The 56,257-nt window shown below is 71.3% G+C and carries 55 protein-coding genes (1 of these 55 cut by a window edge); 20 read left to right on the top strand and 35 right to left on the bottom strand.

All coding sequences use genetic code 11. The features are described 5' to 3' along the window. The 11 genes from VFO26_RS10145 to VFO26_RS10095 all read right to left on the bottom strand — a co-directional run. Positions 1 to 742, bottom strand: partial view of a cupin domain-containing protein gene (locus VFO26_RS10145; protein ID WP_325114853.1) — the 5' portion only. 335 nt of this gene lie to the left of the window's left edge; the window shows 742 of its 1,077 coding nt (coding positions 1–742); its start codon is at positions 740 to 742; the stop codon falls past the left edge of the window. A gap of 88 nt (positions 743 to 830) precedes the next feature. Further along, positions 831 to 1,007 carry a hypothetical protein gene (locus VFO26_RS10140; protein WP_325114852.1) on the bottom strand — a complete coding sequence of 59 codons (177 nt, stop codon included), beginning with the start codon at positions 1,005 to 1,007 and terminating at the stop codon, positions 831 to 833. A gap of 235 nt (positions 1,008 to 1,242) precedes the next feature. Then, the gene (locus tag VFO26_RS10135) at positions 1,243 to 2,805 is read right to left on the bottom strand and encodes an SLC13 family permease (protein ID WP_325114851.1); all 1,563 of its coding nucleotides are present in this window, start codon (positions 2,803 to 2,805) and stop codon (positions 1,243 to 1,245) included. 37 nt (positions 2,806 to 2,842) lie between these two features. Next, positions 2,843 to 4,390, bottom strand: coding sequence for a hypothetical protein (locus VFO26_RS10130; RefSeq protein ID WP_325114850.1), 1,548 nt, complete (start codon positions 4,388 to 4,390; stop codon positions 2,843 to 2,845). Continuing rightward, on the bottom strand, positions 4,387 to 5,712 hold the full coding sequence (locus VFO26_RS10125) for a M20/M25/M40 family metallo-hydrolase (protein WP_414653079.1): 1,326 nt from the start codon (positions 5,710 to 5,712) through the stop codon (positions 4,387 to 4,389). The genes VFO26_RS10130 and VFO26_RS10125 overlap by 4 nt, the downstream gene beginning before the upstream one ends. A gap of 147 nt (positions 5,713 to 5,859) precedes the next feature. After that, positions 5,860 to 6,873, bottom strand: a complete 1,014-nt coding sequence (locus VFO26_RS10120; RefSeq protein ID WP_325114848.1) for a YihY/virulence factor BrkB family protein — start codon at positions 6,871 to 6,873, stop codon at positions 5,860 to 5,862. Positions 6,874 to 6,988: 115 nt separating this feature from the next. Then, positions 6,989 to 8,059 carry a S1C family serine protease gene (locus VFO26_RS10115; protein ID WP_325114847.1) on the bottom strand — a complete coding sequence of 357 codons (1,071 nt, stop codon included), beginning with the start codon at positions 8,057 to 8,059 and terminating at the stop codon, positions 6,989 to 6,991. A gap of 162 nt (positions 8,060 to 8,221) precedes the next feature. After that, on the bottom strand, positions 8,222 to 9,655 hold the full coding sequence (locus tag VFO26_RS10110; protein ID WP_325114846.1) for a HAMP domain-containing sensor histidine kinase: 1,434 nt from the start codon (positions 9,653 to 9,655) through the stop codon (positions 8,222 to 8,224). A 2-nt stretch (positions 9,656 to 9,657) separates the two neighbouring features. Next, positions 9,658 to 10,362, bottom strand: coding sequence for a response regulator transcription factor (locus VFO26_RS10105; protein ID WP_325114845.1), 705 nt, complete (start codon positions 10,360 to 10,362; stop codon positions 9,658 to 9,660). Between the two features lie 196 nt (positions 10,363 to 10,558). Further along, positions 10,559 to 10,870 carry a GNAT family N-acetyltransferase gene (locus VFO26_RS10100; protein WP_325114844.1) on the bottom strand — a complete coding sequence of 104 codons (312 nt, stop codon included), beginning with the start codon at positions 10,868 to 10,870 and terminating at the stop codon, positions 10,559 to 10,561. Positions 10,871 to 10,891: 21 nt separating this feature from the next. Next, complete coding sequence (locus tag VFO26_RS10095) at positions 10,892 to 11,281, bottom strand: cupin domain-containing protein (protein ID WP_325114843.1); 390 nt, start codon at positions 11,279 to 11,281, stop codon at positions 10,892 to 10,894. Between the two features lie 95 nt (positions 11,282 to 11,376). Here VFO26_RS10095 and VFO26_RS10090 point away from each other — a divergent pair, with 95 nt between their 5' ends. After that, positions 11,377 to 12,135: an MBL fold metallo-hydrolase gene (locus tag VFO26_RS10090; protein WP_325114842.1), complete on the top strand. Its 759-nt coding sequence runs from the start codon at positions 11,377 to 11,379 to the stop codon at positions 12,133 to 12,135. Positions 12,136 to 12,156: 21 nt separating this feature from the next. Here VFO26_RS10090 and VFO26_RS10085 read toward each other — a convergent pair whose 3' ends face one another. Further along, positions 12,157 to 13,446 (bottom strand): SHOCT domain-containing protein, encoded by a 1,290-nt coding sequence (locus tag VFO26_RS10085; protein ID WP_325114841.1) that lies wholly within the window; start codon positions 13,444 to 13,446, stop codon positions 12,157 to 12,159. Positions 13,447 to 13,468: 22 nt separating this feature from the next. After that, positions 13,469 to 15,565: a phage holin family protein gene (locus VFO26_RS10080; protein ID WP_325114840.1), complete on the bottom strand. Its 2,097-nt coding sequence runs from the start codon at positions 15,563 to 15,565 to the stop codon at positions 13,469 to 13,471. Positions 15,566 to 15,709: 144 nt separating this feature from the next. On the opposite strand from VFO26_RS10080, the gene VFO26_RS10075 reads away from it, so the two are divergent. From VFO26_RS10075 to VFO26_RS10065, 3 genes are all read left to right on the top strand, one after another. Then, a complete protein-coding gene (locus VFO26_RS10075) occupies positions 15,710 to 17,002 on the top strand; it encodes a cation:proton antiporter (RefSeq protein ID WP_325114839.1) in 1,293 nt (430 codons plus the stop codon). Positions 17,003 to 17,072: 70 nt separating this feature from the next. Then, positions 17,073 to 19,439 carry an arylsulfatase gene (locus VFO26_RS10070; RefSeq protein WP_325114838.1) on the top strand — a complete coding sequence of 789 codons (2,367 nt, stop codon included), beginning with the start codon at positions 17,073 to 17,075 and terminating at the stop codon, positions 19,437 to 19,439. Positions 19,440 to 19,516: 77 nt separating this feature from the next. Beyond that, on the top strand, positions 19,517 to 21,772 hold the full coding sequence (locus tag VFO26_RS10065; protein ID WP_325114837.1) for a LuxR C-terminal-related transcriptional regulator: 2,256 nt from the start codon (positions 19,517 to 19,519) through the stop codon (positions 21,770 to 21,772). A 27-nt stretch (positions 21,773 to 21,799) separates the two neighbouring features. Here the strand turns inward: VFO26_RS10065 and VFO26_RS10060 are convergent, their stop codons facing one another. Continuing rightward, the gene (locus VFO26_RS10060) at positions 21,800 to 22,009 is read right to left on the bottom strand and encodes a hypothetical protein (protein ID WP_325114836.1); all 210 of its coding nucleotides are present in this window, start codon (positions 22,007 to 22,009) and stop codon (positions 21,800 to 21,802) included. Between the two features lie 167 nt (positions 22,010 to 22,176). Here VFO26_RS10060 and VFO26_RS10055 point away from each other — a divergent pair, with 167 nt between their 5' ends. Together VFO26_RS10055 and VFO26_RS10050 are read left to right on the top strand one after the other, a co-directional pair. Further along, positions 22,177 to 22,578, top strand: coding sequence for an SHOCT domain-containing protein (locus VFO26_RS10055; protein WP_325114835.1), 402 nt, complete (start codon positions 22,177 to 22,179; stop codon positions 22,576 to 22,578). 234 nt (positions 22,579 to 22,812) lie between these two features. Further along, a complete protein-coding gene (locus tag VFO26_RS10050) occupies positions 22,813 to 23,388 on the top strand; it encodes an HdeD family acid-resistance protein (protein ID WP_325114834.1) in 576 nt (191 codons plus the stop codon). A gap of 38 nt (positions 23,389 to 23,426) precedes the next feature. On the opposite strand, the gene VFO26_RS10045 is transcribed toward VFO26_RS10050, so the two are convergent. The 7 genes from VFO26_RS10045 to VFO26_RS10015 all read right to left on the bottom strand — a co-directional run bounded on the left by VFO26_RS10045 (position 23,427) and on the right by VFO26_RS10015 (position 30,142). Next, entirely contained in the window at positions 23,427 to 24,158 is a 732-nt protein-coding gene (locus VFO26_RS10045) for a hypothetical protein (protein ID WP_325114833.1), read from the bottom strand. A gap of 9 nt (positions 24,159 to 24,167) precedes the next feature. Further along, positions 24,168 to 25,274, bottom strand: coding sequence for a lysylphosphatidylglycerol synthase domain-containing protein (locus VFO26_RS10040; protein WP_325114832.1), 1,107 nt, complete (start codon positions 25,272 to 25,274; stop codon positions 24,168 to 24,170). Positions 25,275 to 25,327: 53 nt separating this feature from the next. Further along, entirely contained in the window at positions 25,328 to 26,416 is a 1,089-nt protein-coding gene (locus tag VFO26_RS10035; RefSeq protein WP_325114831.1) for an AI-2E family transporter, read from the bottom strand. Positions 26,417 to 26,497: 81 nt separating this feature from the next. Then, positions 26,498 to 27,430, bottom strand: coding sequence for an HAD family hydrolase (locus VFO26_RS10030; protein ID WP_325114830.1), 933 nt, complete (start codon positions 27,428 to 27,430; stop codon positions 26,498 to 26,500). Then, positions 27,427 to 28,965, bottom strand: a complete 1,539-nt coding sequence (locus VFO26_RS10025; protein ID WP_325114829.1) for an arylsulfatase — start codon at positions 28,963 to 28,965, stop codon at positions 27,427 to 27,429. Before VFO26_RS10025 ends, VFO26_RS10030 begins: the two co-directional genes overlap by 4 nt. Continuing rightward, positions 28,965 to 29,906, bottom strand: a complete 942-nt coding sequence (locus VFO26_RS10020) for a formylglycine-generating enzyme family protein (protein WP_325114828.1) — start codon at positions 29,904 to 29,906, stop codon at positions 28,965 to 28,967. Before VFO26_RS10020 ends, VFO26_RS10025 begins: the two co-directional genes overlap by 1 nt. Positions 29,907 to 29,962: 56 nt before the next feature. Next, positions 29,963 to 30,142, bottom strand: coding sequence for a hypothetical protein (locus VFO26_RS10015; RefSeq protein ID WP_325114827.1), 180 nt, complete (start codon positions 30,140 to 30,142; stop codon positions 29,963 to 29,965). 314 nt (positions 30,143 to 30,456) lie between these two features. Between VFO26_RS10015 and VFO26_RS10010 the strand changes: the two genes are divergently transcribed. Further along, complete coding sequence (locus VFO26_RS10010; protein WP_325114826.1) at positions 30,457 to 30,855, top strand: DUF7144 family membrane protein; 399 nt, start codon at positions 30,457 to 30,459, stop codon at positions 30,853 to 30,855. Between the two features lie 67 nt (positions 30,856 to 30,922). Here VFO26_RS10010 and VFO26_RS10005 read toward each other — a convergent pair whose 3' ends face one another. Beyond that, entirely contained in the window at positions 30,923 to 31,165 is a 243-nt protein-coding gene (locus tag VFO26_RS10005) for an SHOCT domain-containing protein (RefSeq protein ID WP_325114824.1), read from the bottom strand. Between the two features lie 133 nt (positions 31,166 to 31,298). Between VFO26_RS10005 and VFO26_RS10000 the strand changes: the two genes are divergently transcribed. Continuing rightward, entirely contained in the window at positions 31,299 to 32,462 is a 1,164-nt protein-coding gene (locus VFO26_RS10000; protein ID WP_325114822.1) for a sensor histidine kinase, read from the top strand. 11 nt (positions 32,463 to 32,473) lie between these two features. Continuing rightward, positions 32,474 to 33,142 (top strand): response regulator transcription factor, encoded by a 669-nt coding sequence (locus VFO26_RS09995; protein WP_325114821.1) that lies wholly within the window; start codon positions 32,474 to 32,476, stop codon positions 33,140 to 33,142. A gap of 119 nt (positions 33,143 to 33,261) precedes the next feature. On the opposite strand, the gene VFO26_RS09990 is transcribed toward VFO26_RS09995, so the two are convergent. Beyond that, positions 33,262 to 35,559 (bottom strand): MMPL family transporter, encoded by a 2,298-nt coding sequence (locus VFO26_RS09990; RefSeq protein WP_325114820.1) that lies wholly within the window; start codon positions 35,557 to 35,559, stop codon positions 33,262 to 33,264. Positions 35,560 to 35,816: 257 nt separating this feature from the next. Here VFO26_RS09990 and VFO26_RS09985 point away from each other — a divergent pair, with 257 nt between their 5' ends. Next, positions 35,817 to 37,028, top strand: a complete 1,212-nt coding sequence (locus tag VFO26_RS09985) for a penicillin-insensitive murein endopeptidase (protein ID WP_325114819.1) — start codon at positions 35,817 to 35,819, stop codon at positions 37,026 to 37,028. Here the strand turns inward: VFO26_RS09985 and VFO26_RS09980 are convergent, their stop codons facing one another. Next, the gene (locus tag VFO26_RS09980) at positions 37,029 to 38,144 is read right to left on the bottom strand and encodes a winged helix DNA-binding domain-containing protein (protein WP_325114818.1); all 1,116 of its coding nucleotides are present in this window, start codon (positions 38,142 to 38,144) and stop codon (positions 37,029 to 37,031) included. It abuts the gene before it with no gap. A 34-nt stretch (positions 38,145 to 38,178) separates the two neighbouring features. On the opposite strand from VFO26_RS09980, the gene VFO26_RS09975 reads away from it, so the two are divergent. Both VFO26_RS09975 and VFO26_RS09970 read left to right on the top strand, forming a co-directional pair. Beyond that, positions 38,179 to 38,982 (top strand): SDR family NAD(P)-dependent oxidoreductase, encoded by an 804-nt coding sequence (locus VFO26_RS09975; RefSeq protein ID WP_325114817.1) that lies wholly within the window; start codon positions 38,179 to 38,181, stop codon positions 38,980 to 38,982. Then, a complete protein-coding gene (locus tag VFO26_RS09970; protein ID WP_325114816.1) occupies positions 38,982 to 39,497 on the top strand; it encodes a tetratricopeptide repeat protein in 516 nt (171 codons plus the stop codon). The genes VFO26_RS09975 and VFO26_RS09970 overlap by 1 nt, the downstream gene beginning before the upstream one ends. A 64-nt stretch (positions 39,498 to 39,561) precedes the next feature. Here the strand turns inward: VFO26_RS09970 and VFO26_RS09965 are convergent, their stop codons facing one another. Beyond that, positions 39,562 to 39,903: a hypothetical protein gene (locus VFO26_RS09965; protein WP_325114815.1), complete on the bottom strand. Its 342-nt coding sequence runs from the start codon at positions 39,901 to 39,903 to the stop codon at positions 39,562 to 39,564. A gap of 169 nt (positions 39,904 to 40,072) precedes the next feature. Here VFO26_RS09965 and VFO26_RS09960 point away from each other — a divergent pair, with 169 nt between their 5' ends. Together VFO26_RS09960 and VFO26_RS09955 are read left to right on the top strand one after the other, a co-directional pair. Continuing rightward, the gene (locus VFO26_RS09960; protein ID WP_325114814.1) at positions 40,073 to 41,713 is read left to right on the top strand and encodes a response regulator transcription factor; all 1,641 of its coding nucleotides are present in this window, start codon (positions 40,073 to 40,075) and stop codon (positions 41,711 to 41,713) included. 97 nt (positions 41,714 to 41,810) lie between these two features. Next, positions 41,811 to 42,632 carry a class I SAM-dependent methyltransferase gene (locus VFO26_RS09955; RefSeq protein WP_325114813.1) on the top strand — a complete coding sequence of 274 codons (822 nt, stop codon included), beginning with the start codon at positions 41,811 to 41,813 and terminating at the stop codon, positions 42,630 to 42,632. An 18-nt stretch (positions 42,633 to 42,650) separates the two neighbouring features. On the opposite strand, the gene VFO26_RS09950 is transcribed toward VFO26_RS09955, so the two are convergent. Further along, positions 42,651 to 43,712, bottom strand: a complete 1,062-nt coding sequence (locus VFO26_RS09950; protein ID WP_325114812.1) for a serine hydrolase domain-containing protein — start codon at positions 43,710 to 43,712, stop codon at positions 42,651 to 42,653. 77 nt (positions 43,713 to 43,789) lie between these two features. Here VFO26_RS09950 and VFO26_RS09945 point away from each other — a divergent pair, with 77 nt between their 5' ends. Together VFO26_RS09945 and VFO26_RS09940 are read left to right on the top strand one after the other, a co-directional pair. Beyond that, positions 43,790 to 45,373, top strand: a complete 1,584-nt coding sequence (locus VFO26_RS09945; protein WP_325114811.1) for an adenylate/guanylate cyclase domain-containing protein — start codon at positions 43,790 to 43,792, stop codon at positions 45,371 to 45,373. Positions 45,374 to 45,433: 60 nt separating this feature from the next. After that, positions 45,434 to 47,074, top strand: a complete 1,641-nt coding sequence (locus VFO26_RS09940) for a cation:proton antiporter (protein ID WP_325114810.1) — start codon at positions 45,434 to 45,436, stop codon at positions 47,072 to 47,074. A 32-nt stretch (positions 47,075 to 47,106) separates the two neighbouring features. Here the strand turns inward: VFO26_RS09940 and VFO26_RS09935 are convergent, their stop codons facing one another. The 7 genes from VFO26_RS09935 to VFO26_RS09905 all read right to left on the bottom strand — a co-directional run bounded on the left by VFO26_RS09935 (position 47,107) and on the right by VFO26_RS09905 (position 50,720). Beyond that, complete coding sequence (locus VFO26_RS09935; protein WP_325114809.1) at positions 47,107 to 47,256, bottom strand: hypothetical protein; 150 nt, start codon at positions 47,254 to 47,256, stop codon at positions 47,107 to 47,109. 10 nt (positions 47,257 to 47,266) lie between these two features. Next, positions 47,267 to 47,509 carry a hypothetical protein gene (locus VFO26_RS09930; RefSeq protein WP_325114808.1) on the bottom strand — a complete coding sequence of 81 codons (243 nt, stop codon included), beginning with the start codon at positions 47,507 to 47,509 and terminating at the stop codon, positions 47,267 to 47,269. Next, complete coding sequence (locus VFO26_RS09925) at positions 47,506 to 48,180, bottom strand: sigma-70 family RNA polymerase sigma factor (RefSeq protein ID WP_325114807.1); 675 nt, start codon at positions 48,178 to 48,180, stop codon at positions 47,506 to 47,508. Before VFO26_RS09925 ends, VFO26_RS09930 begins: the two co-directional genes overlap by 4 nt. 29 nt (positions 48,181 to 48,209) lie before the next feature. Next, positions 48,210 to 48,449, bottom strand: coding sequence for a hypothetical protein (locus tag VFO26_RS09920; protein WP_325114806.1), 240 nt, complete (start codon positions 48,447 to 48,449; stop codon positions 48,210 to 48,212). Between the two features lie 130 nt (positions 48,450 to 48,579). Then, positions 48,580 to 49,221 carry a class I SAM-dependent methyltransferase gene (locus VFO26_RS09915; RefSeq protein ID WP_325114805.1) on the bottom strand — a complete coding sequence of 214 codons (642 nt, stop codon included), beginning with the start codon at positions 49,219 to 49,221 and terminating at the stop codon, positions 48,580 to 48,582. After that, positions 49,218 to 50,297, bottom strand: coding sequence for a phosphotransferase family protein (locus VFO26_RS09910; protein ID WP_325114804.1), 1,080 nt, complete (start codon positions 50,295 to 50,297; stop codon positions 49,218 to 49,220). Before VFO26_RS09910 ends, VFO26_RS09915 begins: the two co-directional genes overlap by 4 nt. 39 nt (positions 50,298 to 50,336) lie before the next feature. Continuing rightward, positions 50,337 to 50,720: a hypothetical protein gene (locus tag VFO26_RS09905; protein ID WP_325114803.1), complete on the bottom strand. Its 384-nt coding sequence runs from the start codon at positions 50,718 to 50,720 to the stop codon at positions 50,337 to 50,339. 270 nt (positions 50,721 to 50,990) lie between these two features. Between VFO26_RS09905 and VFO26_RS09900 the strand changes: the two genes are divergently transcribed. The 3 genes from VFO26_RS09900 to VFO26_RS09890 are packed head-to-tail and all read left to right on the top strand — an operon-like array spanning position 50,991 to position 53,362. Then, entirely contained in the window at positions 50,991 to 52,268 is a 1,278-nt protein-coding gene (locus VFO26_RS09900) for a sensor histidine kinase (protein ID WP_325114802.1), read from the top strand. Next, a complete protein-coding gene (locus VFO26_RS09895) occupies positions 52,265 to 52,897 on the top strand; it encodes a response regulator transcription factor (protein ID WP_325114801.1) in 633 nt (210 codons plus the stop codon). The genes VFO26_RS09900 and VFO26_RS09895 overlap by 4 nt, the downstream gene beginning before the upstream one ends. Before the next feature lie 48 nt (positions 52,898 to 52,945). Then, positions 52,946 to 53,362 carry a hypothetical protein gene (locus VFO26_RS09890; RefSeq protein ID WP_325114800.1) on the top strand — a complete coding sequence of 139 codons (417 nt, stop codon included), beginning with the start codon at positions 52,946 to 52,948 and terminating at the stop codon, positions 53,360 to 53,362. Positions 53,363 to 53,487: 125 nt separating this feature from the next. Here VFO26_RS09890 and typA read toward each other — a convergent pair whose 3' ends face one another. After that, positions 53,488 to 55,326, bottom strand: coding sequence for a translational GTPase TypA (gene typA / locus VFO26_RS09885; protein WP_325114799.1), 1,839 nt, complete (start codon positions 55,324 to 55,326; stop codon positions 53,488 to 53,490). 30 nt (positions 55,327 to 55,356) lie between these two features. Beyond that, the gene (locus VFO26_RS09880) at positions 55,357 to 55,569 is read right to left on the bottom strand and encodes a 4-oxalocrotonate tautomerase family protein (protein WP_325114798.1); all 213 of its coding nucleotides are present in this window, start codon (positions 55,567 to 55,569) and stop codon (positions 55,357 to 55,359) included. 48 nt (positions 55,570 to 55,617) lie between these two features. Between VFO26_RS09880 and VFO26_RS09875 the strand changes: the two genes are divergently transcribed. Then, on the top strand, positions 55,618 to 56,257 hold a 640-nt coding region (locus VFO26_RS09875), incomplete at its 3' end, for a cupin domain-containing protein (protein ID WP_325114797.1).

Raw genomic sequence — 56,257 nt, 5'->3', positions numbered from 1 at the left:
GGTGCTCCACGCGCTCCGGGTCCAGCTTCTCGGCGAGGAGGCCGGCGAGACCGTCCGCTCCGCCCGTGTCGACACCGCGCCTGAGCGACAGCTCGTTCTCGCACTCGGAGAGAGCGCCCTTCGCCGCGTCGATCCACGTGTACGGCGTGATCCCGATCGTCAGGTGGAGCGAGTCGGTCGCCGACGTCTCCGCCTGGTGCAGCCAGCCACGGGGGAGGTAGAGCGTGTCACCGGCCCGGAGCACGAGGTCGTCGGTCGGCTCGCCGTGCTCACCGAGCGTCGAGGAGTAGCGCTGGTGCTTGAGCGGCAGCTCGAGCAGCGGATCGTAGAGGAGCCAGCGCTTCTCGCCCGCGACCTGCAGGACGAGGACGTCGTGCGTGTCGTGGTGGACGGCGAAGCCCTGGGAGCCGCGCGGCGTGTAGTAGGCGTTGACCTGCACGGCATGGCCGAGCGCGTCCTCGAGCAGGCGACAGAAGACGGCGAGTGGGTGCCAGTTGACGTGCAGCGCCTGGAGGACGATCGTCGCGCCGGCCTCCCATTCGGCCAGAACGCGCCGAACGTCGGCGGTGCTCGTGAAGGGCGGTCGCCAGGAGACGGTGCCGGTGTAGTCGCCGACGTCGAGCTGTCGGCCCTGGCGGACGAGGCGGAAGGCGGGGTACCTGATCGCCGTCGAGCAGACGAGCCGCTCGACGTCCGCCTCGGAGAGCAGGTCGTCGAAGCGCCCGGGCTCGTGGCGGGGCACGACGAGCGGCCGCTGCTCCCAGTGGTCGTCGAAGAACGTCCCGGCGACGACCGGGTCGAGGCAGCGCGCGAGCGCCCGCTCGGAGGCCCTACGCGGCGTCCGTGTCGTCTGCGTCGGCGTCGGCAGTGTCGGAGTCGTCGGCGTCCGTGTCGTCCGCGTCGCCGTCCGTGGTGTCGGTGTCGTCCCCGTCGGCGTCCGCCTGCGGGTCGATCCTCGTTCCGTCCGTCGGGATGGTCTGGATCTCGTCGTCCTGCAGTGACGTCATCGCGTCCTCCTCGTGGAGTGGCTGTGCCCGAACGCTACAGCCTTCGACGAACGTGACGCGACGCTCGTTAGATGGTTGATCGGCAATTCACGGTGGGCCGGATGACGGCCACGACACGGCGCCGGATCACCACCCGCGCGTGCCGTCCAGGCCTTCAGGCCTGCACGACACGTACGTGTGGCGCCCGGCTTGGTCGTGACCGCCCCCGGCTGCGCGCCAATTACCGATCAACCATCTAGAAGGACCAGATCGCGGGGACGAGCAGAACGGCAGCGGCGCCGAAGAGCGCGAGCAGCGGCAGGCCGAGCTTCCAGTAGTCGGCGAAGCGGTACCCGCCCGGCCCCATCACCATCAGGTTCGCAGGGGTCGCCACCGGCGTGAGGAAGGCGGCGGCGGAGGCGACGGCGACGCCCATCAGGATCGGCTTGGCCGACACGTCGAGCTCGGCGGCGGCCGACACGGCGATCGGGATCACGATCAGCGCGGTTGCCATGTTGCTGATCAGCTGGCCGAGGGCGAGCGTGAGGAGGACGAGGCCGAGGAGCAGCGCATGCGGCCCTGCGTCGCCGACGACGTCGATGAGCCGCTCGGCGAGCGTCTCGGCCGCGCCGGTGGCGACCATCGCGGTCGAGAGCGGGATCATGCCGGCGACCAGGATCACCGTCGTCCAGGCGATCCCCCGATACGCCTGGTCGACGGTGAGCACGCCCGAGAGGATGATCGCCCCGGCCGCCAGGAGCCCGGCGACCGCGGGCGGCAGGAGCCCTGCGACGAGCAGGATCACCATCCCCGCGACGATCACGAGCACACGCCCTGCTCCCGGCCCCAGCGGCACGGCCTGTCGGCGGAGGAGCGCGGGGCGGTCGACGACGAGCACGTCCGGGTCGTCGAGGTGATACTCGAGGTCGCCCCAGGAGCCTTGCAGGAGCAGGATGTCGCCGACCGAGAGGGTCGTCTCGCCGGCGAGGTCCTCTTCCTTGCGCTGCACGGCCAGGACGACGAGGTCGCCGCTGTCGGTGACCATGCCCGGGAAGACCGTCTCGCCGATCAGGCCCGAGCGCGGCGGCACGACGACCTCGGCGACCCCCGAGCTGCGGCTCACGAGCGCCCCTGGCTCGCGGTCGAGCGCGTACTGGTCGACGAGCGTGTGCGCGAGGTGGCTGAGGTCGCGGTTCATCGCCCGCACCTTCCGCGTCGGCAGGAGCCGCTCCCCGAAGAGAACGACGATCGCGATCGTGCCGGCGGTCAGAGGGACGCCCACGAGCGCGAACTCGAAGAAGCCGAAGCGGCCCACTCCCGCGTCGTCGGCGTACTCGGACACGATCACGTTCACGGGTGACCCGGTCAGCGCGAGCAGCGAGCCGGCGTGCGCGCCGAACGCGAGCGGCATCAGCACCTGGGACGGTGGCATCCGCAGCCGCACCGCCGTGACGGCCATGACCGGCAGCAGCGCCGCGACGGACCCGTTCACGCTGATCAGCGCCGTCAGCACGGCGACCGTGAGCATCATCAGCACGATCAGCCGCGTCCTCGAGTCGCCCGCTCCGGCGACGAGCCGTTGGCCGGCCCAGGCCGTGACCCCGGTCGCGTCGAGCGCCTCGCTCACGACGAAGAGCGAGGCGATGAAGATCACCGTGGGGTCGCCGAAGCCGCCCAGCGCCTGGTCGAGGTCGAGGACGTCCGTCGCCCAGAGCGACAGCGCGACGCCCAACGCGACGACGCCGACGGGGAGCCTGTCCCAGACGAACACCGCCACGGTCACGCCCAGGATCAGGAAGGTGATGGTCGAGTCGCTCACGTCGTGGCCCGCGGCCGAAGACGCGGGTTGCCCGGCGCTACTCCAGCGCGGCCGCGATTCCGAGCATCACGAGCGAGGCGACGAACAGGATCCCCATCAGCGGCAGCATGAACCGGATCCACCTGTCGTAGCGCACGCCCGCGAGCGCGATGCCGGCCATCACCACGGCGCTGGTCGGGGTGATGAACCGCGCCAGCCCGGCACCCCAGCTCCAGGCGGTGACGACGAGCGGGCGCGAGACCTCCGCGAAGTCCCCGAGCGGGGCGAGCAGCGGCATCGCAAGCGTCGCATGACCGGACGACGACGGGACGATGAACGCGATACCGGTGTTGATGATCGCGACGAGCCCGATGAACACCGTCGAGTCGGTGCCGCTGACCGCGTCCTCCATCCAGCTCAGGATCGTGTCGATCGTCTGCGTGTTGTTGAGGATCACGGTCACGCCGCGGGCGAGGACGACGGCGATGCCGGCGCCGATGAAGTCCCGGAAGCCCTGGGTGATGTTCCCCGTGATCTCCTTCTCGCCGTAGCCCGCGACGAGCCCGACCACGACGGCGGCGACGAGGAACAGCGCGGTGAGCTCCGGGAACCACCAGTTGAGGCTCCACCAGAAGTTGTTCTCGATCACGTCGTGCGTGTAGGGGTCCGTCTCGAGCTCGACGTGGATGATCGACTCCCACGGGATGACCGAGAAGACCAGCAGGAGGAATGTGAACGCCGTGATCGCCAGAACGAGCTTCTGGCGCCCCGTGAGTGACAGCTCGGCGGCCGACTTCTCCTTGGCGACCTCGCTGCTGTCCTCCGCGGAGAACCCGACCAGCGAGCGGTCGGGCTGCGCCTTCACGCGCTCGGCGTACCAGACGACGTAGGCGATCGTGATCGCGGTGAGCACGAACCAGCCGAGCCAGCGCAGGCCGATGCCGTCGCCGATCCCGACGCCCGCGAACTCGCTCGCGACGCCGATCGAGAACGGGTTCACCGTCGACGCCATCGCCCCGACCGTCGCACTCGCGATGATCGTCCCCGCCACGACCATCCGGTCGTAGCCGAGCGTGAGCATGAGCGGGATGATCAGCGCGTAGAAGCCGAGCGTCTCGTCGGCCCAGCCCATGCAGGTGCCGAGGAGGGAGAACAGCGCCATCACGGCGACGACCACGAGCCACGGTCGTCCCCGAACCGCGTAGGCGAGCTTGCCGATCGCCACGTCGAGCGCACCCGTGGCGAGCACCATCGTCATGAAGGCGCCGATCGCGAGCACGAACGCGAACACGCCGACGGCGCCGAACAGCCGCCCGACGCCGAACGGGACGACCACGCCGGTCTCGGGGTTCTGCAGCCCGTAGAGGCCGTTGACCGGGGCGAGGAAGAAGTCTTCGACGCGCTCGCCGACGTCCTGTGGCGAGTCGATCTGCCGGTACGAGCCCGGTTGCGGGACGCCGTTCTCGTCGTGCTGGTACGTCCCCGCTGGGATGAGGAAGGCCGCGACCCAGACGAGGAAGGTGACGAGGACGAGCACCGTCATGGTGCTCGGGAACTCGAACCCCTTCTTCTCCGGGGGCTCGTGGGCCGTCTCGGTCTCGGTCATCGCGATACCTTCGCTCGGTCTGCCAGCTCCTTGAAGAAGAGCGTCTCGGCGAAGACGGCCTTCTCCCACTCGTCCACGAGCAGGCGCTCGTCCGGGCCGTGGATGTTGGCGAAGCTGTCCGTGCAGCCGAAGACGAAGATCGCCGCGTCGGGCACGCCCTCGCTCATCGCCTTCACGAGAGGGATCGCGCCGCCGGTCGCGATCTCGACCACCGGCTTCCCCCACGCCTGCTCCATCGCGTGCGCCATCGCCTCCCAGGCGGCCCCGGAGGAGCCGGCACGGAAGCCGTCGCCCGTGGCGCCGGCGGCGACCTCGAGCGCCACGCCGAAGGGCCGCTGCTCTTGGAGGTGGCGCATGACCGCCTCCTGCGCCTCCTTCGCGCTTTGCTGCGGATGAACGCGGACGTTGAGGCTCGCGCGCGCGTGCGACTGGACGGCGGCGGCGGCGCCCTCGACCGCGGGGCAGTCGATCCCGAGCACGGTGATCGACGGGCCGGTCCAGATCCGCGAGCCGACGCTCCCGGTGCCGACGATCGGGAGGCCCGGCTCGATCTCCGCGAGCGCGCGGAACTCCTCGTCGGTGTAGGACTCGCCGCTCCACTCCTCGCGGCGGAGGCCCTCGACGGCCAGGTCACCGTGCTCGTCGTGGAGCGAGGCGAGGGCACGGAGGAGCACGACCAGCGCGTCGGGCGCGGCACCTCCGTACTGGCCGGAGTGCTTGTTGCTCGCGAGCGTGCGCACCTCCACGGTGATGCGCGCGTCGCCGCGGAGCGAGACCGTCAGCGACGGCTGGCCCGCGCGGATCGAGCCCCCGTCCGCCACGATGATCGCGTCGGCCCGGAAGTGCTCGGGGTGCTCGGAGGGGTAGCCCTCCTCGAGCGGGCTCCCGACCTCCTCCTGTCCCTCGATCAGGAGCTTGATGCCGACCGGGGGCCGGCCGCCCCACGCCCGCAGGGCGCCGACATGGACGAGGATGTTCGCCTTCGTGTCGGCCGTGCCGCGGCCGTAGATCGCGCCGTCGCGCTCGGTCGCCTCGAAGGGCGGCGACGTCCAGAGCGCCTCCTCCCCGGCCGGGACGACGTCGTAGTGCGAGTAGAGGAGGACGGTCGGGGCGCCCTCGGGGCCGGGAATCTCCCCCGTGATCACCGGGGCCGTGCCCGGGAGCTCGAGCGACGTGAAGCTCTGGACGCCGGCGTCGCGCAGCAGGTCGACCACCGCCTGGTGCGCCTCGAGCAGCGCCGCGCGCGTGTGCTCCGGAAACCCCCACTCCGAGATCGACGGGATCGCGACGAGGGCGGCGAGCTCCTCCTTCAGCTGCGGCATCGACGCTGCCACCTTCGCGGCGAGTGCGCCGGAATCGACCTCTGTGGCCACGCAAGCTCCCGGGGGTGGAGGAGACGGCGACCTGTCGCGCGCAACACCTGCTCGACAGGAGTTGGGCAGGATCCTCCCCGAACCGCGCCGCTGTTGTCAAACGACGTCGTCGCTGCGCCGCGGAGGGTGCGGTGCGCCCGGCGGGTCGCGGTGCACGAACAGCCCGACGACGGCGCGCCGCAGCTGGGACAGGATCGGCTCGGAGGGCGCCGCCGACGGCGGAACCGCCCACGCCGCCGCGAACTCCGCCCCGAACAGCAGCGCGGATGCGTAGAGGTACACCGAGTAGAGGAAGACGAGCACCACGGTGATCGACCCGTAGATCACGGACAGCTCTGCGACCTGCTCGTAGACGAGCGCGGAGGCGGCGGAGATCGCCAGGAGGAGGAGTCCGGTGACGATTCCACCCGCCACGGTGTCGCCGAGGCGAAGGCGCCGCGCGGGAACGAACCGGTAGAGGAGCATCACGACGACCGTCGTGATCAGCAGCGGGACCGCGAGACGCAACAGCTCGGCCAGCCAGCCGCCCTCGAAGCCGACGACGTCCGCCGCGTCGTCGACGAAGCGCGTGACCACCTGGAAGACGACCGCCACCACGATCGTGAGGATCACGAGCACCCCGGCGGCGACGACGAGCAGGAGATCGACGAGCTTGGCGCGCACGGCCGGGCGGCGGCGCTCGACCGTGAGGGCGGCCTCGAGCCCGGTGCGGAGGGCGCCCATCATCCCCGACGCCGCCCAGAAGAAGAGGACGAGCGAGAGCAGGCCGAGCGCGCTGGTCGGGCTCGCGAGCCGGGTGATCGCCTCCTCGACGGTGTTCGACCCCTCCTCGGTGACCGGGAGCCAGTCGACGATCTGCTCGATCACGTCCTCCCGCCGGGCGTCGTCCCGAAGCACGACCCCGACGATCGAGACGAGCACGATCGCGAGCGGCGCGAGCGAGAACAGAACGCGATAGGCGATCCCCGCCGCGTGCTGGGAGAGCCGGTCGCGGAAGTAGCCGTCGATCGCCGTGGGCAGCGCGCGGGCCGTATGGCCGAGGATGTCGAGCGGCCAGCGCGCGAGGCGCGTGAGCCGTGGTCTCTCGTCCATCGCTCCCTGCCCGCCCATCGGCGGAGTGTAGGAAGGCCGACCACCGGCATGGACCGGCGGCGGCCGCGACGAGGAGGGCTCCGTCGCGCCGCCGCCGATTCGCCGACCGTCCGCTACGGGCGGCCGCGGTTCCTCATGCCGGCCGTGTCCCGAGCGTCACGGTCACCGATCGGCTCGCCCCGTCTCGGACGTAGTCGATCATCACCTCGTCGCCGGGCCGCTTGGAGTCGATCGCTGCCTGGAGCTCCGCAGGGGTGGCGACGGCGTGCCCGTCGACCGACGTGATCACGTCACCGACTGCCAGCCGGGCGTCCTCTGCGGGGCCGCCGCTCCGCACCTCGGTCAGCTGCACCCCGGCTGTGGCGCCGGCCGGCTGGCTCACCGCGACGCCGAGGTAGGCGTGCCGGACGCTGCCGTCCGCGAGCAGTTGCCCGACGATCGACTTCACGGTGCTCGACGGGATCGCAAAGCCGACGCCGTCGTTGCCGCCGGACTCGCTCGCGATCTGGGCGTTGACGCCGATCACACGGCCGGACTGGTCGAGCAGCGGGCCGCCGGAGTTGCCGTGGTTGATCGCGGCGTCGGTCTGGATCGAGCCGTTGATGGTGAACCCGTTGGGCGCCTCCATCGAGCGGCCGAGCGCGCTGACGATGCCGGCCGTGAGGGTGTTCTCGAGACCGAACGGGCTCCCGATCGCGACGACGAGGTCGCCGACCGCCACCTCCGCCGAGTCCGCCAGCGTGAGCGGCCTCAGCACCGACGCCGGCGCCTCCACGTCCAGCACGGCGAGGTCGGTCGAGGCGTCCGTGCCGACGACCGTCGCGTCGTACGTCTTCCCGTTCGAGAGCCTCACCTCGACGGACTGGGCGCCGTCGACGACGTGCGCGTTGGTGACCACGTGGCCGCTCGTGTCGTAGACGAACCCCGAGCCCTGCGCCTCGGCCGTCCCGGAGCCCTGGCCCATCGGGCCTGCCGGAGCCGACGTCGACACGGTGATCTCGACCACCGATGCGTGCGCGCGCTCGTAGATCTCCCCGATCGTGAGCGCGCTCGTGCTCGCCGCCGGGCTGCTGTCCCCCACGGTGACCTCGCGGACCGCCGACGACGGCGAATCCGAGATTGCCGCGTAGGTCGCCGCCCCGGTACCCGCGGCGAGCACGAGCGCGGCGGTGCCGGCCGAGAGCTTCGTGAGTGTTCGCTTCATGTGTCTGTCCTCTCCTCTGGTTGTCTCCGGTTCATGGCACCACGCGGCTCTGAGCCGCCTCTGTGACTCCGCTGTGAATCGCCTGTGACCCGAGGGTCCGTCCCCTCAGGGGACCGACCCGGTGACGCTCACGCCGCCGGCAGCGTCACGGGGGACAGGCCCTCACGGGCCGGTCCCCGTAGGGCCAAACCCCTGTCGGGTGGATGCGTCCCCCTCGGCGAGAGGAAGCGCGATCTCGAACGTCGCACCCCCGTCGGGCGTGGAGCGGGCGGAGACGGTGCCTCCGTGCGCCTCCGCCACCGCGGCGACGATCGAGAGCCCGAGGCCCACACCCCCGCTCGCGCGGGCACGCGACGAGTCCGCGCGGTAGAAGCGCTCGAAGACGTGCGCGAGGTGCTCCTCGTCGACCCCAGGCCCGGAGTCGGTGACCGCGATCGCCGCGGTGCCGTTCCGCCGGCGCACGGAGACAGAGACGGGGGTTGCCGGCGGCGTGTGGGCGCGGACGTTCGCGAGCAGGTTGTCGACGATCTGGCGGAGCCGGTCGCGGTCGCCCACGACGACGGCCGGGTCGGCGTGCAGCTCGATCGGCCGCTCGGGCTCGACCGCCTGGGCCGTCTCGACCGCCTCGCCGACGACCTCGTCGAGCTGGACCGGGGCGCGCTCGAGCGGGCGGCCGTCGTCGAGGCGGGCCAGGAGCAGCAGGTCGTCGACGAGCAGGCTCATGCGCTCCGACTCCCGGCCGATACCCGTCATCGAGCGCTCCAGGTCCTCCGGCCGGTCGGCAGCGCCTCGGTCGAAGAGCTCCGCGTACGCGCGGACCGCGGCGAGAGGCGTTCTGAGCTCGTGGGATGCGTCCGCGACGAAGCGCCGCAGCTTGCGCTCCGATGCCTCTCGCTGTCGGAACGCGGATTCGATCTGCGACAGCATCGCGTTCAGGGACAGCCCCAGGCGCCCGACCTCCGTCCGCTCCTCTGCCCGCTCGACCCTGCGCGAGAGATCGCCCGCCGCGATCGCCGCGGCCGTGTCGCCGATGGCGTCGAGCGGCCTGAGCCCGAGCCTCACGAGCCACAATCCCAGCGCGACGATCCCGCCGAGGACGAGCCCAGTGACGATCAGCTCGATCAGCAGCAGCCGGTCGAGCGTCGAGTCGACGTCGGCGAGCGACGTCGCGACGACGAGCATCGCGCTCGCGCCGTCCTGGACCGACGCACGGACGCGGTAACGGTCGCCGTCCGCCCCGGGGACGGTGAAGTAGCGCGCGGCCTCGAACTCGGCCGACCCGGCCGGCGGATCGATCGTCTCGGGCAACTCCGGCGACGGCGGCGCCTGGCCCGGGAACTCGGAGTGCGTCAACGTCACGAGCACGTCCGCTCCGTCGAGCGAGCGCACCTGAACGGCCACCCCCGGAGGGGCCGGGCCGCCGCTCCCCGGCCTCCGCAGCGAGCGGGCGCTCTCCTCGAGCGAGCTGTCGGTGCGGTCGACGAGGAACGAGCTCAACGAGGAATAGGTCGCGACGTTCGCCGCCACGAGGCCGACGGTCGCCAGCGCGATGACCGCCAGCAGGAGCCGTGCGCGCAGCGACAGGCGCCCGAGCATTGCTACCCCTCGAGCATGTAGCCCGCCTGGCGCACGGTCTTGATCATCGGCGGGCCCGTCGCGTCCAGCTTGCGGCGGAGGTAGCTCACGTACGTCTCCACGACGTTCGAGTTGCCGCGGAAGTCGTACCGCCAGACGTTCTGGAGGATCTGGCTCTTCGAGAGCACGCGCCGCGGGTTGAGCAGGAAGAAGCGGAGCAGCGCGAACTCGGTCGCAGTCAGCTGGAGGGGCGTGTCGCCGCGGAAGACCTCGTGGCGGCTCTCGTCGAGCACGAGGTCCCCGTAGCGCAGCACGTCGCCCGGAAGGTCGCCGCCGGTGCGCCTCAGGATGGCCTGCACCCGCGCGACCACCTCTGCGAGGCTGAACGGTTTCGTCACGTAGTCGTCTCCGCCGGCGCGGAGCGCCTCCACCTTGTTCTCGACGGCGTCCTTGGCGGTGAGGAAGAGGATGGCGTTCTTGTGACCCTGCTCGCGAAGGCGGCGTCCGACCTCGATGCCGTCGATGTCAGGGAGCATCCAGTCCAGGACGATCAGGTCCGGGTCGAGGCGGGCGACGGCTGCCAGAGCCTCCCGACCCGTCGCGGCTTCCTCCACCTCGAACCCTTCGTAGCGGAGAGCGGTCGCGACGGCGTCGACGATGGAGCCTTCGTCGTCGACGACGAGGATCTTCCTGTCGTTGCCGTTGGCGGTCTGCCGCACGCCCTCCACGCCCGAACAGTGCCTGCGGAACCTGTGAATCGCGTGAGAAGCCCCGCATCTCGCCTGGGAATCGGCTGAGAATCGCGTGGCGCCGCGTGTGAGAGGGCTCGGGAGAGGGCACCATCAGAGACAGGGCCCGCCCGGAGTGCCCGGGTGGGCCCGTTTTCGGGCCGCCTCCGCGGTGTCACGACCCGGCGTGTTCCCCTCATTCCCAGGTGGGCGGGTCCGGCTCGACGAGGTCGCCGTACCCCGGATGACGGCGGAGATAGTCGGCGACGAACGGGCAGACCGGCACGACGCGCAGACCACGGGCGCGGATGTCGTCGAGCGCTCCCCGGACGAGCGTCGAGCCGAGCCCTTGCCCCTCGACGGAAGGTGCCACGTCCGTATGGATCAGGAGGACGAGGCCGGGGGCGGTCGCATAGCGGATCTGGCCGACGACGTCCGGGCCTCGTCGCAGCTCGTATCGAAGCTCCGACGGGTTGTCCACGACCTCGACGTCGTCTCGCCCGGCCACCAGCCGACCTTGTCGCCCGCTTCAGTGCTCGGCGGCCAGCGCGTCGGCCTTCGTCCGGTGGACGGTCCCGTCGGGATGCTCGGGCGGCGAGTAGAGCGAGTAGAGCTTGAGGCGCCCCGTGCCCGTGTTGACCACGTTGTGCCACGCGCCCGACGGGACGATCACGGCCCAGTCGTCCTCGACCTCGTGCACCTCCTCCGGGGAGCCCTCGCTGCCGCCGAGCTCCACCCGAGCGCTGCCCGCCTCGATCCGCAGGAACTGATCGTGGCCGTGGTGAACCTCGCCTCCGATGTCGTCGCCCGGCTCGATGCTCATGACCGTCAGCTGGGTGTGCTCTCCGGTGAAGACGACGGTTCGGAAGGTCTCGTTCCGCAGGGTCTCCTGCTCGATGTTCCCTACCCAGCCGGGCATCCATCCTCCTCGGGTCGCGGGATCTCGAGTCTAGGCGACCGCCCTCGACACCCGCCCTTGGTGCTTCTCGTCCACTGCCCGCGTAGGATCGGGTCGTGGACGCAGCCGAGGTCCGGTGGATCGGGCACTCGACGGTGCTGATCTCGCTCGACGGCGTGCGCCTGCTCACCGATCCCCTCCTGCGGAGGCGAATCGCTCACCTGCGGCGGCGCGCCCCAATCCACCCGGATGCTCTCGAGCCGGTCGACGCCGTGCTGATCACCCACGCCCACCACGACCACCTCGACTTCTCCTCGCTCCGTCGCGTCGGCCGCACGACGCACATCGTCGCGCCGCGCGGGCTGGGATCGCTGCTCGGTCGGCGCGGCTTCAAGGACGTGCACGAGGTCGACGTCGGCGAGAGCCACCGGATCGGCGAGGTCGAGATCGAGGCGACCTTCGCGGCGCACGCCGGGGGCCGGCCGCCGTTCCCCGCCGTCGCGCCCGCGCTCGCCTATGCAGTGCTCGGCAGCAGCCGGATCTGGTTCGCGGGCGACACGGACCTCTTCCCCGAGATGGCGGGGCTCGTCCCCGACCTCGACCTCGCGCTGCTTCCCATCTGGGGCTGGGGGCCGACGCTCGGCCGGGGCGAGCATCTCGACCCCGAGCGGGCCGCAGACGCGCTCGCCCTCCTCCGACCGAAAATCGCCGTACCGATCCACTGGGGCACGTACGCGCCCCTCCACCACGGGCTCCGGGTCGCGCCGTCCTTCCTGTCGAACCCTCGCCGCGCCTTCGAGCGCGCCGCGTCGCTCAAGGCTCCGGACGTCGATCTGCGCGTGCTCAACCCGGGCGAGGCCCTCGCACTCCCCTGACCGGGCGGCGAGAGCCCACGCTCACCGCCCGGCCGACGTGAGCACCCGCTCCTTCGCGGCCGCGTACTCCTCCTCGGTCAGCAGCTCGTCGGCCCGCAGGCGCGCAAGGCGCTCGAGCTCCTCGGCAGGGCCCGCCACAGGTGCCGGAGCCCTGCGCCATGGCACTTCCAGGCGGGCGCCGGGAGCCGCCGGGCCTTCCTCCTCGTACTCGGCGACGATCTGACGCCGGGCAATCTCGAATCCGGCTGCTCCGAGGACGACCAGGACCGCCGTCGTCACGAACCGGTGCAGCGGCAGCGCCCAGACGACCGCGATGAGCAGCACCGCGAAGCCTGCCCACGCGAGGTCGGCGCGCTGCAACCACGGGCCGAGCCACCTCCGGGCACCGACGGCGCGGCGACCGTCGCTCGTGAGCCAGAGCCCGGCGGCGCCGATCGCGCCGACCACGATGCCGACCCACGCGCCCTCTGCGAGGCCGTCCGAGAGGATGTCCCAGAACGCGCTGACAGCCGGCTTCACCGACTCCGACTCGACGAGGTTCTCGACGAGATAGGAGCCGGCCAGTCGCCGCAGGACGAGGACCGCAACGCCCGCGACGATCAACCCGATCGCGATCGCCCTGACCTCGAGGCGCCTCCGACCGGGCACGAGCCAGATCGCAAGCGCAAATGCGAGGAAGGCGAAGACCCAGATCCAGTCCGCCACGACCTTCAGCGCTTGCGTGAGGTTCTGGGCCGTATCGAGCTCGTCGGACTCCATGATCGTGATCCGCCCCGCGTCCGGCGGCAGGGTCTCGTCGACGTTGCCGAGGAACCCGAAGCGATCGCCCAGCCGCACGACGAGCGGACGAAGGTCCAGAACGACGTCGCCGCCCTCGGTCTCGAGAGCCCTCGTCTCGCCCTCGAGGACCCTGACCACCTGCTGCTGCGACAACGATGCTGACGCGACGAAGAGGTTCTGCACCCTGGGGCGCTCGAGCAACTCACGGGCCGCCCTGTCGATGGCCTCGCGCGAGAGGCCCGCGATCGGGCCCGCGAGCGACTGGAGGTTCTCGGGCAACCTCGCTTCGAGACGTGCCGCGACGTCGACGTTGGTGTAGAGCTGCTCGACCATCGTGGCCGCCACCTGGTCGCGGATCTCGTCGTGGGCGATGAGCTCCTGCGAGGTCTGGCGGAACGTGTCCTCGTCGAGCGCCTCCCGCTTCACGAAGTTGGCGAGCAGGCTGATCACCAGGAGCAGGACGCCGAGGACGACGAGGATGCGCGCGGCGACGATGCGCATGCGGGAAGGCCCTCCGGTCTCGTTCGTCACGTCGTCTCCTTCCGTCGTCGTCTCACCGGTCGACACCGTCCCCTCCGACACGCGCCGGCGCGCTGCCCTCGCCGGTTCCGCTCGCGGCCTCCGCCGGCGGCGCAGCGTCCACGGCGCCGAGCTCGGATCCGGCCAGCTCCGACCGCCAGCCGCGCAACAGCTCGTTCACCGCGGCGGCGCCGACGAGCGGCTCGTCGGGGACGCGGAGCCGGTCGGGATGGAGGAGGAACGGCTCGGTCTGGGGCCCGCCGATGCCTCCGTGGAACGAGATGAGCTCCTCGAAGGCGCAGCCCTCGTCGAGGTGCGGGTCGTAGAAGGAACCGACCATCACGTCCGCGACGTGCGGAAAGCCGTCGGTCCGGAGCAGGTGCCGCGGAGCGTTGGCCGAGAACGGCGCGAGTGGATCCTCGCCCTCGAGGCGGCCGTCGGCGAGGTAGTGCGCGCCGTTCGCGCCCAGCACCACGGGGCCGTGCTCCGCGGAGCGGACGAGCAGCCAGCCGACGTGCGGGTGCGCGGCGAGCGATGCCAGCAGCCGTGGGTGGCGCTCGTCGATCTCCTCGCGCGTCATGCGGCGCGCCTCGTCCATCAGGTAGACGAGCCCGAGGTTGCCCGACGCCAGCACGACGACGTCCTCGCCGGAGACGTCGTTCTTCGCCCGCTTCTTCTCCTTCACCGCCCTGCCGGTCGCCTCACCGAACGCCGTGCCGACCGCGCGGTCGTTCTCGTCCCCACTCACGAGCGATGCGACGTCCGCTGCCTCCAGCGACGAGCGGACGAGCTCGTCCAACCCGTGACCGTTTCGCTGCTTGAACGTCGCACCCTGGGTCTGGCCGTGGTCCGAGAGCACCACGATCTCGTACGGGCGCGGTGCGTAGGGTCGGGCCCGCTCGATGCGACCGAACTGGTGGTCGAGCTTGCGCAGCGCCTCGAGCGTGTCGGCGCGCTCCAGCCCGGAGTGGTGGGCTACCTCGTCGTAGCTCGAGAAGGTCGCGTAGATCGCGGGCCGGCCCTTCATCATGTCGGTGAGCACGGCCTGGACGATGAGGTCGCGCACGACGACGCACATCCCGGCCCGCATGAACGGATAGATCCCTCCTCTGTGACCCCGCGGCTGGACGTCGCGCCGTATCGCCCGCAGAGCGGCGATCCATTCGAGGATCAGCTCCCAGCCGAACAGCACGAGCACACGCGTGACGTTGAAGCCGTTCGCGAAGAACGTCCGGTAGCCCGGGTTCGCGCGTTTCTCGGCCTCGATCCGGCTCACCGTGAGGATCACCTCGTCCGCCTGTCCCGAGAGTAGGTTGCCGCGGCTCGAGCCGCCGTTCAGGAGCAGCCCCCTGTCCGAGGCATGTCGCCGTTCGATCTCGGCGCAGTCCGCGGGGGCCGAGCAGGTCATCACCCTCCCGGTCTCCTTCTCGACCCAGCGAAACGCCGGGATGTCCTCGTTCGACCCGAGCAGGATGCCCGCCTGGCTCGCCCCCGTCTGGGAGGAGAGGTCGGGCTCCCACCCCGTCAGCCGGTAGCCTTCGTCGGCCACCCAGCGGGCCATGTGAGGGGCGTTGCCGTCCCGCATCGCACGGCGCAGGACCGGGAGGGCCAGCCCGTCGATCTCGAGGAACACGATCCCGGGTGCGTCGGTGCGGGTCGGCTCGCCGGTCTTGCGCGCGATCCGCTGGACGACGCGATACGAGAACTCGCTGTCGTCGTCCACTCCGGCCGCGACCTCGATCACGAGCGTGACCGCCGAGGCCACGAGCGCGACGAGGAGCGCCCACCAGAAGCCGTCGACGGACAGGTCGCCGTCCGTCAGGCGATCGGCCGCGAGCAGCATCAGCGCGTCCAGCACGAGAATCGCCAGGAAGCCGAAGACGAGCATGAACGGGAGCCGCAGCGCCGCGATGAGGGGTGGCAGGAACGCGTTCAGCAACGCGATCACCGCCGCTGCGACCACCGCGCCGAAGAAGCCCTTCACCTCGGCTCCCGGGAGGATGTAGGCCGCGACGAGCAGCGCCAGCGCAGCCATGAGCCACGACCGCAGGAGATGCAGCGGGCGGAAGCGGAGCCGTTGCTCCCGCCAGCCGGCGTGCAGTCCTTCGACCGGGATCGGCTGGTCCGTCATCGTCGACCTGTCCGGTGGCCCGCGCGCATCGTCCGGCATCGTCCGCCGTGGCGCGCTGTGCGTCAAATGTCGTCGGTGATTCACCCGGGTGAACGATCGCTCCGGATCGGGCTAGAGCCGGCACAGAGGTTCTAGGGTCGGCCGATGGACTGGGCGCTCGCGAGCGTCTCGGTGGCGCTGCTCGCGTATGCAGCACTTTCCGGGAGGATCGAAGGCACCTCCCTGACAGCCCCGATGGTGTTCGTGGCGGTCGGCCTGTTCTTCGGCTCGGAGGTCATGGGGTTCATCGATCTCGCGCCGGCCGGCGAGCACGTGCAGGCACTCGCCGAGGCGACCCTGGCGGTGGTGCTCTTCGCGGATGCCTCCCGCATCGATCTGCGTGCCCTCCGCGGGGAGGTGGCCGTCCCCGCGCGCCTGCTCGGCATCGGTCTGCCGCTGACGCTGGTCGCCGGCTTCGCAGCCGCCGTCGCGCTCCTGGGAGCGCTCAGCTGGCCGGAGGCGCTCCTCCTCGCGGTGGTGCTCGCGCCGACCGACGCGGCACTCGGGCAGGCCGTCGTCACACTGCCGAGGCTGCCGTCCCGTGTGCGCCAGAGCCTGAACGTGGAGAGCGGGCTCAACGACGGCATCTGCGTCCCCCTCTTCCTGATCGTGCTCGCGTTCGCGACTGCGGAGTCCAACACGATCAGCGACAGCTCGGCCGTGAGGCTCGTCGCCGAGCAGATCGGCTACGGTGCCCTCGCCGGGGCGATCGCGGGCGCGGCCGGGGCCGCGGCGGTCGTCCTCGCGAGCCGCGCATCGAGCAGGGAGGGGGCGTGGCTGCAGATCGTGCCCCTTGCCGCCGCCGCGCTCGCATGGGGCATCGCCCATCCGATCGGCGGCTCCGGGTTCATCGCAGCCTTCGTCGGCGGCGTCGTGTTCCAGCTGCTCCGGCGGGACTCGGAGGGCGCCGTCGAGCACCTGATCGAGGAGCTCGGTGACGTGCTCGGCGCCGTCACCTTCGTGATCTTCGGCGCCGTCTTGCTCGGCCCCGCGCTCGGCGACCTCACCGTGCCGATTGTCGTGTACGCGATCCTGAGCCTGACCGTCGTCCGGATGGCGCCGGTCGCCCTCGCCCTCGCGGGCACCGGCTCGCGCCGGGAGACCGTCGGGTTCCTCGGCTGGTTCGGGCCGCGGGGCCTTGCGTCCATCGTCTTCGCGCTGATGCTGGAGGAAGACGGAGGGCTCCCGCACGAGGAGACGATCATGGTCACGGTCTTCGTCACGGTCGGTCTCTCGGTGCTCCTGCACGGCCTGACCGCAGCGCCGCTCGCCGGCCGGTACGCCGGGTGGTTCGAGTCCCATCCGCCGGGCCGCGAGCCGGCTCTCGAGGCCGCTCCCGCGCCTGAGATCCGGGTGCGCGCCCGCCTTCACCCGGGTGATCCACCTCCGGCGGGCTAGGTTCGCGCCTGTCCCGCGCCCTAGCATCGGTGTTCGGCGAGTGAACCGAGACGTGAGAGGAGCGCCCTCGATGGCGGACGAGCGAGACCCGATCCAGCGCCAAGTGCTTCCGATCCCCGACCTGACACCGGTCGGGCTCACCACGTACGACGCGAAGGACCCCGCCACGTCGTTCCCGCCGATCGAGCCGCTCCGGCCGCCACGGGGCGCTCCCAACGTGCTGATCGTCCTGATCGACGACTGCGGCTTCGGCGCCTCGAGCGCCTTCGGCGGGCCGTGCTCGACCCCGACCGCCGAGCGCCTCGCGGCGAACGGCCTCAAGTACAACCGCTTCCACACGACCGCGCTCTGCTCGCCGACCCGGCAGGCGCTCCTGACCGGTCGCAACCACCACTCGGTCGGGATGGGCGGGATCACCGAGATCGCCACGTCGGCGCCCGGATACAACTCGATCAGGCCCAACACGTGCGCGCCGCTCGCCGAGACGCTCAAGCTGAACGGGTACTCGACTGCGCAGTTCGGCAAGTGCCACGAGGTGCCGGTCTGGGAGACGAGCCCGCTCGGGCCGTTCCACGCCTGGCCGACGGGCTCGGGCTTCGAGCACTTCTACGGCTTCATCGGCGGGGAGACGAACCAGTATGCCCCGGCCATCTACCGCGACACCGTGCCGATCGAGCAGCCGAGGACGGCGGAGGAGGGCTACCACTTCACGGAGGACATGACGGACCAGGCGATCGACTGGGTCAAGCAGCAGAAGGCACTCATGCCGGACAAGCCGTTCTTCATGTACTACGCGCCGGGAGCGACCCACGCTCCCCACCACGTGCCGCCCGAGTGGTCGGACAGATACAAGGGCGCGTTCGACGACGGCTGGGATGCGCTGCGCGAGCGGACGTTCGCGAAGCAGAAGGAGCTCGGCGTGATCCCCTCCGACGCCGAGCTGACCGAGCGGCCGGGCGAGATCCCGGCCTGGGACGAGATGCCCGACGACCTCAAGCCCGTGCTCGCGCGCCAGATGGAGGTGTACGCCGGCTTCCTCGAGCACACCGACCACCACGTCGGGCGGCTGATCGACGCGCTCTCGGAGCTCGAGATCCTCGAGAGCACGCTCGTCTACTACGTGATCGGCGACAACGGCGCCTCGGCGGAGGGAACGCCAACCGGCTGCTTCAACGAGCTCGTTGTCCTGAACGGCGTCACCGGCGTCGAGACGACGGAGTTCATGGTCTCGAAGATCGACGACTTCGGGACACCCGAGGCCTACAACCACTACGCGGTCGGCTGGGCGCACGCGATGGACACGCCGTACCAGTGGACGAAGCAGATCGCCTCACACTGGGGCGGGACGCGGAACGGCACGATCGTGCACTGGCCGGGCGGCATCCAGGCGCGGGGCGAGATCCGCTCCCAGTTCCACCATGTGATCGACGTCGCACCGACGGTCCTCGAGGCTGCCGGGCTTCCGGCGCCTCTGAGCGTGAACGGCGTGCAGCAGCGGCCGCTCGAGGGCGTCTCGATGGGGTACTGCTTCGACGACGCGGACGCGGCCGAGCGTCACACGACGCAGTACTTCGAGATGTTCTGCAACCGCGGCATCTACCACGAGGGCTGGACCGCCGTCACCCGCCATTCGATCCCGTGGGCCACGACCGAGCTGCCGGCGTTCGACGACGACGTCTGGGAGCTGTACGCGCCCGACGACTGGACGCAGGCGCACGACATCGCAGCCGAGCAGCCGGAGAAGCTCGCCGAGCTCAAGCGGCTCTTCATCATCGAGGCGGGCAAGTACAACGTGCTCCCGCTCGACGACCGGCGCTTCGAGCGCTTCAACCCCGACCTCGCGGGGCGGCCGCAGCTCGTCAAGGGCACGTCGCAGCTCCTCTTCGGCCGGATGGGTCGGCTCTCCGAGAACTCGATCGTCGTGATGAAGAACAAGTCGCACTCGATCACGGCGGAGATCGAGGTGCCCGAGGGCGGCGCGAACGGCGTCATCATCGCCCAGGGCGGAGCCTTCGGCGGGCTCGCTCTGTACGCCAAGGACGGCAGGCCGGCGTACTGCTACAACCTCTTCGGCCTCGAGCGGTTCAAGGTCTACGGCGCTGATGCGATGTCCTCAGGCGTCCACCAGGTGCGGCTGGAGTTCACCTACGACGGAGGCGGGGTCGGCAAGGGCGGCGACGTCACGCTCTTCGTCGACGGCGAGAGGGTCGGAGACGGGCGCGTCGAAGGCACCGTGCCGATGCTCTTCTCGGCGGACGAGACGACCGACGTGGGAAGCGACACCGCGACCCCGGTCAGCGACGACTACAGCACCCACGACAGCGCCTTCACCGGGACGGTCCGCTGGGTCCAGCTCGACGTCGACGCGGCTGCGGAGGACACCGACCACCTGATCTCACCCGAGGAGCGGCTCCGGGTCGCGATGGCGAGACAGTAGGAGGGCGCAGGGAGGCGCGAGGCCCTCCCTGCGCGCAACATTGGGGGCGACGGCCCTCAGAAGTTCATACTCCTGTCATGACACAGGCCGGGGCCGCGGCGCCCGAGACGACAGGCGCGCCGCTCGTCGAGACCAAGCTCATTCCTCCCCGCGCGCGCCCGCAGCTGGTCGAACGCCCGCGGTTGCTGCGCGCCCTCGACCGGCTCGACGGGACGGAGCTCACGCTCGTCAGCGCTCCGGCAGGAGGTGGCAAGAGCGTTCTCGTGGGCTCCTGGTGCGAGACGCGCCCGGAGACCGCTGTCGCCTGGGTCTCGCTCGACCCGGCCGACAACGACCCGGCGCGCCTGTGGACGTACGTTGCCACGGCCCTCGACCGGATCCGACCCGGCGTCGGAGGCCGCGCCCTCGACCGGCTGCAGAGCCCGGGCGCCACGGTCGGTGCCGGCCTCGACGAGCTCCTGAACGCGATGGCAGCCCATCGTGAGCCGATCACCGTCGTGCTCGACGACCTCCACTCGCTGAGCGACGAGCCTGCCCTCGAGTCGTTCGAGTACGCCGTCGAGCGGCTCCCGCCCGGGGCGCGGATGATCGCGACGACGCGCATCGATCCACGGATTCGACTCGGCCGCCTGCGCGCCAGGGGCGAGCTCGCCGAGCTCCGGGCGCGCGACCTCGCGTTCACGCTCGACGAGGCGCGGGAGCTCCTTGTCGTCCGGGAGGGGATCGCCCTGGACGACGACGACCTCTCGCACCTCCTCGAGCGCAGCGAGGGCTGGCCCGCCGGGCTCTACCTGGCGGCGCTGTGGCTCCGTGAGCACCCGGATCCACGGGCCGGCGTGCGTGACTTCACCGGCGACCACAGACACGTGGCGGACTACCTGCTCGGGGAGGTGATCGACGCGCTGGACGAGGCGACGCGCGACTTCCTGCTGCGCACCTCGGTCCTCATACGTCTCTCGGGTGCGCTGTGCGACGCGGTGCTCGACCGCACCGGCAGCAGCGCGATCCTGGCGAACCTCGCACGCTCGAACCTGTTCCTCGTCCCACTCGACGCGCGGGACGAGTGGTACCGGTACCACCACCTCTTCGGCGAGCTGCTGCGCATGGAGCTGGCGCGGGCCCGGCCCGGGGATGTCGACGAGCTCCGCCGCAGTGCGGGAGACTGGTGCAGGCGGCATGGCCTGATCGAGGAAGCGCTCGAGTACGCCGCCGCGGCCGGCGACGAGGCGGCGGCCGCCGAGATGCTGCTCGAGCATCACGCCGCGTTGCTGCGAAGCGGAAGGGAGACGACGCTCCTGCGCTGGGTGGAGCGCCTGGGGACGGGCACGCTGATGGAGGTCCCGGAGCTGCCGGTCGCGGGCGCGATCGCGGCTGGCCTCCTCTCGCGGCCGGCGTCGGAGCGGTCCCGCCTGCTGCTGCTGGCGGACGAGTCCGTCGCCGAGCGGCCCGAGCGGTCCTCCGCCTACCTGGAGTCCGCCGCCAGCCTCGCGCGCGGCGTCTGGATCGACGGCGACGTCGGCGGGGCCGTGGGGAATGCCCGGCGCGCCGCCGGCTTCGGGCGCAACGGTGCCAACGAGATCGCGACCGCCGCCCTCAGCGCTCTCGCATTCGCCCTCTTCCTCCAGGGCGAGCTGCCCGAGGCGCGCAAGGTCGCGCAGGAGGCGCTCGACCGGCCCGATTCGCCCGAACGCCCGCACGGCCTGGCCTACGCCCTGTCGACGCTGGCGCTGCTGGAGCTGGAGCGCGAGCGGCCGCACGCGGCCGAGGCCTACGCGCGACGCGCGCTGGACATAACGGCCACCGCGGGCCTGTCCGGCTCGTGGACCGCTGGCCTCGCCCACACGGCGCTCGGGGCGGCGCTCGTGTCGCTGAAGCGGTTCCCCGACGCCGAGCGCCATGCCGCGCGCGGCGAGGCCCTGCGCCGCGCACCCGAGCCCACCGTCGAGGAGGTGCACGCACTGGTCGTGCTCGCGGACGCGCGCCTGGCACGGCGCCGGTTGTCGGCCGCGGCCGCCGACCTCGAGCGCGCCAGGGAGGCCCTCGAAGGGTTCACGGACCCCGGCTCACTGCCTGCATTGGCTGCCCGGGTCGAGCGAGATCTCGAAGCCGCGAGGGAGTCTGCGCCCACGCTCGTCGAGGAGCCGAGCCGGTCGGAGCTCGCGGTGCTGCGCCTGCTGACGACCGACCTGACGCAGCGTCAGATCGGCGCGCAGCTCTACCTCTCGGTGAACACGGTCAAGACGCACACGCGTGGCATCTACCGCAAGCTCGGCGCGAGCTCACGACAGGAGGCAGTCGCGGCCGCGGAGACGCTGGGGCTGCTCGACGACTGACGACGACCGGTCGTCGCGCCCGGCGGGTCAGCGGCCGCCGAGCTTGGCGACGCTCACCAGTGTCAGGTTGAGCGCGGCAACCCGGTCGAGGACCCCCTGGAGCTGCGCCTGATCGGCCATCTCGCCCTCGAGCGCGGTGTCCCATCCCTCTGGCTCGACCTCGAGGTCGGAGAATGCCTCGCGGAACCGAGGCCCGAAGCCGCCCTCGACGACGATCCGGTACCGACACGCCTGCACGTCCAGGATCCTGCACCTCCCCGCTCCCCGGCGGGTCGACGCAGGCTCCGGATCACCCGGGTGAACACTTCCGCGCGCCTCGCGCGGCGACCTCGAATCTCGGAGACTTCTGCTCGGAAAACCACTGCGAAGGCCGCGTCAACGGAACGTCGGCCGGAGGAGGTGCCGTGATCGTCGCAGCCGACTACCCGTTCCTCGACCTGATGTGGACGATGATCGTCTTCGTCGCCTGGATCATCTGGATCTGGATGGTGATCGTCGTCCTGGGCGACGTGTTCCGCCGCCGCGACGCGAGCGGGGCGAAGAAGGTCATCTGGACGTTGTTCATCATCTTCCTGCCGCTGATCGGCGTGCTGGCCTACCTGATCGCGAACGGCGACAGCATGGCCGAGAGGAGCGCCAAGGAGGCGAGAGCTCAGCAGACGCAGTTCGACGACTACGTCCGCTCGGTCGCCGACACGGGCGGCGCGGCTGCAGAGATCGAGCGGGCCAAGGGGCTCCTCGACAGCGGCGCGATCTCGCAGTCCGAGTTCGACGCGCTCAAGACGAAGGCGCTCGCGGGAGCGTGACGGACGAGATCCGGCCCCGGGGAGGGATCGCGCGAGAGGATCTGGAAGCGAAGACACAGATCCTCGGGATCTGACCGAGGCGCTGACGGGGCCCGCCCGGAAGGGCGGGCTCTCGCCTCGACCCCGTCGCTGCTCGGGGCGATGCCGTCCGCCTGGCCGACTCGGTGCCTGGCCCGCGTGACGGCCGACCCTCCTCGTAGCATCGCTCCCAATCGGGCAACGCAAGGAGGGCATATGTCGACGTTCGAGCTCGAGGAACGGGAGGCGCTCGCAGACGCCTCGAGGAGCTGGTGGCTCTTCCTTCTGACCGGGATCCTGTGGTTCCTCGTCGCCATCATGATCCTGCGCTTCGACTACACGTCGGTGAGTGCGATCTCCATCCTCTTCGGGGTCGTCGCGATCGCCGCGGGAGTGAACGAGTTCTTCATGCTGGCCGCGTCACGCGGATGGTGGAAGATCCTGCACGGCCTTCTCGGGCTGCTCTTCGTCGGCGTGGGAATCGTCGCGTTCATCCATCCCGGCGACACCTTTGCCGCGCTCGCGGCCGTGATGAGCTTCTTCCTCATCTTCAAGGGCTTCTTCGACATCGTGGTCTCGATCGCGACGAAGGACGAGATCCACGTCTGGTGGGTGCAGCTGATCGCGGGGATCGTGGAAGTCCTGATCGGGTTCTGGGCGGCCGGCTACTTCGGCCGGAGCGCGATCCTGCTCGTCGCCTGGGTGGGGGTGATCGCGCTCATGCGCGGGATCACCGAGATCCTCTTCGCGTTCAAGCTCCTGTCGGCACGGAGGATGACCCCGGCGGTGTAGCGCCCGGCGGAGCGAGCCACCGGGCTCTGGCCGAGCCCTTACTCGAACGCGCTCACCGCGAAGGCGGTCGCGAACCCGACCGTGGTCATCACGCCGGCGAGCTTGCCGCCGTGCGCGAACGCCTCGGGCATCATCGTGTCGGCGAGCATCGTCAGGATCGCGCCGCCCGCGAAGGCCAGCACGAAGGCGACCACGCTCGGCGAGGCGCCGTCGAAGAGGCTGTAGCCCGCGAGCGCCGCGAGGCCCGACACGACCATCACGCCGATCCAGAGCTGGAGGATCCGGCTGCGCCGCCAGCCGGCATCGGCGAGGCCGGAGCTGGCGGCGACGGCCTCCGGCAGGTTGGAGAGGAAGACGGCGACGAGCATCGCCACGCTGACCGCGCCGCCCTCGAGCACGGTGAGCCCGATGACCGCCGACTCGGGGATCCCGTCCAGCACGATCCCGAGCACGATCGCGAGCGGGGACCCCTCGGCCTCGCCGCCGTCGATCCGCTTCCGACTCTCGCCCCCCATGCGGTCGATCAGCATGTCCCCGAGGGAGTACACGGCGCACCCCGCGAACAGGCCGAGCGCGACGTCCCGGAGCAGCCCCGACTCGGCGAACGCCTCCTCGACCAGCTCGAACGCGACGGCGCTCAACAGCACGCCGGCGCCGAACGCCATCACGAGGCCGAGGACCAGCCTGTCGATCGAGACCCGCAGCGCGACGAGGCCGCCGATCAGGAGCGACGAGCTCGCGACGAGCCCCCAGAAGAGAGCCTCGCGCATGATGCGGCGCTACGCGTCCTCGGCCGGCTCGCCGTCGCCCGTCGGGTCGTCGCCCTGTCGCCGCGAGTCCTTCATCTCCCGGGCCTTGACCTTCGCCTCGGCGTAGCTCTGCGAGACGAGGAGCTTGCCTCCCGTCCAGCCGAAGATCAGCACCACGAGCAGCAACCCGTACCCGAGGTTGACGACGGTGGTGACCAGCTGCTGGGAGAGCGAGTAGGCGGTCGCCGTGTCGGCATTCGTGTAGTCGTTCAACGCGACGACGTTCGCCGCCTGGGTGATGCCGACCGACCCGGGCGTCACCGCCGTCATGTTCGCCGCCGAGCTCGAGCCGATCACGCTCATCACGGAGTCGAAGGTGACCGGGATCGAGTACGCGGCCAGGAACACCATGATCACGCCGACCTTGGCCGCATAGCTCCCGAGCTGGGGCAGGAGGACACGCGTCACGAACGCCCGCGGCGACGCGAGGATCTTGCCGCCTTCCTTCGCCTGCGCCCAGAGCTTCTTCAGCCAGCGCCAGAAGATGCGGACGACCACGACGACGAGGAACACGCCACCCAGGAAGAGGAGCAGCGCGAGCGCCCCGTGATCGCGGAACCAGCCGAGCTCGACGTCGAACGCCGAGCCCGCTTCCAGGAAGAGATAGAGGTACACGAGGCCGCCCACGATCGTGAAGAAGATCTTGTTGACCATGTAGGCGGCGAGGATCCCGGGGAACGTCGATCCGGGGATGATCGCGACGAACATCAAGAGCGTCACGAAGGTGCCGATGTTCGCGGGCAGGAAGTTGTTCATCGCCACGCCGACCGCGTACGCGGTGATGATCGGCCACAGCTGGACGCGTCCGGGGTACGCATAGGCGAGGATCCCGTAGTAGGCGAGTCCGTTGAGCGACGTCTGCAGGACCTGGAGCAGCCCGCCGAGCACGAGGTAGCCGACCGGGACGTCCTTGATCTGCTTCCAGACGTCGTCCAGCCAGTCGAGGACGTCGACGCCGAGCAGGTGCAGGACGACGGCGAGCGCGAGCAGGCCCGCGATCCAGCCCCCGATCTTCACGAGCCGCCGCTTGCGCGAGGGCTCGTGGAACGGAGTGACCGCCTCGACCGCGCTAGACACGCAGCCTCAGCGAGCGTCCCCTGGCGCCAGGGGGTCGGCTCCGTCGAGCGGGCTCAGACGACGGTCTCATCGCCGATCGCGACGGGCCCCGGGTCCAGCTTCCCCCTGGCGACCTGCGCGCGGTAGGCCTTGGTGACCTCGCCGAGGATGATCTGGATCGTGGCAGCTACCGGGACGGCGATCAGCGCGCCCACCACGCCCAGCAGGGCGCCGAAGAGCGCGACGGCCACGATGATGAAGAAGGCGGAGAGCTTGACCGCCTTTCCCTGGATCGTCGGGGTGAGGATGCTGTTCTCGATCTGCTGGTAGACGAGCACCACGGCGAGCATGATCAGCGCGGCCGTGAGCCCCTCCTCGGCGAGGAGCGTGGGCACGAGGATGAAGCCCGCGATCGTCGCGCCGATGTTCGGGATCATGTCGAGGAACCCGGCGATCAACCCGAGCGCGATCGCATAGCTCGATCCGAGGAGGTACGCAGTCAGCCCCTGGGTCGTCCCCGCGATCGTGGCGATGACCACGACGCCGATCGCCCAGCGCGAGACCATCGTCGTGATCCGGTCCCAGAGCGGCAGCCACAGCTCCTCCTGCCCCTTCGGCAGCACGCTCGCGAGCGCCTTCTTGAGATCGCCCACCTCGCAGAGGAAGAACAGGCAGATGAAGGTGATCAGGAACACCGAGAGGGCCGCGGACGCGATCGACCCGGTGAACCCGACGAGCGCCCCGAGAACGTCCGGCACGGCATCCGAGACGCTCTGCGCCCCCGACTGCACGTTGTCGGCGGCACCCGTGTCGCCGACGAAGTCGAGCTCGCCCGAGTCCCGGAGCTGATCGACGATCTGCGGCAGGTCCTTGAGGAAGGACTGGAGACCCTCGAGAAGCGGCTTCAGGAGAGCAAGGGCGAGCAGCGTCACCACCAGCAGGGACCCGATCACCGTGACCGTCGCCGACATTCCACGACCCAGCGGCGTGTGGCGCTCCACGAGCCGGACAGGGGCCTCGAAGACCAGCCCGAGAAAGATGCCGACGAAGACGATCATCAGCGTGTCCCGGATCGAGACGACCGCCCAGGTCAGGAGGAAGAGCCCGACCGCCAGCAGCAGGGTCTTGAACGTGAGGATGATCGGCAGCGCCCGGCCCGTCATCATCCGTCCCGATACCCGGACACGCGGCGAGGATAGAGCACCCTCCGGCCGGAGCCGCCTCCGCGGGAGAGTCCACCCGGCCTACCCCGCGTCCGCCGGAGGAGGATCCCCGAACACCGTGCTCCAGTCTCGCTTCACGCTCACGACGGTCCAGCCGTCTGCCTCGGCCTGCTCGAGCGCCCGCTCTGCGCCCTTGACGTAGTCGAACTCGCGCACGGGGTCGTCGTGCAGGACGAGCAGGCGGAGCGCCGGCCGCTCCTTCCCACCCGTGAAGCGCAGCATCGGGATGTCCCCGTTCGAGTTGCCGGCGGAGACGATCGGCCGGCGCCCGATCCGGCTCCAGATCCGCACCGGCTTGACCGGGCCGTCGTCGAACACGTCCGGCTGGGCGAGGTAGGCGAGCGCGCCGCCGTGCTCGTCGTCGGTGTATTGGAGGCCGTTCGAACTGCCCACCACGCGCTCTGGAGGGATCCCGTAGACCTCGTGCGTGATCGCCCGCATGAAGTCACGGCTCCCCCCTGAGGCGATGAAGCAGGTGAACCCGTGGCCCTCGAGGAACCGCAGCAGCTCGACCATCGGCACGTAGGTGCAGTCGCGCAGACGCCGCCCCAGCGTCGGGTGGGGCTCGTCGTCGAGGAACGACGAGGCAGCCGCGAGGTACTCGTCCACCGTCTGCCCTGCGAACGCCTGCAACAGCCCGCCCATCAGCACCCTCACGTCGCTGTCGTCACCGGCGTAGTGCTTCTCGATCACGCCGCCGAGCCACGCGTGGTCGCGCTCGTGCGCCGCCTTCCACGGCTGCTTCTCGCGTAGCGCGGCGTCCGCCTCCGCCATCGCCGCCAGCCGCTGCAGGATGAACCCGAGCTCGACCGGCATCGGCTTCTCGCACCAGAGCGTGCCGTCGTTGTCGAAGACGGCGATGCGCTCTTCGGGTGGCACTGTCTGCGCCGCCGACTCCGCGAAAGCGACCAGCGCCTCGCGCGTCGACGTGTCCTTCCAGGACGCGAGCGTCATTGCCCGGCCGTGAATGCCACCTCGAGCTTCTCCACGACCTGGTCGATCGTGAAGGTCGCCGCACGCTGCCGCGGTGGAAACGACTCGAACGTCTCGAGGAACTCTGAGACCAGGGCGGTCGCCGCGAACACGAGATACGCCTGGTCGATGAACCAGTCGTAGTACGTGTTCGAGGTCACGTCGGCTCGCTCGAACGGGTCAATCCGCAGGTTGAAGATCTTCGGGATGCGAAGCGGGACGAAAGGCTCCACCCACACCTGCAGCGTCCCCGGCACCCGTTGCTCCATGAAGACGGCCTTCCAGTTGTCGAAGCGCATCGCGAGCACGTCGCCGTCGTCTGAGAAGTAGACGAAGAGCTGGCGCGGGCTTCGATCCGAGTCGCCCGTGAGGTACGGAAGCAGGTTGAAGCCGTCGATGTGCACCTTGTAGGCCTTCTCGCCCACCGTGTGGCCCTCCCTCAGCTTCTCGCCGATGTCCGGCTCGCCCGCTGCGGCGAGGAAGGTCGGGAGCCAGTCGTGGTGCTGGACGATCTCGTTGGAGATGCTCCCCGCCGCGATCTTCCCCGGCCAGCGCACCATCAGCGGGATCCGGAAGGCGCCCTCCCAGTTCGTGTTCTTCTCGCCGCGGAACGGCGTCATCCCTCCGTCGGGCCAGGAGTTCATGTGCGGCCCGTTGTCGGTCGAGTACACGACGATCGTGTCGTCGGCGATGCCGAGCTCGTCGAGCAGGTCGAGCAGCTTCCCGACGTGCTTGTCGTGGTCGATCATCGTGTCGTGGTAGGGGGACTGCCACCGCCCGGCCTGGCCGCGGCTCCGACGCTTCGTGTGCGTGCGGAAGTGCATGTGCGTCGTGTTCACCCAGCAGAAGAACGGCTTGCGCCGATTGTTCTGCCGACGGATGTAGTCGCACGCGGCGTCGACGAACTCATCGTCGCACGTCTCCATCCGCTTCTTCGTCAGCGGGCCCGTGTCCTCGATCCTCTGCTTGCCCACACGCCCCCAGCGCGGGTGCTCCTTCGGGTCGTCCTTCCCGGTCGCCCTGCACCGCAGGACGCCGCGCGGGCCGAAGCGCTCGCGGAAGTTCGGGAAGTCCTCGGCCGGCGGGTAGTTCGGCAGCTCCGGCTCCTCCTCGGCGTTCAGGTGGTAGAGGTTGCCGAAGAACTCGTCGAACCCGTGGACGGTCGGGAGGAACTCGTTCAGGTCGCCGAGGTGGTTCTTCCCGAACTGCGCGGTCGCGTACCCGAGCGGCTTCAGGAGCTCCGCGATCGTCGGGTCCTCGGCGCTCAGGCCGATCGGCGAGCCGGGCACGCCGACCTTGCTCAGGCCCGTGCGGAAGACGCTCTGCCCGGTGATGAACGACGAGCGCCCGGCGGTGCAGCTCTGCTCGCCGTAGGAGTCCGTGAAGCGCATCCCCTCGTTCGCGATCCGGTCGATGTTCGGCGTCCGGTAGCCCATCAGCCCGTCGCTGTAGCAGCTGAGGTTGGTGATCCCGATGTCGTCTCCCCAGATCACGAGGATGTTCGGCTTGTCGGCCATCAGGCGGTCACTCCTTTTCCCCTCGGCGGTGGTCGGCGGACGATGCAGCGGAAGCCGAGGTGCGACATCGACGTGTCGATCATCTGCGGCTGTCGTGCAGCCGGGCGGTAGCGGAGGCAGTAGTTGGGCGCGCAGAGGTGCGAGCCGCCCTTGATCACGCGACGCGGGATGTGCTCACCGGGCCGGCCCGCGTCGTAGCTCTCGTCCGGTGAGGTGACGCGTGGATTGCTCGGGGCGCAGCACGGGCTCGTCACCTCCTCCGGGTGCCGGGGGACGTACCAGTCCGTCGTCCACTCCCAGACGTTCCCCGTGACGTCGTAGAGCCCGTACCCGTTCGGCGGGAAGCTCCCGACCGGTGAGGTGCGCTCGAACCCGTCGAGCTTCGTGTTCTGCCAGGGGAACTCGCCCTGCCAGGTGTTCGCCATGGCCTTCCCGTCCGGGAAGTGCTCGTCGCCCCAGGCGAAGACGGAGCCCTCGAGCCCGCCGCGGGCGGCAAGCTCCCACTCCGCCTCGGTCGGGAGCTCCTTCCCCACCCAGGCCGCGTAGGCCTCGACGTCCTCGTAGGCGACGTGCGTGACGGGGTGGTTGTCGCGCCCGTTGATCGTGGTGCCCTTGCCACCGGGCCGTTTCCAGAAGGCGCCGGGCACGTACGACCACCAGTTGCGGTAATCGTCGAGGTCGACCGGCCCGTTCGTCCCGCGGAAGACGAGCGAGCCGGGGACGAGCAGCTCGGGGTCGGCGTCCGGGTAGTCCTCCGGGACGAGTGGGCGCTCCGCGACGGTGACGTACTTCGTCTCGCGCACGAAGCGTCGGAACTCGCCCGCGGTGACGGGACGCTCGTCCATCCAGAACCCGTCGACCGAGACCCGGTGCACCGGCCGCTCCTCGGGGTAGAAGTCCTCCGAGCCCATGGCGAACGCCCCGCCCGGGATCCAGCGCATCCCGGGATACGGCGCCTGCGCGGGGCCGGCGCCGGCAGCGGTTGTCGTCGGCGTCGTCAACGCCTCGCGACGGCGGCGATGAACCCCATCAGGATGAAGCCGGCGCCGAGCCCGATGAGGAGCCAGGCGAAGAAGTCGCCGAGCAGGATCCCGAGCCCGATCCCGACGATCACCCCACCGGGAAACGCCGGGCCACCGTACTCGTAGCCGCGTCCGGATCTCGCCTCGTTGGACATCTCGCCCTCCTTCCTGGTCGCCGAGCGTCAGCGAGGCCGACCGCGGCTCCGTCTCCCCGTACGGGGGACGAGCACGACGGTGACGTTGAACGGCGCGGCCATGCTCCCATCTCCCTCGTACGGCGTCGTACGACTGCCGGACAACCTACCCCATCGCCCTCACCGTTGTCCAATCAGTAACCAAGACGGGGGCGCGCGCGTCGACTTGACGCTGTCACGACAGAAGGCGAATACTGCCTCTTGCCGTCAAGGTGCACGAGGCGCGCGACCCCCGAGCACGACGCCTCGGCTTACGACCGTAGGAGGAACGGACTGTGAGCGACTACGAGCCCCAGCCTTCGGGATGGGCGATCGGAGGAGTCACGTTCGCGGCGACGATGCTCGTCGTGATCGGCATCTTCCAGATCATCGCCGGCCTGGCCGCGATCTTCGACGATCAGTTCTACGTCGTCACCCAGAACTACGCGTTCGACCTCGACGTCAGCGCGTGGGGCTGGATCCACCTGATCGTCGGGATCCTGCTCGTGGTGACGGGCTACTTCCTGTTCGCGAGAGCGACCTGGGCCGCGGGCGTCGCGCTCGGCCTCGCCGTGCTCAGCGCCGTCGCGAACTTCTTCTTCATCCCCTACTACCCGTTCTGGGCGATCCTGTTGATCGCGCTGGATGTGTGGGTGATCTGGGCGCTGACGCGTCCCGGGGTGACGCGGACCTGACGACCTGAGGGAAGCGAGCACGCTCGCCGGAACTCCGAGGGCCGCGCTCGCGGCCCTCGGTGGCTCCTCACCTCAGCTGCTCGAGGCGCTCGCGGTATTCCTCCCCGCTGATCTCCCCGCGCGCGTAGCGCTCGGCAAGGATGCCGCGGGCGTGCTCCAGCCCCGACGGCTGGCGGAACCGCCGACCGCGGGCGAGGAACCAGATCCCGACACCGAGGAGCGCCAGCCACAGGAGCCCGAACGGGAACCAGAAGTGGTCGTGGTCGCCGTGCGAGCCGACGACCGACGTGAATGCGTTCAGTGTGTCCATGCGGCCACGGTACGGCCGGAGACCCCTCGGCCGAAACGCCCGCAGGGAGGAACTTCGCCGTCCTCCCCGAGGGGGACGAACATCCACCGCCGGGGCGACTCGCGCCCCGTCAGGTGGCCGCTACCGTCGAGACATGCGCACCGCGCGGCCCCGCCGGCTCCTGCTGGACGCGGTGATGGCAGCCGCCGTCCTCGCGGTCTCGGTCGGCGCGATCTCGCACGGCGAGTGGGGTCGTGACGACCCCGATCCCGACCCCGGCGACCGCCGGCTCGACGGAGTCGGAGGCGGCCTCGCCCTGCTCATGGCGCTCCCGCTCGCGGCCCGCCGCCTCGCCCCACTCCCGGTGCTCGCCGTCGTCGCGGTGGCGACGGGGGCGTTGTACGGGCTCGGCTACGGGTTCCCGCCCCTCGCCTACGCGATCGCGCTCTACACCGTCGCCCGCTGGCCCGACGAGACGCGACCTGTCGTCCGGGGCGGTGTCTTGGTCGCCAGCGTCGTCTTCCTCCTCGCGCCGTCGTCGGCACGGTACGGCTTCGGCCCCGAGCTGTTCCTGGGCGCGGCCGTCTCCGCCGTCGCCTGGTTCGTCGGCGACCGTGTCGGTCAGCGGAGCGAGCGGCGAGCCGCGGCAGCGGAGCGAGCACGCCAGGCAAGGCGGGAGGCGGAGCGAGAGCAGCGTCTCGCGAGCGCGGAGGAACGGACGCGCATCGCCCGTGACCTCCACGACTCGGCCGGACATGCCGTCAACGTGATCCTCGTGCAGGCGGGCGCCGCACGGCTGCTCCTCGAACAGGACCCCACCCGGTCGCGCGCTGCGATCGAGACGATCGAGGACGTGGCTCGGGACACGCTCGTCGAGATCGATCAGCTCGTGCGCGCGCTCAGGGAGGTGGCTCCCTCCGACGGCGTCGAGCCTCCCGCCGGGCTCGCAGCGCTCGACACCCTTGTCGACCGCTCGCGTGCCGCCGGCCTCGACGTCGACCTGCAGATCGACGGCCCGCAGCGGGGACTCCCCCCGAGCGTCGACCAGGCCGCGTACCGCATCCTGCGCGAGGCGCTCACCAACGCGGCCCGCCACGGCACGGGCCGCGCCGAGGTGCGGCTCGAGTTCTCGCCCTCTGCCCTCGGGATCTCCGTCGCGAACAGGCCGCGGCCGGGCGCGCCGACCGCCAACGGCGGCGGGCACGGCATCGTGGGCATGCGTGAGCGGGCGCTGCTCCTGGGCGGGACGCTCGACGTCGCGGCGACGGACGACGTGTTCCGTGTCCGCGCTTCGCTTCCCTACCGGGAGGGCTCGTGACCCAACCTCCCGTGCGCGTCCTCATCGTCGACGACGACGCGCTGATGCGCGCCGGCCTGAGGGCGATCCTGTCGAGCGACGAGTCGGTCGAGGTCGTCGAGGAGGCGGAGGACGGACGGGCCGCGGTCGACCGGGTCTGCGAGCTGCGGCCGGACGTGGTGCTGATGGACGTGCGCATGCCCGGCCTCGACGGGATCCAGGCCACCCGGGAGGCGGTGACGGTGTCCCCCGCGACCCGCGTGGTGATCCTGACGACGTTCGAGGACGACGAGTACATCTTCGGCGCGTTGACCGCGGGGGCCTCGGGCTTCCTGCTCAAGCGGACGAGCCCGGAGGAGCTGCTCGCCGCGATCAAGGCGGTGGCCGACGGCGACTCGCTCCTCTCACCCTCGGTCACCCGCCGCGTGATCGACCGCATGGCGCGTCTTCCGGCCGGTGAGGTGGTTCTCGACGACCGGCTGGGCGAACTCACACCGCGCGAGCGGGAGGTCCTGGAGCAGCTGGCGCGCGGGCTCTCGAACGCCGAGATCGCGGCGGTCCTCGTGATCGAGGAGTCGACGGTGAAGACGCACGTCAAGCGGGTCCTGATGAAGCTCCGGCTACGCGACCGCGTCCAGGCAGTGATCTTCGCCTACGAGAGCGGCCTCACCCGGCCCGGTCGGGATACCGGCATTCGTTGAGAGGGCACGCGGCGGCCGGAAATGCTCACGGTCGGAGCGATCGTGGTGCTGGAAGGGGCAGCCGAGACCGAGGGCCGCTCTCGCGGCCCTCGGCTCCTCAGGTGGATGGTGGACGTCGGCTAGCTCGGTTCGGCGGCCTCGGTCCGAGGCTGAGGCTCGACCGGCACCACCCGGCCGTTCCCTTCATGCGGAGACTCGACCGTGACGTTCGGAAGCAGGCGATCGAGCCAGCCCGGGATGTACCAGGTCTTCTCGCCCAGCAGCGTGAAGAGCGCCGGGACGAGCGTCATCCGCACGATGAGCGCGTCCGTGAGGATCGCGACCGCGAGCAGGATCCCGAACTCCTTCGAGACGCGGTCGCCGCTCAGGATGAAGGCGGCGAAGACCGTGCCCATGATCACCGCGGCTGCGACGACCACTCGGCCGATCGCTGCGATGCCATGGTCGAGCGCGTCGCGTGTGTGCAGGCCGTGGATGTGCTCCTCTCTGACGCGACTCATCAGGAAGACCATGTAGTCCATCGAGAGCCCGAACAGGATCGCGAACGCGATCGGAGGAATGAACGTCTCGATCGGGCCTGTCCGGTCGAGCCCCGTCAGACCCAGCAGGTGGCCCTCCTGCACCACGAGCGTCAGCACGCCGAAACCGACGAAGGCAGACAGGATCGTCGTGATCGCGGCTGTGAGCGACACCACGATCGAGCGGAACGCCATCGCCAGGACGAGGAACGTGACGCCGATGATGTAGAGCAGGAACAGCGGCGCCCGCTCGGTGATCCGCTCTCCGATGTCCTTGAACGCGGCGGTCTGACCCGAGACGTACGCGACCGCGTCCCCGGCCGATGTCGCCGCCGGCACCACGTCGCCGCGGAGGCGGTCCACGAGGTCGTTGGTCTCCTCTGCCTGCGGCGCCGTCTCGGGCGTCACGAAGACGATGCCGACCGTCCCGGCGTCGTTGAGCTGCGGCTCGCCGACGGACGCAACGCCAGGGAGCCCCTGGACACGGTCGAAGATCCGCTGCGGCGCCTCCGCGTCCCCGTTGAGGTCGACGACGATCGGGATCGGACCGTTGAACCCGGGCCCGAAGCCCTCGGCGAGGAGGTCGTACGCGCGCCGCGCGGTCTGCTCCTTCGGCGCCGTGCCCTGATCGCCGACGCCGAGCCTGACGAGCCCCGCCGTGGCGGCGAGAGCGATCACGAGCAGCAGCACGATCGGGAACACGAACCGCGCGTTCCGCGTCACGAACCGGCCCCAGCGCGCGACGAGCGTCTTCTCGCGCGCTGCCTCCGAGTCGTCGATCGCCGGCAGGAACGGCACCTTCAGCCGGTCGATCTTGTGGCCGAGCAGCCGCAGCACCGCGAGAAGCAGCGAGTTGGCGAGCAGGACCGTGGTCAGCACGCCGAGCGCACTGCCGATTCCGAGCTTCGTCACGAAGTCGAGCCCGAAGAAGGCGAGGCCCGTCACGCCGATCGCGACCGTCAGGCCTGCGAAGAGCACGGCGCGGCCGGCGGAGGCACCTGCCTCGGCTGCCGCGTCGACGGGGGAGATGCCCTCGTGCAGCAGCTGCCGAAAGCGCGTGACGATGAACAGCGAGTAGTCGATCCCGACCCCGAGGCCGATCATGGTCACGAGGATCGGCGTGATCGTGTTGATGTCGGTCAGGCCCGCGAGGATGAAGAGCAGGAGGAACGCGGTCGCCAGGGCGGCGATCGCGAGGAGAATCGGGATGAACGCGGCCACGAACGTGCGGAACACGATCAGCAGCACGATCATCGCGGCGAGCAGCCCGAGCAGCTCGGCGGTGCCCTGCTCGATCGGCGGGAACTCGGCCTCGCCGTTGTACTCCACCGTCACGCCGGCCGGCTCGACCGCCTCGCGGACGGCCTCCTGCACGGCGACGACGGAGTCGCGGTCCTCGTCGTAGATGACGCGGTCGAACTGCGCCTCCGCGTAGGCGATCCTGCCGCTCTCGGAGAACGTGTTCTCGCTGAAGGGGTCGCCGACGCTCTCGAGACCGGCGCGGTCCTCGGTCGGCTTGAACTCGCTGCCCTGCAGGCGGGTGATCGCCTGCTCGATGGCTGCCCTGCGCTCCGGCGTGTCCAGACGCTCGCCCTCGGGCGCGGCGAAGACGACGTTGAGCACGCCGCCCTGCTCCGATGCGAACTCGGACTCGATCAGGTCGGTGGCCTTCTGTGTCTCCGACCCGGGGATCTCGAACTCGTCCCTGAGACCGCCACCGACCGTCCCGACGAGGACGATCAGCACGACGACGATCCCGAGCCAGCCGAGGACGACACGCCACGGGTGCGTCGCGCACGCGCGCGCCCACCCGGCGAGCGAGCCCGTCGAGAGGCGCTCGTGGGCCGCCAGCCGGCCCTCTGTTCCGTTCTCGTCCTGTCCCACCGTGTGCTCGGTCATGCGTCCCTTCCTTCCGGGCGTTCCCGTGGATCTCTCAGGCTTTCAGCTTGGTCTCGCGTGCACAGTACGGCCGGCCGGTTTCGGGTGGGTACGGTCACCCGCACCTTGATGTCGATCTCCCGTGTAGGTCGTTACGACCGCGGCGGGTGGAATAACTCATCGCCGACGCCCCGAACGGCTATCAGCCGGGTTCTCACGGGAGCCACCCGGCTCGGTCGGCACACGGCCGTCGCGTCGGTCGTGCATGGTGGTACCAGGTGCGCCGTCTCGTTCCTGCCGGCCTCTGCGCCGCCGCCGTTCTCTCCGGATACGGGTGGGCTGCGCCCTCGCCCGAGGCGTCGCGTGCGGTCGGCCTCCCGTGGCAGGGTCGGCTCGTCGCAGGCGTGGAGCTGCCTGCATCCGGCGAGCGGTTCTTCACGTGGGACTTCGTCCGCCGGCGCTCGCCGAACCGCGCGTGGCGGCGTCACGGCACCACGAGGCTCGTCCGGACGCTCGTCGAGGTGATCGGCGAGTACGCGGCCGCGCACCCGGGCGCGCCCCGGTTGGGCATCGGGGACCTGTCGCGACCCGACGGCGGGAGGTTCGGCGCCGAGCTCGGGCCGCCGGGCCACGCATCGCACCAGAACGGCCTCGACGCCGACGTCTACTACCCGCGCAAGGACGGGCGCGAGCGGCCACCCGCGCGCCCGCGCCAGATCGACCGCGGGCTCGCGCAGGACCTGCTCGACCGGTTCGTCGCCGCAGGCGCCTCGAATGTCTTCGTCGGCCCGAACACGGGCCTGAGCGGGCCACCGGCCGTCGTCGAGGTGCTGCCGAGCCACCACGACAACCACATGCACGTCCGGCTCCCGGGCGACGGGGTGGCATCCGCGGAGATCGGCACCAGCATGCTCGGCCAGTCGATCCGCGCGTTCCGGCTGGGGCGGGGCAGTGCCCGGGTGCTCGTGATCGGGTGCGTCCACGGCGACGAATGCGCGGGCAGCATCGTCGCGACGCGGCTCCTCCACGCCCGCCCGCCCGGGAGTGGCTCGATCTGGGTCGTCCCCGATCTGAACCCGGACGGCCACGCCGCCAAGCGCCGCACGAACGCCCGCGGCGTCGACCTCAACCGGAACTTCCCCGGCACGTGGCGAGGCCTCCCCGTCTCGGGGGAGGCCCCGGCGTCGGAGCTGGAGACGCGGCTTGCGATGCGCCTGATCCGGCGGCTGCGACCCGAGTTGACGATCTGGTTCCACCAGCCGCAGGCACTCGTCCGCGCGACCGGGCCGAGCGTCGCGATCGCGCGGCGCTTCGCCCGGCTCGCCCGGATGCGCTTTCGGGAGCTGCCTAGACCCCCGGGGTCGGCGACGGAATGGCAGCACAGGGCGCTGCCCGGGACGCGTGCCTTCGTCGTGGAGCTGCCACCGGGGGTCCTCCACATCCGCGAGGCAGGGAGGTACTCCCGCGCCGTGCTCGGACTTGCGGGCTGACTACTCGATGCGCACGCGGACCTCGCGGCTCGCCGCGTCCGAGGACGCGAACCGCAGGTAGCGACGGCCCTCGGCCTCGATCGCCGCGATCGCCCTCTTCGACCGTGGTGTCACCAGGCGGACGTCGAGGCTCGCCTCGCCGCTCGCCCGGTCGCGCTCGAGGCGCCAGACGCCGGCCGCGAGCCCGTCGGAGAGCACCGAGCCGTATCCGACCCCACCGGCTCTGCCAAGAGCGGCGCGCACCCGGTCGGAGTGAAATCGACTTCGGTCGGCGTGGGAGAGGAGCACGTTGTCGTACTCGGGCAGGAACCGAGGCGGCGCCGGGGCATCCGGATCGGGGCGCGGTGCCTCGGGCAGGTCGAACAGCTCGCGGCCGTTCTCGTCACGGAAGGGTCGCAGCCGGGGCCGGAGCCGCTCGATCACCTCCCGCATCCCGGTGAGGCGGCACCAGGTCGTCACATCCGAGGCGGAGGCCGGCCCGAACGCGCCGAGGTAGCGGAGAACGACGTCGGCGAGCTTCGGCTGCTCGAGGAGCGGACGGCCGAGCCACGACTCGGCCGTCGTCACGGTCACCTGGGCGGTCTTCCCCCAGACCCCGCGGGGCGGCACCTGGACGAGCGCAAGCAGGCAGCGACACGCGTAGGCGAGGGCCGCCGGGTCGTGGCGGGGGAAGCGCGCGGCCAGCGCCTCTCTGGCCTCCGGCCCCGTCCGCGGCCGTTCGGCGAAGAGCTCGCGCGCGAAGGACAGGACAGGCTCGAGGTCGATCCCCTCGAGGGCCGGCGAGTAGTCCCGGTGACGCGCGAGCTCCGCGTCCAGGACCGGCTGCATGAGCGGACGGAGGAGGAGGCAGTCCTCCGCGCCGACGAGGTGGATCGTCGCGCGCATCACGCTGACCCGCACGACCTTCCGTTCGACCAGCGGCTCGGACAGCTGCTCCGGCCGGAAGCGCGCGAGCCGCGACCAGAGCGCGGTGTACGGGTCGAGCGGGACCTGGGCCTGCAGCCCCACGAGATGGGTCACCGCCCGGGTCGCCGACAGGTCGGCGCGCGTGAGCAGGAGCTGCCGCGCGAGCGTCGCCCTGTTCAGCTCCCGCGTCGTCAGCACGTCCGCGCGCATCGCTCGATTCTCGCCGTGGGCCTAAGCTGCGCGCGTGAGCAGCCCCAGCCCAGACTCGACGCTGGAGGGCCGGGTCGCGATCGTCACGGGCGCGAGCCACGAGATCGGCGCGGCGATGGCCGGGGCTCTCGCCGCCCGCGGGGCAGCCGTCGTCGTCGCACACCACGACGCCGCCGAGCGGGCCGACGCCGTTGTCGACCGCATCCGCGCGGCCGGGCGGGAGGCCGTCGCCGAGAACGGCGACCTCTCGCGCGTCGAGGACAACCGGAGGCTCGTCGCGCGCGCGGTCGGGGAGTTCGGCCGCCTCGACGTCTTCGTTGCCAACGCGGGGCTGACACGCTGGTCGCCCTTCCTCGACGTCGATGAGGAGACCTGGGACGTCGTCACCGACCTCAACCTCAAGGGATCCTTCTTCGGCGCGCAGGCCGCGGCACGCCAGATGGTCGCCCAGCGCGCCGATCGCCCGGACGACCCGTACGGCGGCAGGATCGTCTTCTCCTCGTCCGTGACGGGCCTCCTGGCGTTGCCCGGCCTGTCGGCGTACGGGACCACCAAGGCGGGCCTGATGCACATGGCGTCGGTGCTGGCGCTCGAGCTCGGTCCGCACGGCATCACCGTCAATGCCCTCGCGATCGGGGCGACGCTCAACGAGAGGAACCTCGCCGGCGATCCGGACTACGCCGAGCACTGGGCCGGTGTGGCGCCGATCCGACGCGTGGGGACGCCGCAGGACGTTGCCGCGGCACTCACGTACCTCGTCTCCGAGCAGGCGTCTGCGGTGACAGGGCACACGCTGAGGGTCGACGGCGGCTGGGCCGTGGTGGGCCGGGTGCCCTAGTGCCGACTGCTGACGCGGACTGGGAGCGGCGGCTGGCCGAGGCGTGGGCGTCGGCCGACCGCCTGGGCGACGCGGAGCTCCGCGAGCTCATCGAGCGGCTTGCCGCGGAGCTGCCGCCGGAGAGCCCCGTCGGGCTGTTCGAGCGGGCGGGCTCGTTCGACTCGACGGGCCGGTCGGACCTCGCGGTGCCCCTCTACCGGCGGGCAATCGCCGGAGGGCTGACCGGCGAACGGCGCAGGCGCGCGGCGATCCAGCTGGCGAGCTCGTTGCGGAACGTCGGCGAGGCGCAGGAGAGCGTCGCACTGCTGAGGGCGGAGCTGCACGAGGAGTCCGACCAGCTCGACGGCGCCGTCCGGGCCTTTCTCGCGCTGGCGCTGGTCGACACCGGGCAGGAGCGTGAGGCCGTCTCGCTCGCCCTGGAGGCGCTCGTGCCCCACCTTCCTCGCTACCAGCGCTCCCTCGCCGCCTACGCCCGCGAGCTGGTCGAGCCGGAGCCGCCCGGCACCGGCCCCTGACGCCCGCTCGGGCGAGAGGAGCGCGATGCGGGCTCGGCCGTCTCGCCCAGCCCGGTCTTCGGTCTCAGCTCGCGGAACGGGCGGTCTTCCTACGCGTCCCCGACTTCCGTGCCCGGCTGCCGTTCCCGCCGGCGGGCTTCTGCGTGGTCTGCCGGATCCGGCCCAGCAGGTCCTCCGGCAGCTCGGAGGCGCGCGTCTTCGCCTGGTCCATCACGTCCTTGGCCTGGCGCGAGAAGGTGCCGGACGTCGCGAGCGCATAGAGCCCCGCTCCGGCGGCCGGCAGGATCAGCCAGCGCGTACCGAAGCTGCCTCTCCGGATTCCCTTTCCCTTGGCTGCGTCCGACACGTCCTCCAGCCGCTCCGCCCAGTCGATCATCCGGGCGGAGACCTTGTGGATGTCTGCCATCGTCTTCGAACCTCCCTCGTCCGTTCCAGTGACCTGCTCCGGCCGGTGTCGGCGGCAGCTCGACCGAGGTGCCGCTGTGCGGAGCGTGGATCGAACGCGTACCCCCATCGGGTCGGCGGGAAACGGTGGCGGCCGCCCCGCCGAAGCCCCGACGCGCGACAATCCCGGGGTGACGGCGGACGCGCGAGAGCATGACGCCGGCTGGGCGGCACTCGCCGACGGGCGCTGGACGGAGGCCCGGGCGCAGTTCGAGCAGGCTCTCCGCCTCGACGAGAGCGCCGAAGGCCTCGAGGGGCTCAGCTGGGCGGCCTGGTGGCTCGACGACGCGCCCACGGTGCTCGCGGCCAGGGAAGGCGCCTATCGCCTGTACCGCAGCGCCGGCGAGCCTCGTAACGCCGCCCGCATGGCGACGTGGCTGGCGGCCGACAACCTCGACTTCCACGGGGCCTGGCCGGTCGCCTCGGGATGGCTGCGCCGGGCGCATCGCCTGCTGGATCCGCTCGAGCCCGGACCCGAGCACGGCTGGCTCGCGTTCCACGAGGGGTACCTCGCCCACGGCGCGGGCCAGACCGCCGACGCCTGCGCCGCGGCGCGGTTCGCCGCCGACCTCGGCCGACGCTTCCGCGTGCCGGATCTCGAGATGCTCGGGCTCGCGCTCGAGGGAGCGGCGCTGGTGGCGTCCGCCGAGGTCGCAGAGGGAATGCGCCGCCTCGACGAGGCGACCGTGACGGCGCTCGAGGGAGCGGCGACGATCCCGATCTCGAGCGCCTGGACGTGCTGCTTCCTCGTCTCGGCGTGCACCGCGATCCGCGACAACGACCGCGCGTTCACCTGGTGCGACCGGATCGCCGAGTTCGCGGAGCGCTACGGAAGCCGCTACATGCTGGCGTTCTGCCGGTCGGAGTACGGGCTCGTGCAGCTCGAGCGCGGCCGGTGGCAGGACGCCGAGGCGCTGCTCGAGGCATCGTCCGAGGACTTCGCGGCATCACGCCCCGCCTGGGTCGCCGCACCTCTCACCCAGCTCGCCGAGCTCCGGCGCCGCCAGGGGCGTCCCGACGAGGCCGGGTACCTGCTCGACCGCGCAGGCGCGTCTCCGGGCGCGCAGCTCGGCCGGGCGCGGCTTGCGCTCGACGCCGGCGACGCTCGGCGAGCCGTCGAGCTCGCCGAGCGCGTGCTCCGACGGGTCCCGCCGGGCCGCGCTGTGCAGCGAGTTCCCGCGCTGGAGCTCGTCGTCCGCGGTCGGATCGCGCGTGGAGAGCTCGACGAGGCCTCCGTCGCGTGCGAGGAGCTGCGCCGGACGGCGATCGCGATCGCGACGGCCGCGCTCGAGGCGAGCGCTGATCTCGCCGCCGGGATGCTCGCCGCGGCCCGCGGCGACCACGACCGCGCCCGGTCGCTGCTCGAGGACGCCGTCGACGGGTTCGTCGCGAGCCGGGCGCCCTTCCAGGCGGCGCTGGCCCGGAGGGAGCTGGCCGTCACGCTTCTCGCTCTGCGTCGCAACGCCGCCGCCGCACAGGAGGCGGGAGAGAGCCAGGAGACCCTCACGCGCCTCGGGGCGCGGGCCGAGGCGGCGCGCTCCGGCCGGGTGCGGGACTCCGTCAGCGGCTCCGCCCGGTCGCCCGTGACACGCCGCGAGCGGGAGGTCCTGGGGCTGTTGGCGGGAGGCCTCACGAACAGGCAGATCGCCGAGCGCCTCGTCGTCAGCGAGCACACCGTCCACCGCCATGTGACCAACATCCTCCGCAAGCTCGACCTCCCCTCGCGTACCGCCGCCGCGACGTACGCCGTGCGGACCGGCCTCCTCGAGTAGGCAGGGAAAGATGGCCGGTCCTGGCGATGCCGCCGCAGCCCTCACGCCCTACCGTTGACCCGGAGAGAAGGCTTCGGCCCAGCGGGAGGACACGTCCATGCAGCAGGCCCAGGAGGATCCGAAGACCGTCGCGCGGGCGATGTGGGCCCTCGGCGACTACCACCGCTTCGCGCGAGCGACCGTGTGGGAGGTCGGCCCGGTCGTCACCGCAGCCTGCGGGATCACCGCGGGCCAGCGCGTCCTCGACGTGGCCGCGGGCACGGGCAACGTCGCGATCCGCGCGGCGGAGGCGGGGGCGCACGTGGTCGCCGCCGATCTCACGCCCGAGAACTTCGACGCGGGGCGGCGTGAGGCTCGTGCGCGCGGGGTCGAGCTCGAATGGGTCGAGGCGGATGCCGAGGCGCTTCCCTTCGACGACGAGTCGTTCGACGTCGTGACATCGGCGTTCGGCGCGATCTTCGCCCCTCACCATCGGACCGTGGCCGACGAGATGCTCCGCGTCTGCCGGCCGAGCGGGACGATCGGGATGGCGAACTTCGTGCCCGAGGGCACGGGGGCGGCGTTCTTCGAGGCGCTGGGTGCCTTCCTGCCGCCGTCTCCGCCGGGCACGCAGCCGCCGCTGCTCTGGGGTGACGAGGACCATGTGCGCGGGCTGTTCGGCGATCGCGTCGCCTCCCTCGAGCTCACCCGCCGGACCTACGTCGAGCGGAGCCCTTCACGCGAGGCGTACGTCGAGCTGTTCCGGACGACGTTCGGCCCGATCGTCGCCCTCCGCGAGCACCTGGCGGGCGACCCGGAACGTGCAGGGCAGCTCGACCGCGCGCTGGACGAGTTCGCCGCCCGCTTCGATCGCGGTGCGCCCACGGGCCCCGCCGAGTACCCGTACGACTACCTGCTGGTCGTCGCACGGAAGCGCTGAGCTCCGGCGCGTCGAGCCTCACAGGAGCTCGCGGAACACGCTCTCGACGGCGTCCACCCGCCCATGGTCGCCGAGCCCGCGGGTCACGTAGCCGATCGCATACCCCTCGCCGGCCCACCAGCCGAGATTGCCGCCCAGGCCGCCCATCCCGAAGCCACCCTCCTCGAGGTCGGCCTGGACTCCGAGGCACCATGCCGCGGTCCGGCCGAGCACGCGGTCGGGCGCGACGAGCTGCGGGCGGATCGCCTCCGTGACGAGCTCCTGCGAGAGCAGGCGAACCCCGTCGATCGCGCCGCCCGCCCCGAGGGCGGCGTAGAACCGCGCGAGCGCGAGAGCGGTGCCGTGCCCGTTGACCGCCGGGATCTCCGCTGCCCGCCAGGCGGCGCCGTTGACGACGGCGGGGTCGACCATCTCCACGGGCCGCGCGAGCGGCGCCTCGAACGTCCCGTCCGGGTCGACGACGTCGGCCGCACGCCGTTGGAGCTCGTCGGAGAGCCCGACGTGAAAGTCCAGGCTCCAGGGCCCGGCGAGCTCCTCGCGCAGGAACGCGCCGAGCGTTCGCCCGTCGACGCGGCGGACGACCTCGCCGACGAGATGGCCGTAGGTCGCGACGTGCTCGGCGTGCGCCGTGCCCGGCGGCCAGGCCGGGGTCGAGCGCGCGAGCAGGTCCACCATCGCCTGCCAGTCGAGCAGGGTAGCGAGCGCGGGCGGCTGCTCGAAGAGGTGGAGACCCGCCTGGTGGGCGAGCACCTGGCGGACGGTCAGCTCCTCCTTCCCGGCAGCCCCGAACTCGGGCCACCAGCGCGCCACGGGGTCGTCGAGGCCGACGCTGCCGCGCTCCACGAGCAGCAGCAGGCAGGCGGCCGTGAGCGGCTTTACCACGGAATAGGCGTTCACGATCGTGTCCGGCGTCCAGGGGGCGCCGGACTCGTCGGCCGTCCCGCCGACGAGATCGACGACCGCACGACCGCCCACCACGATCGCGACGGCCGCCCCGACCTCACCGCGCTCGGTGAAGCCCTCCGCGAACGCGTCCGCCACCGGCGCGAACGCCGGATCCACGTGACCCTGCACCTCCACGCCCGCGAGGTCTACCCGACCGGGGCGCTCGGCCGCACGCCTGGCGTCGGAGCGCTCTCGGAGTAGGCTCGAGCGCGATGCCCGCAAGCGCCGTCCTGCTCGCCCTGCCGCTCGCCGGCCTCGCCCTCCTGCTCCTCGAGCCGGACGCGGACGCGCACTGGCTGCACCGGCCGACGCACTTCTGGTTGATCCTCCTGACGGCCCTCGTCAACGTCGTCCTGGGGCTTGCCGCAAGCGAGGCGGCGCGCCGACGCGGCGACGCGCGCGCGACGCTCGTCTCGCTTGCGTTCCTCTCGAGCGCGGGTTTTCTCGCGCTCCATGCGCTGGCGACGCCGGGGCAGGTGCTCGACGCCGCCAACACGGGCTTCGACATCGCGACCCCGGTGGGGCTCCTGATCGGCGCCGGGTTCGCCGCAGCGTCCGCGCTCGAGCTGTCGCCCTCGCGGGCGGCGGCGGTGCTCCGGCACGGGCGGCTGCTCCGCGGGGGGCTCCTGACGTTGCTCGTCGTCTGGGCGGTCGTCTCCCTCACCGAGGTCCCGCCGCTCGACCGGCCGGTCGCGCCCGAGGACCATCGCGCCGAGCTGACCCTCGTCGCGATCGTCGGCTGCTTCCTCTACGGCTTCGCCACCGTCCGGTACCTCCGCCTCTACCGGCGGCGTGACGACCTCCTGCCCGCAGCGATCGCCGCGGCCTGGGTGCTGCTGGCCGAGGCGCTCGTCGCGATCGCGCTCGCCCGGAGCTGGCACGTCTCCTGGTGGGAGTGGCACCTGATGATGACCGCCGCGTTCGTGCTCGTCCTCTGGGCGGCCTACGTCGGCTACCGTCGAAGCGCCTCGGTCACCGCCGCGTTCGGCGGCGTGTACCTCGACGCCACCCTCGAGCGCGTGGACGAGCGCACTGCCGACGCGCTGCGGGCGATCATCGAGGCGCTCGCGGAGAACCGGCCGCTCGAGCCGGTGATGGAGGGGCTCCGCGGGCACGGATACACGGCGGACGAGACGGCCGTCCTCGAGTCGTCGGCACGGGAGCTGCGACGGGTGGACGACCTGTTCCGGCCCTACGTGTCGCCGGCGCTCGCCGACGACCTGGAACGCCAGCCGGGGCTCGCGGAGCTGGGAGGCACCGAGCGCGAGGTGACGGTGCTGTTCGCCGACCTGGAGGGATTCACGGCCTTCTCGGAGCGGTGCCCGCCGGCGGTGGCGATCGGGATGCTGAACGCGTACTGGGCGGCGGCCGTCCCCGACCTGCTCGCGGAAGGGGCGACCATCGAGCGCTTTGCCGGGGACGCCGTGATGGCCGTGTTCAACGCCGTCGGCGACCAGCCTGACCACGCGCAGCGGGCGACGCGGGCTGCGAAGGAGCTGCTCGGATCCTCGACCCGCATCGCCGACGAGCATCCGGGCTGGCCACGCTTCCGGGCCGGGCTGGCGACAGGCAAGGCGGCGGTCGGCCACGTCGGCACGGCGGAGCAGCGGAGCTTCGCGGCGATCGGGGACACCACCAACCTCGCCGCGCGCCTCCAGGCGCTCGCACATCCCGGCCAGGCGGTGCTCGCAGGCTCGACGGCCCGTCGCCTCTCGGACGTCCCGGTCGATCCCCTCGGCACCGTCGAGGTCAGGGGGCGCAGCGACCCGGTCGAGGTGTTCGTGCTCGCGGTCTGACGATCCGACGTATCGTCGACGGTCGCGGCCGGGTCCGGCTCCGAAATACTCGGTGGCACGTTGGAGACGCTCGCCGCCCTCGGCCTGACCGACGACCTGTTCGTCCAGGTCGCGGCGATCCTGGTCGTCTCGGCGGTCGCGGGCACGATCGCCGTCTGGCTCCGGCTGCCGCTCGTGATCGCGTACGTCGCGGTGGGCGTCGTCGCGGGGCCGAGCGCCGCGGATCTCGTCCAGCCGGGCGGCGAGCTCGAGCTCCTCGCTCAGCTCGGCATCGCGCTGCTCCTCTTCGTCGTCGGGCTGAAGCTCGACATCCACGTGATCCGCACGCTCGGGCCGGTCTCGCTGGCGGTCGGCGGGGCCCAGGTCGCGCTCACCGCGGCCGGCGGGTTCCTCCTCGCGCTGGCGTTGGGGCTGGACGTGACGCCCGCGCTGTACGTGGGGATCGGCCTCGCCCTCTCGAGCACGATCATCGTGATCAAGCTCCTCTCCGACCGACGGGAGCTCGAGGACCTCCACGGACGCCTGGCGGTCGGGATCCTGATCGTCCAGGACCTCGTCGTGGTCGTCGTGATGATCGCCCTCACCGCGAGCGGCGAGTCGGAAGGCTCCACGGGCGCAGCTCTGCTCGGTGTCCTCGCGAAGGGCATCGCGCTGCTGGCCGTCCTGGGGGTGCTGATGCGGTGGGCCCTCACCCCGCTGCTCCACGCCCTCGCACGGCTGCCCGACCTCCTCGTCCTGTTCGCGATCGCGTGGGCCGTCGCGCTCGGCGCGCTCGGCGACGAGCTCGGCTTCGGCGTCGAGGTCGGCGCGTTCCTCGGCGGCGTCTCGATCGCGTCGACCCCGTACCGAGAGGCGATCGGCTCCCGGCTCGTCACGATCCGCGACTTCCTGCTGCTGTTCTTCTTCATCGACCTCGGCTCGAGGGTCGACCTCGGCCAGCTCGCCGACGAGCTCTGGATCGCGGTCCTGCTCTCGGTGTTCGTCCTGGTCTTGAAGCCGATCATCGTGATCGGGCTCCTGGGCGCGATGCGCTACCGCAAGCGCGTGTCGCTCGAGACCGGGCTCGCGCTCGCCCAGATCAGCGAGTTCTCGCTCATCCTGGGCGCCCTCGGGTTGCGGCTCGGGCACATCGACGAGGACACGACCTCGCTCCTGACGGCCGTGGCGCTGGTCACCATCGCCGTCTCGGTGTACGTGTACCCGTACTCGGGCGCGATCGCCTCGAGGCTCGAGGGATTCCTCGAGATCTTCGAGCGCGCCGAGCCGAGGCCGGAGGAGGCCCTCACGGAGCATCCGCCCGACGTGATCGTGCTGGGCCTCGGACGCTACGGCGACGGGATCGTGGAGGGCCTGCGGGAACGAGGGGTGGCGGTGCTGGGAGTCGACTTCGACCCCGTTGCCCTCGCGGACTGGTCGGAGCAGGGGGTCGACGTGCTCTACGGCGACGCCGAGGATCCCGAGTTCCTACACGTGCTGCCGCTTCCCGAGCACGGATGGGTCGTGAGCACGGTTCGTCGGGTCGACGTGAACCTCGCGCTGCTGCACGCGCTCTCCCACCACGGCTACACGGGGCACGTCGCCGTGGCGGCCCATCGCCGGGCGGACGTCGAGCGGCTGACGAAGGCTGGTGCCGACCACGTGCTGATGCCGTACGTCTCCGCGGCGCGGGAGGTCGTCGAGCTGATCTCGGACGGGCGCTGAGCGAGACGCGCCGTGCCGGGACGTCACTGGAGTCAGGCGGCCTGCGCTGCCTGCAGCTTCGCGAGGAGCCGCTTGACGCGCCGCAGGACGTCCGCCTCCTCGTGACCGAAGTCGTCGAGGTAGGAGTGGACTGCCGCGAGCAGCAGCTTGAGCTCCTCGTCTTCGAGCTCGAGCGTGTTCATGCCCTCGAGCCTACTCCGCCGGCAACGCGTCCGAGGCGACGAGCGAGAGCAGGCTCTCGTGGTCGTCGTGGCACGCCGGGCACCCCTCGAGGTGCGCGCGCAGGCCCGGGATCGCAGCGTCGGCATCGACGCCTGCGAGCTCCAGCTCGACGTAGCGATCGAGCTCCTCGAAGCACGTCTCACAGCTCACCTCGGGCCCCTCCGGCCCGAGCACCCGTGCGACGACGCGCTCGCTCTCGTCCTGTTCCGTCACGACACCTCCTCCAGTGGTTCCCCGACGGCGTGACCGGCATCCGCGAGATACGCACGGAGCTTGCGGCGCGCGTCGTGCAGGGACTTGTAGAGCGCCCCGCGGGTCGTCTGCAGCCGCTCCGCGAGCACGTCGATGGGCACCCCGTTCAGCGCGAGCGCAACGAGGACGCGCCGCTGGTGCGGGGTCAGTGCCTGCGCGATCCCGGTCTGGATCGCCGCAAGCAGCTCGCTCTGCTCGGCCTCCTGGTCGGGCTCGAGCCCCGCGCTCGAGAGAACGCTCCATGCCTCGTCCTCGACGGGGATCTCCCGACCCTGCCAGGCGCGTCTCCTGACCTTGACCGAGGCCTGGTAGAGGGCGAACTTGTAGGCCCATGTCGTGAAGCGGGAGAGGCCGCGGAAGTCGTCGAGCCGGGACAGCACGCTCAGCAACGCGTCGTCCGCCGCCTCTTGGGCGATCTCGTCGATGTCGCCGCGGAGGTGTGGGTGCGACGCTTTCCGACGGCCGGTCTCGAACCGCGCCGCCCGCAGCAGGAGCTCGTGGAGCCGGGCGACTGCCTCGTCCCGCACGACGCCCTCGCCTCGGAGCTCCTCGAGCCACCGGCGCGAGTCCGCATCGAGCGCCCGCGTGGGCTCCGGCGCGTGCGTCACTCCCGGCTGGGAGGAGGGCTCCACGCGCCGAACCATAGGCGCAGCCCGCACGCTCATGCGTGCGGGCTGCTCTCGTCGAGCGGAGCGAGAATCCGGACGGCAAGCCCGGGGGGGCAGCCCCCCTCCACGAGCTCGATCAGGCGGTGAAGGTCGTAGCGGCCGTCGCGCGCGAGTGTCCCCGCGAGGAGGGCCGGGAACCCGGCGTCCACGAGCTGCGCGCGCCGCCACCCGAGCGCCGACACCGGGCGGCGGCGCCGTGCCCCTACCTCGTGCCCGTGCTCGGTGTCGTGCATCACTCGTCTCGAGTCCTCTCAGGAAGTCGCAGTGGGGTCTGCCGGCCGACGTCCTCGGTGACCGGCGTCGAGTGGTTGGTGTCGGAGGCGCCGCAGGTCTTACGTCCGGGTGCCCGTCCCGCTCGCGCGCTCAGCGCTCGCGGTGGGCCTTCACGAGCGCGTCGATCGCGGTCGCCTCGCCGTCCTCGAGGGCGACCGTGCGCCGCACCTTCTCGGCACGCTCGACGACGAGGTCGCCGAGCTCCGGCACGACGTCCTCGGGCGTGAACAGGACCGAGGCGTCCTTCGGCCCACCGTGGCCGTGCTCGAGGTTCGTCGTGTCGTGGCCGAGGACGAACAGCGTCCCACCCGGGGCCACGGCCTCGGCGGCCCGCCGCAGCGCTCGCGCGAGCTCGTCGCGCGGCAGCTGCAGGTACAGCACGGCAACGAGGTCGAAGGCGCGCCGCCCGGGGTCGTGCTCGAGGACGTCGGCGACGACCCATTCCACGTGCACGCCGCGGCTCGCGGCCAGCTCGCCTGCCTTGGCGATCGCCACGTCGGAGAAGTCGACCCCGGTCACCTGCCAGCCGCGCGCGGCGAGCCAGACCGCGTTCCGGCCCTCCCCGCAGGCGAGGTCGAGGGCGCGTCCCGGTTTCAGCCCGCCCACCTCGGAGGCGAAGAGCCGGTTCGGCTCGGCCGTCCAGACGAGCTCCTTCTGCGCGTACCGCTCGTTCCAGTCCGCGCGGGCGAAGCCGGGGCGGATCGAGCTCGACGGGCGGCTGCCCTCCGTCACGCCGCGTCCAGCCGCCCGGCGGCCGTCTCGGCCATCAGCGGCACGGCGTGCTCGAACGCCGCCGCGCGCGAATCCTCCGCCCCCAGCTCGCCGCGCGTGTAACGACCGAAGATCGCCTCACAGAAGACGGCGGCCTTCCAGAGCGCGAGCGCCTCGAACCACCCGAGCGGCCCGATCCGGCGACCGCTACGCCCCGCGTAGCGCTCGACGAGCTGCGCCTTGGTGGGAAAGCCCTCGAGCGCGGTGACCGGCGAGACGCCGAGCGGGCTCGGCCCTCCGCCAGGCTCGGTGTACGTCGCGAGCAGGTAGCCGAGGTCGGCGCGCGGGTCGCCGATCGCCCCCATCTCCCAGTCGAGCACCGCCTGGACCCGGTCGGGACGGTCGCGCTCGACCATCAGGTTCCCGAGCCGGTAGTCGCCGTGCACGACCGTGTCGGGCAGCGGCTCGGGCAGCTCGTCGGCGAGACGGCGCCCGACCTCGACCACCGCGGGGATCTCGCGTGTCGCGTTGATCTCCCAGAGCTGCGTGAAGCGACGCACCTGACGCTCGAGGTAGCTCCCCGGCCGCGCGAACGCCGCCAGCGCCGGCTCGGCGACGTCGGCGGCGTGGATCTCGACCAGCGCGTCGACGAGCTCCTCACCCAGCCGGCTGCGGGCAGCCGGATCTTCGAGACCGGGCGGCAGCGCGGTCGTGACGACGGAGCCGTCGAGAAATCTCATCACGTAGAACGGGACGCCGAGCACGCTCTCGTCCTCGCACACGGCAAGGATCGGGGGCAGCCGGATGCCCTGCGGCGCGAGCGCGAGCTGGAGCCGCGCCTCTCGGACGACGTCGTGGGCCGACGGCGGCAGAGGGGGCCTCGGGGGCCGGCGGAGCACGTACAGCTCGCCACCACGCTCCAGCAGAAAGGAGAAGTTCGAGCCGCCGCCGACTCCGATCCGCTCCGCCCGAACCGGCCCGTCGCCCAGGCCGTGCTCGTCGAGGAACGCCTCGACCCGCTCGAGCACCAGGAGCGGCGGCCGGTCGGCCGCCGACGCCTCGGCGAGCGTCGAGACGATGTCCACCACGCCGGCCACGGGACGATCGTGCCACGACCGCCCCGTGGCCGCCGAGGGCTACGAGAAGGACGCCCTCGCGGTGCACACCGCACCCGACGCGCTCGTCGCCCGCGCCACGAACCGGTCGGCTCCGGCGCGATTGCCGGCAACGAAGCGAGCCTCGAACGAGCCGCTCGGCGCGCGCGTCACGCGGACGCGGCTTCCGATCTGCTTCCCGTTCTGGGAGAGCGTGACGCGCCACCGCACGCCGTTCCGGTTCTGGTCGACCTCGAACTCGACCTCGATGCCGCCGTCCTCCTCGGACAGCTTCAGCTTCGACGTCGCGGGCGTCGAGCACACTCCGGCCACGCGGATGTCCCCGTCCTTCGCGCCCGCGGCCGGCGCCAGCAGGAGCGCCACCCCCAGCGACATCGCCACGATCAAACCCGTCACACCCTTCATCGTCCGACTCCTCTCGACACGACTGATCTCGACGCATCGGAGGCTGACAGCGGGCCGGTCCGGGCCACAATGGGACCTTGGTCTTAGAACTCGCATCGGAATGAGGCCCAGCGCGGTCGGAACGCGCCGGGCGGCGCGCTGCTTCGTCCTCGGTCGCCCCGATCTGCCTGCAGATCGAGGCTCCCTGCGTCCGTACATCGCACTCGTCCGGGCGCGCCCCGCCGACGAAGCGTCGTTTGGATTCGAGCTCTTCGGCGCCGAGGGACTCCGGTGAGGCATCCCGTCGTGCAGTTCGCGCTCGCCGGGCTCGCCGTGCTGGCCGTGTTCGGAGCCGTCGCGGTGCTCGCGCTCCGCAGCCTGGGCCACGAGGAGGCCCTCCGGGACGCGCGGCAGTTCGCCTCGCTGGCCGGGCAGGGAATCCTCGAGCCGGCGATCGACGTCGACCTGCTCGAAGGCAACCCCGCCTCGATCGCCACCGTCGACCGGGTCGTCCAGGAGCGCGTCCTCGGCGACCGTGTCGTGAGGGTGAAGCTCTGGGACCGCAGCGGACGCATCGTGTACTCGGACGAGCCGCGGCTCTTGGGGTCGACCTTTCCGCTCGACGCGGAGAAGCTCGACGTGCTGCGCACCGGAAGCACGAAGGCCGAGCTCAGCGACGTCTCGGGGCCCGAGAACCGGTTCGAGCGTGGCCTGGGCGACCTGTACGAGGTCTACCTGCCGGTCCGCGCGCCGGACGGCACGCCCCTGCTCTTCGAGACGTACCAGCGGCGAAGCGCCGTCGCCGCTACGGGGCGGAGGATCTGGGTGCCGTTCGCGGCGCTGCTCCTCGCGAGCCTCGTCCTGCTCTGGCTCGTCCAGGTGCCGCTGGCCTGGCGGCTCGACCGCAAGCTCCGCCGGACACAGGAGGAACGGGAGGCACTGCTCCTTCGTGCGGTCGAGGCATCCGCCGACGAGCGGCGCAGGATCGCGGCCGCGTTGCACGACGGCGTCGTCCAGGATCTCGCCGGGATCTCGTACTCCCTCAGCGCCGCGGCGCAGACCGAGGCGTCCCCGGGTGCGCGCGAGGCGCTGCAAGAAGGGGCCGCGGGGACGCGTGACTCGATGCGGCAGCTCCGGGCGCTGCTGGTCGAGATCCACCCGCCGAACCTGCGCGCGAGCGGGCTCGAGGCCGGTCTCGCCGACCTCCTCGCCCCCCTGCAGGCCCGCGGCCTCGAGACCGAGCTCACGATCGAGCCCGACCTCGACCTGAACGACGACGACGAGCGGCTCGTCTACCGGGCGGCCGCCGAGGCGCTGCGCAACGTCCAGCGGCATGCACGGGCCGCAGCCGTCGCCGTCGCCGTGCGGTCGGAGGACGGACACCTCCTGCTCGAGGTGAGCGACGACGGCGCCGGTATCCCCCAGGGCGAGCGTGAGCGGCGGCGCGGGGAGGGGCACGTCGGCCTCTCGCTGCTCGACGAGCTGGCGACGAGTGCGGGAGGCGATCTCGATGTACGCTCGACACCCGGCGCGGGCACGATCTTCGCGCTGAGGCTGCCACGTCGATGATCCGACTTCTCATCGCCGACGACCACGCGGTCGTGCGCACGGGCCTCCGGCAGCTCGTGGGGACGTTCGCCGACGTCGAGCTGGTCGGCGAGGCCGCGAATGGCGAGGAGGCGGTCGCACTCTGCGCGGAGCGCAAGCCCGACGTCGTGTTGATGGATCTGGAGATGCCGGTGCTGGACGGGATCGAGGCGACGAGCCAGATCGTCGCGGCGCAGCCCGGCGTCGCCGTCGTCGTGCTCACCTCGTTCTCGGATCGAGACGAGATCCTGCGCGCGCTCGACGCCGGAGCGGTCGGCTACCTGCTCAAGGACGCCGAGCCCGCCGACCTCGCCAAGGCCGTGGACGCGGCGGCGCGGGGTGAGGCTCCGCTCGATCCGCGCGCAAGCCGTGCGCTCCTCAGCGCCCGGAGCCGTTCCTCGCCGATCGACGCCCTCTCCGAGCGGGAGCGCGAGGTCCTCGCGATGGTCGCGCGTGGGCTCCCGAACAAGCTGATCGCCCGCGAGCTCTCGATCAGCGAGAAGACCGTCAAGGCTCACCTGACGAACGTCTTCCGGACGATCGGGGTGACCGACCGGACGCAGGCGGCGCTCTGGGCCGAGCGCAACGGAGTCACCGCCGGTGGGTCGTAGGACCCAAGTCCGATTGCGCGAGCCTCGCTCCCCCGTCACCATCGATACATGCCGAACGGCCGCCTCCGGCACCTCGTGGCGCTCGTCTTGGCCGCGCTCGTGACCGTTGCCACGCCGATCGCAGCACGCGCGGACGACGGGGACGATTCCCGCTCCGACGTTCGGGCCGAGCTCTCGTGCAGCGCCGGGAGCACCGTGCGGCTCCGCGTCCGCACGCGCGACGACGACCGGCTGAGGGTCGACCTCGACGTGCGCACACCGAGACGGGGGACGACCTGGAGCGTCGTGATGATCCACGAGCGTCGACTCGTCTTCCGATCCCGGTCGCGGACCGGGGGCAGCTCGGGGTCGTTCTCCCTGCGCCGGACGCTGCCCGACTGGCCCGGTCGCGACACCGTCACCGTCCGCGCCAACGGCCCGCGCGGGGAGACCTGCCGCGCGAGCGCGACGGTGGACGGGGACTAGAGCTTGCTCGCCGAGCGAGAATCCGCCAAGCGGATTCTCGCGGCTTGATCCCCGCCTGCGGGGGACAGACCGCTGAAGGCGTCGCCTGCGGCGCCGCTACCTCGCCGAGCGGGACGTCTCGGTCATCAGGCGAGGCCGCGTGCCTTGCGGCTCGCGGACTGCTGGCGCCTGGAGGCCGACAGCTCGACCTTGCGCAGGCGGATCGAGGCCGGGGTGACCTCCACGCACTCGTCCTGGCGGATGAACTCGAGGGCCTGCTCGAGCGACAGCGGGCGCGGGGGGATCAGGCGGACGAGCTCGTCGGCGGTCGACGAGCGGATGTTCGTCAGCTTCTTCTCCTTCGTGGCGTTGACGTCGAGATCCTCGGCGCGCGCGTTCTCGCCGACGACCATCCCCTCGTAGACCTCGACGCCGGGCCCGACGAAGAGCGAGCCGCGCTCCTGCAGGTTGAGCAGGGCGAAGGTCGTCGTCGGCCCGCTGCGGTCGGCCACGAGGCTGCCGCTCGGGCGGGTGCGCAGCTCGCCGTACCAGGGCTCGTAGCGGTCGAACACGTGGTGGAGGATCCCGGTCCCGCGCGTCTCGGTGAGGAACTCGGTGCGGAACCCGATCAATCCCCGCGCGGGCACGAGGTACTCCAGCCGCACCCACCCCGTTCCGTGATTGACCATCTCCTCCATGCGTCCCTTGCGGAGCGCGAGCAGCTGCGTCAAGACGCCGGTGTACTCCTCGGGCGCGTCGATCGCGACCCGCTCGACGGGCTCGTGCACCTTGCCGTCCACCTCGCGCGTGACCACCTGCGGCTTGCCGACCGTCAGCTCGAAGCCCTCCCGGCGCATCAGCTCCACGAGCACGGCGAGCTGGAGCTCACCGCGGCCCTGCACCTCCCAGACGTCCGGCCGCTCGGTCGGCTCGACCCGGAGGGAGACGTTGCCCACGAGCTCCTGGTCGAGCCGCTGCTTGAGCAGCGGCGCGGTCAGCTTCGATCCCTCCCGGCCGGCGAGCGGCGAGCCGTTGATACCGACAGTCATCGAGAGGCTCGGCTCGTCCACCTCGACGACGGGGAGCGGGCGCGGGTCGTCGGGGTCGGCGAGCGTCTCGCCGATCGTCACCTCCGCGAGGCCCGCGACGGCGCAGATCTCGCCCGGCCCCGCTTCCTCGGCCTCCACCCGGTCGAGCGCCTCCGTGACGTAGAGCTCGGTCGCCTTCGCGCGCTCGATGACCCCGTCGCGGCGGCACCACGCGAGCTGCTGCCCCTTCCGGATGGTCCCGTTGTGGATCCGGCAGAGCGCGAGCCGTCCGACGTACGGCGACGCGTCGAGGTTGGTGACGAGCGCCTGCAAGGGATGGCCTTCCTCGTACGAGGGCGCGGGGATCGTCTCGAGCAGTGTGTCGAAGAGGGGCTGCAGCTGCTCTTCCAGGCGGGAAGGGTCCGCCGTCAGGCCGGCTCTGCCCGCGCGCGCGTTGCAGTAGACGATCGGGAACTCGATCTGGCTCTCGTCGGCGTCGAGGTCGAGGAACAGCTCGTACACCTCGTTCACGACCTCCTCGATGCGGGCGTCCGGCCGATCGACCTTGTTCACCACGAGCAGCACAGGCAGACGGGCCTCGAGTGCCTTGCGCAGGACGAAACGCGTCTGCGGGAGCGGCCCCTCGCTCGCGTCGACGAGCAGCAGCACGCCGTCGACCATCCGCAGCGCCCGCTCGACCTCTCCGCCGAAGTCCGCGTGACCCGGGGTGTCGACGATGTTGATCTTGACGTCACCGAAGCGGACCGCCGTGTTCTTCGCGAGGATCGTGATGCCCTTCTCGCGCTCGAGATCCATCGAGTCCATGACGCGCTCCGCGACGTCCTGGTTCTCGCGGAACGACCCCGACTGCCAGAGCATCGCGTCCACGAGCGTGGTCTTGCCGTGATCGACGTGCGCGACGATCGCGACGTTGCGGATGTCGGCCCGGACCGCCACCGCGGGAGGGTAGCCGCGTGGCGGCGAGGGCTAGGAAGGGCCCGGCGGCATCTCGCCCACCGGCCACGGCTTGCCGCCGAGCCCCCAGTTCTTCGGGTCGTGACCCTCGACGATCACCCAGGTGTGGTCGCGCAGGCCCTCGTGAGTCGCCTCACAGAGGGCGTCGGTCAGGCCCGCGATCAGCTTCGCGCTCGTCTCCTCGTCGACACGGAAGTCGAAGAGCTCGACACGGATGAGCGGCACGGCACGCCTCCTTCCTCGGTCGGATGCCAACGACCATATGCTCACGTCGTGGGTCGCGTGCAACGACTCGACGACGTCCGCGCGGACGTCACCGACGGCGTCGATCGCCGCGCCCTCGTGCCGCCCGAGCGCGGCTCGGAGCTCGCGCTCGACGCTCTCCGGCTCGAACCGGGCGCGGCGCTCGACCTGGCCGACCCGCTGCACGACACGCTCCTCTTCGGCCATGCGGGGGCAGGCGAGCTGGACGGCCAGCCCCTCGCCGGCCGCGCGGCCGCGCTGGTGCCGGCCGGCAAGCCGGGGGCGCTGACCGCGGGCGCCGACGGGCTCTCCTGCGTGCGCGTGACCGTCGGCGCGGCGACAGACCTCCACGCGCCGATGGGCGGCCTCGAGCGAGCCGTCGCGCTCGACCACGTCGAGCCGGGGACGGCAACCGGCGCCAGGTCGTTCCAGGTGCTCTACGGGCCGCACAACGGCTCGACCAGGGCGACGATGTTCGTGGGCTACATCCCGCCCGGTCGCGCGCCGTGGCACTACCACCTCTACGACGAGATCGTCTGGGTGCTGCGCGGCGAGGGGAGGCTCCACATCGGCGACGCGGTCGAGTCTCTCGCGCCCGGCGCGGCCTTCAGGCTCCACCCGCGGGAGGTGCACATCGTCGAGAACACGCAGTCGAAGGACGAGCTCGCGG

Source organism: Gaiella sp. (genome assembly GCF_035710885.1).
Classification (GTDB): Bacteria; Actinomycetota; Thermoleophilia; order Gaiellales; family Gaiellaceae; genus Gaiella.
Note: the sequence above shows the minus strand (reverse complement) of the source record. Positions and strands in the feature narration are given on the sequence as shown.

What these genes read in the sequence shown, in the direction of transcription:
- VFO26_RS09945 (WP_325114811.1), top strand. Translation starts at nt 43,790, where the DNA reads ATGCCCGCAAGCGCCGTCCTGCTCGCCCTGCCGCTCGCCGGCCTCGCC.
- VFO26_RS10110 (WP_325114846.1), bottom strand. Translation starts at nt 9,655, where the DNA reads ATGCTCGGGCGCCTGTCGCTGCGCGCACGGCTCCTGCTGGCGGTCATC.
- VFO26_RS10070 (WP_325114838.1), top strand. Translation starts at nt 17,073, where the DNA reads ATGGCGGACGAGCGAGACCCGATCCAGCGCCAAGTGCTTCCGATCCCC.
- VFO26_RS10030 (WP_325114830.1), bottom strand. Translation starts at nt 27,430, where the DNA reads ATGACGCTCGCGTCCTGGAAGGACACGTCGACGCGCGAGGCGCTGGTC.
- VFO26_RS10130 (WP_325114850.1), bottom strand. Translation starts at nt 4,390, where the DNA reads ATGACCGAGACCGAGACGGCCCACGAGCCCCCGGAGAAGAAGGGGTTC.
- VFO26_RS10075 (WP_325114839.1), top strand. Translation starts at nt 15,710, where the DNA reads ATGGACTGGGCGCTCGCGAGCGTCTCGGTGGCGCTGCTCGCGTATGCA.
- VFO26_RS10080 (WP_325114840.1), bottom strand. Translation starts at nt 15,565, where the DNA reads ATGACGGACCAGCCGATCCCGGTCGAAGGACTGCACGCCGGCTGGCGG.
- VFO26_RS09920 (WP_325114806.1), bottom strand. Translation starts at nt 48,449, where the DNA reads ATGCACGACACCGAGCACGGGCACGAGGTAGGGGCACGGCGCCGCCGC.
- VFO26_RS10120 (WP_325114848.1), bottom strand. Translation starts at nt 6,873, where the DNA reads ATGGGCGGGCAGGGAGCGATGGACGAGAGACCACGGCTCACGCGCCTC.
- VFO26_RS10005 (WP_325114824.1), bottom strand. Translation starts at nt 31,165, where the DNA reads ATGGACACACTGAACGCATTCACGTCGGTCGTCGGCTCGCACGGCGAC.
- VFO26_RS09895 (WP_325114801.1), top strand. Translation starts at nt 52,265, where the DNA reads ATGATCCGACTTCTCATCGCCGACGACCACGCGGTCGTGCGCACGGGC.
- VFO26_RS10035 (WP_325114831.1), bottom strand. Translation starts at nt 26,416, where the DNA reads ATGACGGGCCGGGCGCTGCCGATCATCCTCACGTTCAAGACCCTGCTG.
- VFO26_RS10045 (WP_325114833.1), bottom strand. Translation starts at nt 24,158, where the DNA reads ATGCGCGAGGCTCTCTTCTGGGGGCTCGTCGCGAGCTCGTCGCTCCTG.
- VFO26_RS10000 (WP_325114822.1), top strand. Translation starts at nt 31,299, where the DNA reads ATGCGCACCGCGCGGCCCCGCCGGCTCCTGCTGGACGCGGTGATGGCA.
- VFO26_RS10065 (WP_325114837.1), top strand. Translation starts at nt 19,517, where the DNA reads ATGACACAGGCCGGGGCCGCGGCGCCCGAGACGACAGGCGCGCCGCTC.
- VFO26_RS09980 (WP_325114818.1), bottom strand. Translation starts at nt 38,144, where the DNA reads ATGCGCGCGGACGTGCTGACGACGCGGGAGCTGAACAGGGCGACGCTC.
- VFO26_RS09905 (WP_325114803.1), bottom strand. Translation starts at nt 50,720, where the DNA reads ATGAAGGGTGTGACGGGTTTGATCGTGGCGATGTCGCTGGGGGTGGCG.
- VFO26_RS10020 (WP_325114828.1), bottom strand. Translation starts at nt 29,906, where the DNA reads ATGCGCTGGATCCCGGGCGGGGCGTTCGCCATGGGCTCGGAGGACTTC.
- VFO26_RS09990 (WP_325114820.1), bottom strand. Translation starts at nt 35,559, where the DNA reads ATGACCGAGCACACGGTGGGACAGGACGAGAACGGAACAGAGGGCCGG.
- VFO26_RS10115 (WP_325114847.1), bottom strand. Translation starts at nt 8,059, where the DNA reads ATGAAGCGAACACTCACGAAGCTCTCGGCCGGCACCGCCGCGCTCGTG.
- VFO26_RS10025 (WP_325114829.1), bottom strand. Translation starts at nt 28,965, where the DNA reads ATGGCCGACAAGCCGAACATCCTCGTGATCTGGGGAGACGACATCGGG.
- VFO26_RS10140 (WP_325114852.1), bottom strand. Translation starts at nt 1,007, where the DNA reads ATGACGTCACTGCAGGACGACGAGATCCAGACCATCCCGACGGACGGA.
- VFO26_RS09965 (WP_325114815.1), bottom strand. Translation starts at nt 39,903, where the DNA reads ATGGCAGACATCCACAAGGTCTCCGCCCGGATGATCGACTGGGCGGAG.
- VFO26_RS09890 (WP_325114800.1), top strand. Translation starts at nt 52,946, where the DNA reads ATGCCGAACGGCCGCCTCCGGCACCTCGTGGCGCTCGTCTTGGCCGCG.
- VFO26_RS10050 (WP_325114834.1), top strand. Translation starts at nt 22,813, where the DNA reads ATGTCGACGTTCGAGCTCGAGGAACGGGAGGCGCTCGCAGACGCCTCG.
- VFO26_RS10015 (WP_325114827.1), bottom strand. Translation starts at nt 30,142, where the DNA reads ATGTCCAACGAGGCGAGATCCGGACGCGGCTACGAGTACGGTGGCCCG.
- VFO26_RS10125 (WP_414653079.1), bottom strand. Translation starts at nt 5,712, where the DNA reads ATGCCGCAGCTGAAGGAGGAGCTCGCCGCCCTCGTCGCGATCCCGTCG.
- VFO26_RS09935 (WP_325114809.1), bottom strand. Translation starts at nt 47,256, where the DNA reads ATGAACACGCTCGAGCTCGAAGACGAGGAGCTCAAGCTGCTGCTCGCG.
- VFO26_RS10095 (WP_325114843.1), bottom strand. Translation starts at nt 11,281, where the DNA reads ATGCCCGGCTGGGTAGGGAACATCGAGCAGGAGACCCTGCGGAACGAG.
- VFO26_RS09955 (WP_325114813.1), top strand. Translation starts at nt 41,811, where the DNA reads ATGCAGCAGGCCCAGGAGGATCCGAAGACCGTCGCGCGGGCGATGTGG.